This window comes from Aquaspirillum sp. (assembly GCF_055136605.1).
Genome location: NZ_JBSQVP010000015.1, coordinates 1 through 41,981 on the forward strand (window position 1 = coordinate 1; position 41,981 = coordinate 41,981).

34 protein-coding genes and 1 tRNA gene are annotated in these 41,981 nt (G+C 49.8%); 11 read left to right on the forward strand and 24 right to left on the reverse strand.

Going from position 1 to position 41,981, the window contains the following annotated elements; translation table 11 throughout:
* The 6 genes from ACTBZS_RS04050 to leuC form a co-directional block, all read right to left on the reverse strand.
* A partial coding sequence (locus ACTBZS_RS04050; protein ID WP_463043347.1) for a type IV pilus assembly protein FimV occupies positions 1–1,915 on the reverse strand: 1,915 nt, incomplete at its 3' end.
* 117 nt (positions 1,916–2,032) lie between these two features.
* Positions 2,033–3,001, reverse strand: coding sequence for an Asd/ArgC dimerization domain-containing protein (locus ACTBZS_RS04055; RefSeq protein ID WP_463043348.1), 969 nt, complete (start codon positions 2,999–3,001; stop codon positions 2,033–2,035).
* 194 nt (positions 3,002–3,195) lie between these two features.
* Entirely contained in the window at positions 3,196–4,311 is a 1,116-nt protein-coding gene (gene asd, locus ACTBZS_RS04060) for an aspartate-semialdehyde dehydrogenase (RefSeq protein WP_463043362.1), read from the reverse strand.
* Between the two features lie 49 nt (positions 4,312–4,360).
* Positions 4,361–5,422, reverse strand: coding sequence for a 3-isopropylmalate dehydrogenase (gene leuB, locus ACTBZS_RS04065; RefSeq protein WP_460430771.1), 1,062 nt, complete (start codon positions 5,420–5,422; stop codon positions 4,361–4,363).
* Positions 5,423–5,451: 29 nt separating this feature from the next.
* Positions 5,452–6,090 carry a 3-isopropylmalate dehydratase small subunit gene (gene leuD / locus ACTBZS_RS04070; RefSeq protein ID WP_460430772.1) on the reverse strand — a complete coding sequence of 213 codons (639 nt, stop codon included), beginning with the start codon at positions 6,088–6,090 and terminating at the stop codon, positions 5,452–5,454.
* Between the two features lie 11 nt (positions 6,091–6,101).
* Positions 6,102–7,523 (reverse strand): 3-isopropylmalate dehydratase large subunit, encoded by a 1,422-nt coding sequence (leuC, locus tag ACTBZS_RS04075; RefSeq protein WP_463043363.1) that lies wholly within the window; start codon positions 7,521–7,523, stop codon positions 6,102–6,104.
* A gap of 169 nt (positions 7,524–7,692) precedes the next feature.
* On the opposite strand from leuC, the gene ACTBZS_RS04080 reads away from it, so the two are divergent.
* Together ACTBZS_RS04080 and murB are read left to right on the forward strand one after the other, a co-directional pair.
* Positions 7,693–9,114, forward strand: coding sequence for an MATE family efflux transporter (locus ACTBZS_RS04080; protein WP_463043349.1), 1,422 nt, complete (start codon positions 7,693–7,695; stop codon positions 9,112–9,114).
* An 8-nt stretch (positions 9,115–9,122) separates the two neighbouring features.
* A complete protein-coding gene (murB, locus tag ACTBZS_RS04085) occupies positions 9,123–10,133 on the forward strand; it encodes a UDP-N-acetylmuramate dehydrogenase (RefSeq protein WP_463043350.1) in 1,011 nt (336 codons plus the stop codon).
* Here murB and ACTBZS_RS04090 read toward each other — a convergent pair.
* Positions 10,130–10,576, reverse strand: coding sequence for a c-type cytochrome (locus ACTBZS_RS04090; protein ID WP_460430775.1), 447 nt, complete (start codon positions 10,574–10,576; stop codon positions 10,130–10,132). The genes murB and ACTBZS_RS04090 overlap by 4 nt on opposite strands.
* Before the next feature lie 99 nt (positions 10,577–10,675).
* On the reverse strand, positions 10,676–12,469 hold the full coding sequence (locus tag ACTBZS_RS04095) for a DEAD/DEAH box helicase (RefSeq protein ID WP_463043351.1): 1,794 nt from the start codon (positions 12,467–12,469) through the stop codon (positions 10,676–10,678).
* A gap of 525 nt (positions 12,470–12,994) precedes the next feature.
* Between ACTBZS_RS04095 and uvrB the strand changes: the two genes are divergently transcribed.
* Positions 12,995–14,989 (forward strand): excinuclease ABC subunit UvrB, encoded by a 1,995-nt coding sequence (gene uvrB, locus ACTBZS_RS04100; RefSeq protein WP_463043352.1) that lies wholly within the window; start codon positions 12,995–12,997, stop codon positions 14,987–14,989.
* Here the strand turns inward: uvrB and ACTBZS_RS04105 are convergent.
* From ACTBZS_RS04105 to ACTBZS_RS04150, 10 genes are all read right to left on the reverse strand, one after another.
* Positions 14,986–17,304: a Tex family protein gene (locus ACTBZS_RS04105; RefSeq protein WP_463043364.1), complete on the reverse strand. Its 2,319-nt coding sequence runs from the start codon at positions 17,302–17,304 to the stop codon at positions 14,986–14,988. The genes uvrB and ACTBZS_RS04105 overlap by 4 nt on opposite strands.
* A gap of 25 nt (positions 17,305–17,329) precedes the next feature.
* Positions 17,330–17,674: a MerR family transcriptional regulator gene (locus tag ACTBZS_RS04110; protein WP_022653087.1), complete on the reverse strand. Its 345-nt coding sequence runs from the start codon at positions 17,672–17,674 to the stop codon at positions 17,330–17,332.
* The gene (locus ACTBZS_RS04115) at positions 17,655–17,957 is read right to left on the reverse strand and encodes an integration host factor subunit alpha (protein ID WP_022653088.1); all 303 of its coding nucleotides are present in this window, start codon (positions 17,955–17,957) and stop codon (positions 17,655–17,657) included. The genes ACTBZS_RS04110 and ACTBZS_RS04115 overlap by 20 nt, the downstream gene beginning before the upstream one ends.
* A gap of 87 nt (positions 17,958–18,044) precedes the next feature.
* On the reverse strand, positions 18,045–20,408 hold the full coding sequence (gene pheT / locus ACTBZS_RS04120) for a phenylalanine--tRNA ligase subunit beta (RefSeq protein ID WP_463043353.1): 2,364 nt from the start codon (positions 20,406–20,408) through the stop codon (positions 18,045–18,047).
* A gap of 24 nt (positions 20,409–20,432) precedes the next feature.
* Positions 20,433–21,416, reverse strand: coding sequence for a phenylalanine--tRNA ligase subunit alpha (pheS, locus tag ACTBZS_RS04125; protein ID WP_022653090.1), 984 nt, complete (start codon positions 21,414–21,416; stop codon positions 20,433–20,435).
* 161 nt (positions 21,417–21,577) lie between these two features.
* Positions 21,578–21,937, reverse strand: a complete 360-nt coding sequence (gene rplT, locus ACTBZS_RS04130) for a 50S ribosomal protein L20 (RefSeq protein WP_022653091.1) — start codon at positions 21,935–21,937, stop codon at positions 21,578–21,580.
* Between the two features lie 11 nt (positions 21,938–21,948).
* Positions 21,949–22,146: a 50S ribosomal protein L35 gene (gene rpmI / locus ACTBZS_RS04135; RefSeq protein ID WP_022653092.1), complete on the reverse strand. Its 198-nt coding sequence runs from the start codon at positions 22,144–22,146 to the stop codon at positions 21,949–21,951.
* Positions 22,147–22,315: 169 nt separating this feature from the next.
* On the reverse strand, positions 22,316–22,861 hold the full coding sequence (gene infC / locus ACTBZS_RS04140; RefSeq protein WP_444541696.1) for a translation initiation factor IF-3: 546 nt from the start codon (positions 22,859–22,861) through the stop codon (positions 22,316–22,318).
* Positions 22,858–24,777 (reverse strand): threonine--tRNA ligase, encoded by a 1,920-nt coding sequence (thrS, locus tag ACTBZS_RS04145; RefSeq protein ID WP_460430779.1) that lies wholly within the window; start codon positions 24,775–24,777, stop codon positions 22,858–22,860. Before thrS ends, infC begins: the two co-directional genes overlap by 4 nt.
* A gap of 187 nt (positions 24,778–24,964) precedes the next feature.
* Positions 24,965–25,041 (reverse strand) — tRNA-Val (locus tag ACTBZS_RS04150).
* Positions 25,042–25,168: 127 nt separating this feature from the next.
* On the opposite strand from ACTBZS_RS04150, the gene tgt reads away from it, so the two are divergent.
* The 6 genes from tgt to mutL all read left to right on the forward strand — a co-directional run bounded on the left by tgt (position 25,169) and on the right by mutL (position 32,256).
* Positions 25,169–26,287, forward strand: coding sequence for a tRNA guanosine(34) transglycosylase Tgt (gene tgt / locus ACTBZS_RS04155; RefSeq protein WP_463043354.1), 1,119 nt, complete (start codon positions 25,169–25,171; stop codon positions 26,285–26,287).
* A 92-nt stretch (positions 26,288–26,379) separates the two neighbouring features.
* Positions 26,380–26,703, forward strand: a complete 324-nt coding sequence (gene yajC, locus ACTBZS_RS04160; RefSeq protein ID WP_460430781.1) for a preprotein translocase subunit YajC — start codon at positions 26,380–26,382, stop codon at positions 26,701–26,703.
* Between the two features lie 106 nt (positions 26,704–26,809).
* A complete protein-coding gene (gene secD, locus ACTBZS_RS04165; protein ID WP_463043355.1) occupies positions 26,810–28,624 on the forward strand; it encodes a protein translocase subunit SecD in 1,815 nt (604 codons plus the stop codon).
* A 28-nt stretch (positions 28,625–28,652) separates the two neighbouring features.
* Complete coding sequence (secF, locus tag ACTBZS_RS04170; RefSeq protein ID WP_463043356.1) at positions 28,653–29,588, forward strand: protein translocase subunit SecF; 936 nt, start codon at positions 28,653–28,655, stop codon at positions 29,586–29,588.
* An 85-nt stretch (positions 29,589–29,673) separates the two neighbouring features.
* On the forward strand, positions 29,674–30,315 hold the full coding sequence (locus ACTBZS_RS04175; protein WP_463043365.1) for a DedA family protein: 642 nt from the start codon (positions 29,674–29,676) through the stop codon (positions 30,313–30,315).
* Positions 30,316–30,330: 15 nt separating this feature from the next.
* The gene (mutL, locus tag ACTBZS_RS04180) at positions 30,331–32,256 is read left to right on the forward strand and encodes a DNA mismatch repair endonuclease MutL (RefSeq protein WP_463043357.1); all 1,926 of its coding nucleotides are present in this window, start codon (positions 30,331–30,333) and stop codon (positions 32,254–32,256) included.
* On the opposite strand, the gene ACTBZS_RS04185 is transcribed toward mutL, so the two are convergent.
* The 5 genes from ACTBZS_RS04185 to ccoN all read right to left on the reverse strand — a co-directional run bounded on the left by ACTBZS_RS04185 (position 32,218) and on the right by ccoN (position 36,395).
* Positions 32,218–33,132, reverse strand: coding sequence for an alpha/beta hydrolase (locus ACTBZS_RS04185; RefSeq protein WP_463043358.1), 915 nt, complete (start codon positions 33,130–33,132; stop codon positions 32,218–32,220). The genes mutL and ACTBZS_RS04185 overlap by 39 nt on opposite strands.
* A gap of 70 nt (positions 33,133–33,202) precedes the next feature.
* Positions 33,203–34,117, reverse strand: a complete 915-nt coding sequence (gene ccoP / locus ACTBZS_RS04190) for a cytochrome-c oxidase, cbb3-type subunit III (protein WP_460430786.1) — start codon at positions 34,115–34,117, stop codon at positions 33,203–33,205.
* Positions 34,114–34,320, reverse strand: a complete 207-nt coding sequence (locus ACTBZS_RS04195; RefSeq protein ID WP_460430787.1) for a cbb3-type cytochrome oxidase subunit 3 — start codon at positions 34,318–34,320, stop codon at positions 34,114–34,116. Before ACTBZS_RS04195 ends, ccoP begins: the two co-directional genes overlap by 4 nt.
* 14 nt (positions 34,321–34,334) lie before the next feature.
* On the reverse strand, positions 34,335–34,949 hold the full coding sequence (gene ccoO, locus ACTBZS_RS04200) for a cytochrome-c oxidase, cbb3-type subunit II (protein WP_022653104.1): 615 nt from the start codon (positions 34,947–34,949) through the stop codon (positions 34,335–34,337).
* 18 nt (positions 34,950–34,967) lie between these two features.
* Positions 34,968–36,395: a cytochrome-c oxidase, cbb3-type subunit I gene (gene ccoN, locus ACTBZS_RS04205; RefSeq protein WP_460430788.1), complete on the reverse strand. Its 1,428-nt coding sequence runs from the start codon at positions 36,393–36,395 to the stop codon at positions 34,968–34,970.
* Between the two features lie 353 nt (positions 36,396–36,748).
* Here ccoN and ACTBZS_RS04210 point away from each other — a divergent pair, with 353 nt between their 5' ends.
* Together ACTBZS_RS04210 and pepN are read left to right on the forward strand one after the other, a co-directional pair.
* Positions 36,749–38,557, forward strand: coding sequence for a M61 family metallopeptidase (locus tag ACTBZS_RS04210; protein WP_463043359.1), 1,809 nt, complete (start codon positions 36,749–36,751; stop codon positions 38,555–38,557).
* Between the two features lie 85 nt (positions 38,558–38,642).
* A complete protein-coding gene (gene pepN / locus ACTBZS_RS04215; RefSeq protein WP_463043360.1) occupies positions 38,643–41,288 on the forward strand; it encodes an aminopeptidase N in 2,646 nt (881 codons plus the stop codon).
* 3 nt (positions 41,289–41,291) lie between these two features.
* Here the strand turns inward: pepN and rnhB are convergent, their stop codons facing one another.
* Positions 41,292–41,897, reverse strand: coding sequence for a ribonuclease HII (gene rnhB / locus ACTBZS_RS04220; RefSeq protein WP_463043361.1), 606 nt, complete (start codon positions 41,895–41,897; stop codon positions 41,292–41,294).
* Positions 41,898–41,981: the final 84 nt, after the last annotated feature.

The following is a 41,981-nucleotide window of genomic DNA, read 5'->3' on the forward strand; positions in this document are numbered from 1 at the left end:
AGATGTGTATAAGAGACAGGGGTGGCGGTTCGGCCAGAATATCATCGATGGCAAAGTCAAAATCGAGGATCGGGTTTTCTACCTCAGGCTTAGGCGGTTCGGCCACTGGCGCAGGTACTGCTTCTGGCTCAGGTTCAACTACCTCGTCATCAGGAATCACCTCTGGTTCAGGCGCAGGCGCCGGTGTTGGTACTGGTGTACCAGACAAATCTTCGGCAAACATCGCCATCATGGCATCAATTTCTGCGTCTTCTGCCGTTGGCGTTAACGCAGGCGGCGGGACAGCTTCAGTTAAAACTGCCGGCGCAGGAACCACTTCTTCTAAATCGTCTAGCAAAGCTTCCATTTCCAACTCAGGAATTGCATCGGCTGGGCTCGGTGCAGGAGGAATAGCCGCGCTGACCGGTGGAGATGCGGGTTGACCGGGGATGGCCAACATGTCGAAATCTTCTGTGAACTCTAACAGTGCGCCGGGCGGTGGCGTTGGCGCAGCCGCAGGTGGCGGTGTTTCTGTTTCAGACACCACCGCCTCCAACAGCGGCTCAGCCACGATTTGAGACATTTCAGGTGGCTCTGGTTCAACTGCAACCGGCTCAGGTAAAGGTTCCGGCTCTGGCTCAATCACCGGCTCAGGTGGCAGCGGTGGTGCAGTAGCAATCACCTCATCAACAGCCGCCAATTCTTCCGTTTTTTGCTCTTGCCGGCGACGCCAATAGAATAGGCCCCCTAACACGGCGGCTAGACCAGCTGCCCCACCTGCCGCCCACGGCCAAATGGGTTCTTCTTCTGGCTCGGGTATCGCTGCTTTTTCAACGGGAGCAGGTTTGGTGGCAGCCGGAGCAGCTTGTTCTGTGGCAGGCGCTTGGGCCGGATCGGGCTTACCTTCACTGCGGTTTTGCTGTTCAGCCAGTGCCTTATTTTTCAGCTCTAATAAGGCTTTCATATCGCTGACATTTTTTTCCAGCTCTTTGATGCGATCATTTGCCTCGTCTATCGCTTTATCACGCGCAACCAATTCTTCCTCTAAGACTTGCACTTTTTTCTGTGCATTGGCTAACGCTTTCTCATCAGCACGAGATAAACGTAAGACATCCCGCCCTGCATCAGCACTCGGTGCCGCAGTTTCAGGCGTTTGCGCGACAATACGACCTTTAGTGGTGTCTGGTGCGCGCTGTTGTCCGGTTTGTTGCGACGCCATATCCGCTACACGGCCACGATAAGCACGCCAGTTGGCAACCTGTGCCTGTACCTCGCGATGCGCTTCAGCAGGCGGCGTTTTGGCCAATTCATTTTTTGGAGGGACGTTTAATGTTTTGCCGGCAATCACGATGTTCATATTGCCAGCAAAAGCACGGGGATTGGTTTCATACAACCCGACCATCACCTGTTCCAAACTCACGCCACTTGGCTTTACTTTACTGGCAATACCAGACAACGTATCACCGGTGCGAACAGGATAGGTTTTACCATTGGCCAATGGACCAGCGGCCTCTTCTTTGGCAGTGGTTTTTTCTGGGGGGGTAGCAGGGCCACCGATAAGACCGGTTAGCGCCTGTGAACGAGTTTTCCCTGCTGTTTCAATATCCAATAACACTGAAACATAAGCACTACGAGCAGGCGTCGGCGAGGCCAAACGCACCACCGCTTTACCATCTGCTTTTTTCTCGACTGAGATCACCGCATCACGGAGAAATTCGGGATAGGGCAAGCGGTTACGTTTAAATTGATCAGCCGAGGCAATACGAATTTTTAAGTCGTTGGCTGCAACATCGCTCACTTCTAATTCAGCCCGAAATGGCTGACCCAAGCCAGAAGTAATCCGCAAGGCACCCAGCTCGGCAGCCATAGCCGGTGCGGCAGACAGCAATAAAGAAGTCGCCAGCACATTTCGTCGGAAAGTCGGGGAAAAGTTCACAGCCCACCTTTTTCTTATTGCGTAGAATTTTTTATGGTCCTGAATAGCCACGCTACCCAAGCCGTAAACTGACACAAGCTATCAAGTGTGTCGTGATTTTACGGGTGTCGCAATATTTTACTGTCCTGTTGCCAGCAGTTCTAGCACAGGTTTTGCAACCGCAACCCGCACATTATCGGCACACAACCAGAAATTCAACAGCGATTTTTGCGTTTCTGCGCGATTGATACGGGCAATAGTCAAGGTATCTTGGCCAGTCACCGACATTGGATTCGCATCTGCTAAGGCTTCCTCTGCCAAGACGACACACCCTGCGGCCCGCCACCATTCGCATAACGCCTCGATATCCACGGGCATTTCTGTTTCTATTTCAACATTTAAGGTATGACCAAAAAACACCGGCACCCGATGACGGCGCACAGTGACATTGTCTTCAGTCAACAGCAACAGTTGTGCCAACTGTTGTTGTGCTTGGTCTTGCTCTGCTTGTGACAGTGGCAGAATATTAAACGCCATCCGTTGAGGAAAAATGTCGTTAATCAACGGTTGTTGATTAAACAAGGCGGTGGTTTGCGAAGCCAGCTCTTCAATGCCAGCCTGACCATAATCTGATACCGCTTCCATACTGACAGCCGACACCCGACGCAAGCGGGTATGTTGTTGAATCGGCAACAAAGCTTGTGCCAAGACACTGACCACCGGCAAAGGCAAAGCCACCGCAGTGGTTGCTACGGTTTTGTGTAAAGCGCGTACTGCCTGCGGCCAACAATTGGCTACGTCATCCACTGCCAACACCACCAACAGCCCAAGTTGTTGTAATTCACGCGCTAAATCGCTGTCATGTGCCACGGCCGCATGGCAGATCACCACGGCTTGTACCTGCGTGAAATCAAAGTCGTGATAGTCACCGACGGTTAACTCATGATGACCAAAATAAACAGATTCGCCGGCCAAATCGGCCAAATCGAGAGCATGGACATTTGCCAGCGGCCAACTGGCGCCAGCGAGTAAATCACAAATTGCACCACCCACCACGGTTGTGGCACCAATAATTGCAATCGCAGAAGAAGAAACCATGTGAGACATAAAACATCCTAAAAAATACATAAAACAGCGTGAAAACTTGTTGCAAAAACAACACGCTTTAGCCAAATAAAGGTGAATTTAATTGCAAAACCGTCAACAAAACAGCAACCCACACATTCACTAAAAAGGGCATCGCAGATGATGCCCTTGCTGATGCCGCATGGGGGCAGTAGCTGCCCCCACACACCTTCAGATTACTTGTCCAACACAATACGCAACATACGACGCAGTGGCTCAGCCGCACCCCACAACAGTTGGTCACCGCAGGTAAAGGCACTGATATATTCACCACCCATGCCGAGTTTGCGAATACGACCCACTGGTACGGTCAAAGTCCCTGTCACCGCTGCTGGTGTCAATTCTTTCATCGACACTTCGCGCTGGTTTGGCACCACTTTTACCCAATCGTTGGCTTTGGCCAACAAGGCTTCGATTTCGGCAACAGGCAGATCTTGTTTCAGTTTGATGGTCAGCGCTTGGCTGTGGCAACGCATGGCACCAATCCGCACACACAGGCCATCAATCACGATAGGATTGGTTGCACGACCCAAGATTTTATTGGTCTCAACGCCGCCTTTCCATTCTTCTTTCGATTGACCATTGCCCAAATCTTTGTCAATCCAAGGGATCAAGCTCCCAGCCAACGGCACACCGAAGTATTCAGTTGGGTTGGCATCAGAACGGATAAACTCTGCCACTTTGCGATCGATGTCGAGAATCGCGCTGTTTTTGTCGGCCAATTCAGCAGCCACAGCCGCATTCACGGCACCCATGCCTTTGAGCAATTCGCGCATATTGTTCGCACCAGCGCCCGACGCCGCTTGGTAGGTCATCGATGTCGCCCACTCAACCAGATCGTTTTGGAACAAACCACCCAGTGCCATCAACATCAGACTGACGGTGCAGTTCCCACCTACGAATGTCTTACCGCCTTTAGCGAGGGACTCTTTGATCACATTCATATTGACTGGATCTAAGATAATGACTGCTTCATCTTCCATCCGCAGCGCGCTGGCAGCATCAATCCAATACCCATCCCAACCAGTCGCACGCAATGGGGCGTACACTTCGTTGGTGTAGTCGCCACCTTGGCAGGTGATAATCACGTCACATGCTTTGAGCTCGTCGAGATTTTTCGCATCTTTCAGTGCAGGGGCGGTTTTGCCACCAAAGCTTGGTGCAGCACCACCGGGGTTAGAAGTGGTGAAATAAATCGGCTCGATATGGGCAAAATCATTTTCTTCTACCATGCGCTGCATCAGCACTGAACCGACCATCCCGCGCCAGCCAACTAAACCGACTTTTAACATCATCTATCCTTTATCTATTCAAAAATTGATTTTGATCCAGTCACACGGCTTACAGTGCCGCTAACACAGCATCGCCCATTTCACGGGTACCGACGCGGTGGGTGCCAGGTTCGTAAATATCACCGGTACGCAGACCTTGTGCTAACACGGCCTTCACCGCGTTTTCGACACGCTGTGCCGCTTGTTCCTGATTGAAGGTATAGCGCAACATCATGGCAGCAGACAGAATCGTTGCCAGCGGATTTGCCACCCCTTTGCCAGCGATGTCGGGTGCCGAACCGTGGGAGGGTTCGTACAAGCCTTTGTTATTGGCGTCGAGCGATGCCGAAGGCAACATCCCAATCGAACCGGTTAACATCGAGGCTTCATCGGACAAAATATCGCCAAACATATTGCCGGTAACCATCACGTCAAACTGTTTTGGCGCTTTCACCAGCTGCATAGCCGCGTTGTCCACTAACATGTGGGTCAGTTCGACTTCCGGATATTCTGGTGCCAATTCGGTCATCACATCGCGCCATAATTGGGTGGTTTCCAGCACATTCATTTTGTCAACCGAGCACACCCGCTTGTTGCGCTTCATCGCCGCTTCAAACGCCACCCGACCAATACGGCGGATTTCGCTTTCGGTGTAGTGCATGGTGTTGTAACCGAAGCGTTCGCCATCGCGCACTTCTACACCGCGTGGTTGACCAAAGTAGATATCCCCCGTTAATTCACGCACGATCAGAATATCCAAACCAGCGACAACCTCAGGCTTCAAGGTAGAAGCATTCGCCAGTTCAGGATACAAAATGGCCGGACGCAAATTCGCAAACAGGTTCAAGTCTTTACGAATCGCCAACAAACCGCGTTCTGGACGGAGTGGACGGTCGAGGGTGTCGTACTGTGGCCCACCGACTGCGCCCAATAAAATCGCATCCGCTTCGCGAGCCAATTTTTGCGTCACATCGGGATAAGGCTGACCATATTGGTCATACGCCGCCCCACCCAAAGGTGCTTCTTCCATTTCAATCGGCAAACCGTCACTACGCAGGGCGTCTAACACCCGCTTGGCTTGTTCAATAATTTCTGGGCCAATCCCATCACCCGGTAAAACAGCAATTTTCATGAGCAGTGTGCTTTCGTTGAATCAGCCAGTTAGGCGAATAACCAAGGTTGTTGCTGACGTCGCGCTTCTTCATAACGACGGATTGCTTCAGCATGGGCCAACGTCAAACCAATTTCATCCAAACCATTTAATAAGCAATGTTTGCGATGTTCAGTGATGTCGAACGCGAACGAAGTACCGCCGGGAGTGGTGACGGTTTGTTGTGCCAAATCGACGGTGAGGGTATAGCCGTCTTGGGCTTCACATTCACGGAATAGCTGATCGACCGCTTCGGCGGCTAAGACAATCGGCAACAAACCGTTTTTGTAACAGTTGTTAAAGAAAATATCGGCAAAACTTGGGGCAATCACAACGCGGAAACCGTAGTCTTCGAGTGCCCAAGGTGCATGTTCACGGCTCGAACCACAACCAAAGTTTTCACGAGCTAACAGCACTTGCGCACCCTGATAGCGTGGGAAATTCAGCACAAATTCAGGATTGCGTGGCCGTTGGCTGCAATCTTGACCGGGTTCACCGTGGTCGAGATAACGCCATTCATCAAACAAATTCGGGCCAAAACCAGAGCGTTTGATCGATTTCAAAAACTGTTTTGGAATAATGGCATCGGTATCGACGTTAGCGCGGTCGAGTGGGCAGACAAGGCCATTGAGTTGCGTAAACGCTTTCATAGTGTTTTCTCTCAGAACTGGCGGATATCAACAAAGTGGCCACTGATTGCGGCAGCCGCAGCCATCGCAGGGCTAACCAAGTGGGTCCGTCCACCTTGACCTTGGCGGCCTTCAAAGTTGCGGTTAGACGTCGAGGCACAGCGTTCACCCGGCTCGAGACGGTCGGCATTCATGGCCAAGCACATCGAGCACCCCGGTTCACGCCACTCGAAACCAGCAGCCAAGAACAGATAATGCAAGCCTTCCTGTTCTGCTTGTGCTTTCACATTACCCGAACCCGGTACCACCAAGACCTGTTTCACTGAAGGCGATTTTTGCCGGCCTTGAATCACGGCAGCTGCCGCACGTAAATCTTCAATCCGAGAATTGGTACAGGATCCAATAAACACCTTATCAACAGCAATTTCGGTAATCGGGGTGTTGGCCTGTAAGCCCATATAGTTCAAGGCACGCTCAATGCTACCCTTTTTCACCGGATCGGCTTCTAAAGCCGGATCGGGCACGCGGCCATCGACCCCAATCACCATTTCAGGTGAAGTCCCCCATGTGACCTGAGGCACAATCTCGGCAGCAGGCAATTCCACCACGGTATCAAACTGTGCGCCTTCGTCAGAATGCAGGGTATTCCAATACGCGACAGCAGCCTCCCATGCCTCTGCTTTTGGCGCAAAGGGACGGCCCTTGACGTATTCAATGGTTTTTTCATCCACCGCCACCATGCCAGCACGCGCACCGGCTTCGATCGCCATATTACACAAGGTCATCCGGCCTTCCATCGACAGGCTACGAATGGCTGAACCTGCAAACTCAATCGCATAACCGGTGCCGCCAGCGGTACCAATTTTACCGATGATGGCCAAAGCCACATCTTTAGCCGTCACGCCAGCGCCTAAATCACCCTCGACACGGACTAACATCGATTTCGATTTTTTCGCCACCAGTGTTTGTGTCGCTAAGACATGCTCGACTTCTGAGGTACCGATACCGTGAGCCAAGCAGCCAAAGGCACCGTGGGTCGACGTATGGCTATCACCACACACCACGGTCATTCCCGGCAGGGTTGCGCCTTGTTCAGGCCCAACCACGTGCACGATCCCTTGGTTGATATTTTTGAAGGGGAAATACGCTAACGCGCCCACTTCGCGGATGTTGGCATCCAACGTTTCCACTTGTTGCCGTGAAATAGGGTCGTCAATGGCTGCCGTCCCTTCCGCTTTATCCCAATCGGTAGTCGGGGTGTTGTGGTCGGCAGTAGCGACGATGGAAGAAATTCGCCACGGTTTGCGGCCAGCCAATTTTAAGCCTTCAAAGGCTTGTGGGCTGGTCACTTCGTGTACCAAGTGACGATCGATATATAACAGCACAGTGCCATCGGCTTCTTCGCGGATGACATGACTGTTCCAAAGCTTGTCGTAAAGGGTGTAGGCCATGATAGGGGATGCTTCTGTCAATATTCTCCGAACCGCAGATTATTGCATGAGCCAGTGCGCTGCACCAGACTGCACCCCTATCGAGCATTGACCATTGCAGGCGGAGGGCGTACATTGCTTGACAGATTTTCACTCACCCAACACCCGCTTATCTTTGCTGAAGCGGGTTTTTTTGTTATGGCTTATGGTTGCTGATTTATTTCAACGTTCGGCAAGTTTGCGTGAAATGCGTGCTTTGCTGGCCTTGGCATTGCCGATGATGGTGGCGCAAATTGCCCAAGTCGCCACCGGTTTTGTCGATACCGTCATGGCTGGGCGTGTCGGGACGGCTGATTTGGCAGCGGTGTCGCTCGGTTCAAGCATTTTAATCACCGTCACCATCACGTTTGCGGGTTTGTTGATGGCCTTAAATCCCATCATCGCCCATCATTTTGGCGCACAAGAACATCAGCGGATTGGTAGCAGTTTTCGGCAAGGTTTGTGGATGGGCTTGGCACTTGGCGTGATCGGTTTATTGTTAACCTTGGGGCTGGCCTATACTGTCCCCGCCATGTTAGGCGTTGAAAGCCAAGTCGCAGAACAGACCAAAATCTATCTGATTGGAGCCGCACTCGGTGTACCGGGATTTCTATTATTTCGGGTATTCCATGCCACCTCATCCAGCCTGAATCACACCAAACCGATTATGGTGGTCAGTGTTTTGGCGTTGATTTTGAATGTTCCCCTGAATTATTTCTTTATTCATGGTTGGTTTGGACTGCCAGCACTCGGAGGGGCGGGTTGTGGCTGGGCAACAGGACTGGTGTTTTGGTTTTCTGCTTTGGCACTCGGGGGCTATGTGGCATGGGCGGCACCTTATCGCGGTTTTAAGTTGTTTCAGCAGATGGAGTGGCCAGACTTTGCTCAACAGCGCAACATCATCCACCTTGGGGCCCCCATTGCACTGTCGTTCTTTCTCGAAGTCAGCGCATTTAGCTTTGTCGCACTATTCGTGGCACAACTCGGCACTGTCGTCGTTGCCAGCCACCAAGTGGTGATCAATGTCTCTAGCCTGTTGTATATGATCCCACAAAGCCTTGGCACCGCATTGAGTGTCCGCGTCGGGCAAGCCATCGGTGCTGGTGACTATCAAGCCGCGCGTTTTAAAAGTCGGGTCGGGGTGTTGGCTGGGCTGTTATTGGCATTGCTTACCGCCTTGCTGATTTTGTTGGGGCGTGAAGGCATTGCCCGTGGTTACAGCCCCGACCCACAGGTGATTGAATTGGCAAGTGCGTTGCTGCTGTTTGCCGCTTTATTTCAGATTGTCGATGCCACACAAACCATTGCTTCGGGTGCCTTGCGTGGTTATAAAATCACCACCATTCCGATGGTCATTCATGCGGTTTCATTTTGGGGCGTGGGATTGGGCATGGGTGTGTGGTTTGGCTTATATCTGCCCCCAATAGCTTCACTCGGTCTCGACGGGCCATTGGGCGCGCATGGTTTTTGGTTGGCACTGACCATTAGCCTGACTGTTGCCGCCATTTTATTAGTGTCTTACTTAAACCATATCAGTCGCCAGCGCTTACACCGCCAGCGTCACACCACTGCCTAGCCATGACGATGTTAACGCCAATTTTTGATGCTGATTTACAGCCTTACAACAGCTTTGGTTTTGCCTCACGGGCAGAGCGCTTATTCACCCTCACGCAAGCGGAACAACTACCTGCCTTGGTTGCCGATCATGGCTTTCGTCACGGCCCACGTTGGATTTTAGGTGGAGGCAGTAATGTATTACTTCCTCCCTATTTGGCCGGTACCGTTGTGCTGATGTCTGTCAAAGGCATTGCCTTACTCAGCGAAGACGATCAACAGGTGAAGATCCGCGTTGCGGCGGGAGAAAATTGGCATGAGTTTGTGCAATTTTGTCTGGCTCAAGGATGGTATGGCCTTGAAAACCTCAGCCTGATTCCGGGTACCGTCGGTGCAGCACCGATACAGAATATTGGCGCGTATGGAGTGGAAGTTGGGCAATGGATTGAGACAGTCGAATTTATCGACTTAGAGAGCGGACAAACTCACCGTTTATCGGCGGCGGCATGTCAGTTTGCCTACCGCGACAGCATATTTAAACGGCAATGGCGACACCGCGCGTTGATTACCGCAGTCGAGTTTCAACTGTCTAAACACGCCCAACCACGCTATGACTACGGCGATCTCAAACTCGTGCTACAACAGTGGGACACCATCACACCACAGGCCGTTGCACAGGCAGTCATGACTGTTCGCCAAAGTAAGCTACCCGACCCAAAACAGTTAGGCAATGCCGGTAGTTTCTTTAAAAACCCACTGGTAGATGATGCAACGTTACAGCGTTTAATAGCCCAACACCCTACCCTCGCCCACCACGGTAACAAACTGGCCGCAGGTTGGTTAATTGATCGGGCTGGTTTGAAAGGCTATCGGCAAGGGCCAGTCGGGGTGCATGGAAAACAAGCGTTGGTGTTGGTCAATTACGGCGGAGGCAGCGCAGCGGACATAATGGCGCTGGCCGAGCATGTGCAGCACACCGTCGCTACATGCTATGGCGTGCTGTTAGAACGTGAACCGGATGTGATGGGCAATTCGGTTTAAGGCAAGACTTTGCTACGGAAACTGTCGTGACAGGATTTACAGCTTTGCGCCACTTCACCATAGCGTGCCCGTAGGGTTGCTAAATCGGCTTGGGCGGTGGTGGCTTGGTGCAAAGCTTTTACACGCGAAGAAAATAGCTGTTGTTCTGCCTGAAAATCAGCCGCTTGGGTCCAAATCTCGGCTTTTGCACGGGTTTTACCGCGATCGGAACCGGGAGGGAAGTATTGCCACGGGGTGTTGTGGCTATTGAGCAGCGCCAACGCATGTTGTTGGAAAGGCTGTGCTTGATAGGGCTTTGCCCCACGAATCATCATCCCCATCGGTTCGAACGCCCGCAGGATTTTTTTAAATTCAGCTTGCCGCGTCGCCACCGGATCGTTAGCCCAAGTTAAAGGGGCCAATAAGGTACTCGTCAGCAACACCACTACCGTTTTTTTCCACATGACAAACTATCCTGAATAAACAACAACGGCCCTTAAACAAAGTTAAGAGCCGTCGTAAGACATTGAATGGCCATTGTTTAAGGCAATGGCAGCATTCGATTATACCGTGTCGCGGAAGTTCCGGCGTTGGCCACCACCGCCACCAAAGCTACGTGGTGCACGGCTATCGTGGCCTTGACGCTGACCACCACCATTGCTGGAGAAACGACCACCTTCGCTACGATGGCTGCTGCCTTCGTTGCGATGACCGTGCGCTTCGCGATGGCCAGAGAAACCACTGCGGTTGCCGCCGTTACCAAAACCGCCGTGATGTTGACCATCAAAACCAGCGCGTGGTTGACCATCGAAACCGCCACGGCCTTGACCGTATTCACGACGGCCACTGTTGTTGCCGTCTTCGGTACGACGAGCACCGCCGCCAAAACTACGTTCTTGACCAAAGTTGCGTTCGGTTGTGTTGCGTTCACCGCTATAGCTACGGCCTTCGCCACGTGGCGTACGGGCAACATCACCAGCAAAGCCTTGGCTATCGCGTGAACGTTTCCAGTCACCATCACCACCGCGTGGAGCGCGATCTTGGCCACCCGAGAAACCACGGCTTTGACCTTTGCTAAAGCCACTGCCTTGACGCTTACCAAAACCACCACCGCCACCACCTGGTTTACCACCGCGACCAGCGGCAGCAGGGGCAGGACGGAAACGGGCTTCTAAGCCGTTGACTTGCAATTCTTCTAAGCGTTGGCCAATGAAACGCTCGATGCGTTTTAATGGACCGACATCGATACGACCCACTAAGGAAATCGCGACGCCTTTCGCACCAGCACGACCAGTACGACCAATGCGGTGAACGTAATCTTCAGCAAATTTTGGCAAATCGAAGTTAAAGACATGGCTGATACCCGCAATATCCAAACCACGCGCTGCCACATCGGTAGCAACTAAGATATCGCAGTGGCCACGTTTTAAGCTGTCAACAGTACGTTGACGGTCACGTTGGCGCATATCACCATGCAATGCCGCTGCACGGATACCGCTGGCGTCTAATTCATTCGCCAGTTGGTCACAATCGCGTTTTGTTGCGGTGAAAATAATTGCCTGACGCACTTCATCGCTTTGCAAGAAGTGGTCTAACAATTTGCGTTTGTGTTCCAAACCGTCGGTGTAGCACAGTTTTTGTTCGATGTTTTCGTGGCGTTCAGTGCGCGCAGCAATTTCAATCGTGGCAGGATCGCGCAGCAAGTGAGCAGCGAAATCGTTCACGGTGTTGTTCATGGTGGCAGTAAAGAACACCGTTTGGCGTTCTTTTGGCAGTTGTTCTGCAATCGCCAACACGTCATCAGAGAAGCCCATATCTAACATACGGTCGGCTTCGTCGAGGACAAATGTATCTAAGCGGCGGAAGTCAACCACACGCGCTTCGATCAAATCCAACAAGCGACCAGGGGTTGCGACCAACACTTCTACTGGACGCGACAAAGCTTCACGCTGAGCACGGAAAGGCATCCCACCCGTGACACACAGGGTGAAAACACGGCTCATTTCACGAGAGAACATGCGGGAGGCGTCAGAGACCTGCTGCGCCAATTCGCGAGTTGGTGTCAACACCAAAATACGAGGGCCACGGCCTTGACCACGCACGTTTTCGCTTAAGCGATGCAGCGCAGGCAACATAAAGGCAGCCGTTTTACCGGTACCGGTTTGTGCCGATGCAATCAAGTCTTTACCTTGCAACAGGTAAGGAATCGCTTGAACTTGAATAGGCGTTGGTGTTGTCAGGTTATTTTTGGTCAGAGCAGCAACAATACGTGCTTCAAGACCCAATTCGGTAAAAGAAGGTACAGCGGTATCAGCTTGGGAGGAGGCAATAGTTTCTACGGTCGAAAAATCGGACACAAGATTTCCTTAAAAGGGCAATAAGTCAAGTGGGCGCCCAGCGCCAAGCACGGCGTCATGCTGAACTTAGACAATACGGTAAGCGCACTCGAACATAACGTGGAGTGACAGCTAATAAACCGGAGGGTCGTCTACAGGTTCCAAAAGACGGTCGGCAAATACATCGATGCCAACCAAAGTGCCGAATCAAGAGAAAATCGACGGGGGGCCAGATATCGATGAAGCGTTGCAATAACGCAAGCTGAGCAAAACGAACGCGCATTATTAACGAATCTCGGACAAAAGGCAAATAGAAAATATCATTAGGACACATATTTATTTTTGTTTTGCAATTGTTTTACCAATTTCTGGGGAAAAAGCCGCTGCCATTTTTCAAGTAGAAAAGGCAAATTCTGCGTTGAGCACATGGGACATCGAGTCTAGACAGACCGCATCACCATCCCCCTCGGCAAATGCAACTTTATCTTGGCAGATCTGACCAATACAATTGACGGTCTTTTGTCTTTATCTTTGAGTCTCTGCCACATGGTCAACGCTGCTACGGTTTTTAACCTGCACCAACCCTTTCCACCTGCCGGTGATCAACCTCAAGCGATTGCACAACTCTATGCTGGTTTGCAGCAGGGCTTGGCGTATCAAACCCTGCTTGGTGTCACGGGATCAGGCAAAACCTACACCATGGCCAATGTGATTGCACAGACTGGGCGGCCGGCGTTGGTGATGGCGCCCAACAAAACGCTGGCAGCACAGCTCTACGCAGAAATGCGCGAATTTTTCCCTAACAATGCGGTGGAGTATTTCGTTAGCTACTACGACTACTATCAACCTGAGGCTTACGTCCCCAGTCGGGATTTGTTTATTGAAAAAGATTCACAAATCAACGAACACATCGAACAAATGCGGCTGTCGGCCACCAAATCCTTGTTGGAACGGCGCGATGTCGTCATTGTGGCCACAGTCAGTGCCATCTATGGCATCGGCGACCCCAGCGACTACCACCAGATGATTTTGTATCTACGGGAACAAGAAAGTCACAGTCGCCAAAGTATCATCAGCCGCCTCACCACCATGCAATATGAACGTAACGACAGCGATTTCAGCCGTGGCTCGTTCCGCGTGCGTGGCGACATTATTGATATTTTTCCGGCAGAACATGCTGAATTGGCCGTTCGAATTTCGCTGTTCGATGAAGAAGTCGAAAGTCTTCATCTATTCGATCCCCTCACTGGCCATATTAAACAACGAGTGAGCCGTTTTACTGTCTTCCCCTCAAGCCACTATGTCACACCACGCGACACAGTGTTACGCGCTTGTGAAGCGATCAAACTCGAGCTGAATCAACGTCGACGGCAATTTGAACAAGAGGGCAAATTGGTGGAAGCGCAAAGGCTGGAGCAACGAACCCGTTTTGATTTAGAAATGTTGTACGAGATGGGCTTTTGTAAGGGCATTGAAAACTACTCGCGCCATCTTTCCGGCAAGCCGGCTGGCTCGCCGCCACCGACGCTATTTGATTATCTGCCCCCCGATGCCTTGCTATTTCTTGATGAATCCCACGTCACGATTCCACAAATTGGCGGGATGTATCGCGGTGACCGCGCACGGAAAGAAAATTTAGTGGAATATGGCTTTCGCTTGCCCTCGGCGATGGATAACCGCCCATTACGGTTTGAGGAATTTGAAAGTTTGATGCCACAAACCATCTTTGTTTCTGCCACCCCCGGGGTATATGAAAATGAGCACAGCGGCCAAGTGGTCGAACAATTAGTGCGGCCAACCGGCCTTATCGACCCAGAAGTGATTGTGCGGCCGGTATTAAGTCAAGTGGATGATTTAATGAGTGAAATCACCTTACGTGTTCAACAAGGTGAGCGCGTGTTAGTAACCACTTTGACTAAGCGAATGGCAGAACAGCTCACCGACTATTACAGCGAACACGGCATTAAAGTGCGCTATCTCCACTCGGATATTGATACGGTAGAACGGGTTGAGATTATTCGAGACCTGCGGCTTGGGGTATTTGATGTCTTAGTTGGGATTAACTTATTGCGTGAGGGTTTGGATATCCCCGAAGTCAGTCTGGTCGCGATTTTAGATGCAGATAAAGAAGGTTTTTTACGCAGTGAACGCTCTTTGATTCAAACCATTGGCCGAGCAGCGCGGCATTTACACGGAACGGCCATCTTATACGCCGACCGCATCACTCCTTCGATGCAAAGAGCGATGGAAGAAACTGCCCGACGCCGCGAAAAGCAACAACAATTCAACATCAAGCATGGCATTGTGGCACGCGGGGTAGCGAAGAAAATCACCGATATGATTGATGGGGTTTACGCCGCCGAACCGGCGGCACGTTTTGAAGCCAATAGCAGTGTCTTAGATGAAAAAACGCTGGCTAAGCGGATTAAAGATACAGAGAAGGCGATGTTAGAAGCGGCACGCGACCTGCGCTTTGAGCAGGCCGCTGAGCTGCGGGATCAACTGCGCCAGCTCAAGGCGCAGTTGTTTCAAGGCGATTAGCGTTTCAGTTTAGCCAATGCCTCGGCCATCGCTTGATTACGCGGCGGGGCGTTGTCTCGTGATGCAGGTTTTGCTGCAGCACGCGCACCCTCGCTGCGGCGATTGCCCCCTTGACGAGCAGTCGCCGTTGTCCCTAGTTCATCGTCTAAGCGCATGGTTAAGGCAATCCGTTTACGCGCCACGTCCACCTCTAACACCTTGACCTTGACCAGTTGCCCTGCCTTGACCACTTTGCGCGGATCGCTGACAAATTGGTGTGATAGCGCGGAAATATGTACCAAACCATCCTGATGCACACCAATATCGACAAAAGCACCGAAGTTAGCCACATTGGTGACCACGCCTTCCAACACCATGCCCACCTGCAAATCGGTCAGCGACTCCACGCCCTCGGCAAACGTCGCGGTCTTAAACTCAGGGCGGGGATCACGTCCGGGTTTCTCTAATTCGCGCAAAATATCGGCTACCGTGGGCACACCAAAACGCTGGTCAGTGAAATCCTGTGGACGCAATGTTTTGAGTAATTGGCTATCGCCAATCACAGTTTGGATATTGCGCTGGACCGTCGCCAAAATTTTTTCGACGACAGGATACGCTTCTGGATGCACTGCCGAAGCATCGAGAGGATTGTCTCCTTGCATAATGCGCAAGAAACCCGCCGCTTGTTCAAACGTTTTTTCACCCAAACGCGGGACATCGAGTAGCTGTTTGCGGCTGCGGAAGGCACCATGTTGATTGCGCCACTGCACAATATTATTCGCCAAGGTGCTATTCAATCCTGATACCCGCGTCAACAGTGGCACCGAAGCCGTATTGACATCCACCCCAACCGAGTTAACACAGTCCTCGACCACGCTATCCAAAGATCGCGCCAAACGCGAAGGATTAACATCATGTTGATACTGGCCAACACCAATCGATTTTGGGTCGATTTTGACCAGTTCAGCTAAGGGATCTTGTAAGCGGCGGGCAATCGATACTGCCCCACGCAAGCTGACATCCAAATCAGGGAATTCTTTCGCCGCTAATTCACTGGCCGAATACACCGAAGCCCCCGCTTCAGACACCATCAATTTATGCAGCTTATAGTCAGTTTGACACTGCGCGACCAACTCAGCAGCCAATTTATCCGTTTCGCGACTGGCCGTGCCGTTACCAATCGCAATCAGTTCGACACGGTGTTTTTTCACCAATGCCGCCAACACTGCCAGCGATTTATCCCATTCTCGACGCGGTTCGTGGGGATAGACAGTTGCCGTTTCCAACAGTTTGCCCGTGCGATCAACCACCGCCACTTTCACGCCAGTCCGAATACCGGGGTCCAGCCCCATCGTGACACGAGGCCCTGCAGGTGCCGCCAACAACACGTCTTGCACGTTACGTGCAAACACTTGAATTGCCTCGGTTTCAGCCTGTTCACGCAAAGTTTGGATCAGTTCCAACTCCAACGACAAAAACACTTTAGCGCGCCAGCATAGGCGAACCGTATCAAGTAACCAACGGTCGGCTGGGCGGCCTTGGTCACTGATGGCAAAGTGCTGGGCTATTCTTTGTTCGTAATAGCTGCGCTCAGTCACCGGTGTGTCTTCTGGTTGATACTGCACCGCAAGGGTGAGTACCCCTTCATTGCGTCCACGCAACATCGCCAGTACGCGATGCGAAGGAAGGGTTTTAAGTGTTTCTTGATATTGGAAGTAGTCAGCAAATTTAGCCCCGTCTTGTGCCTTACCTTCGACACAACGCGCCACCAAGACGGCATGCTGCCATAGATGTTGGCGAAACTCACCCAGTAACTCGGCATTTTCGGCAAAACGCTCAATCAAAATTGCACGCGCACCATCGAGTGCAGCTTTTGCATCAGCCACTCCTTTATCAACGGCAATAAAGGGCTGTGCCGCTTGTTCTGGTGATTGTGAAGGATCGTCTAACAGAGACTCTGCCAATGGTGCCAACCCTGCCTCACGCGCGATCTGTGCTTTGGTGCGGCGTTTGGGCTTATAGGGGAGATATAGGTCTTCTAACGTCGTTTTGTTTTCCGCCGCATATAAAGCAGCTTCCAACGCAGGTGTCAGTTTTTCTTGTTCACGAATGCTGTTGAGGATGGTCTCGCGGCGGTCATCCAGCTCGCGCAAGTATTGCAAACGCTCTGCCAATTCACGCAACTGGGTATCATCTAGTCCCCCAGTGGCTTCTTTACGATAACGCGCAATAAAGGGAACCGTGGCCCCTTCATCCAATAAACCAACGGCAGCAACGACTTGGGCCTCACGAACATTGAGTTCGGAGGCCAAACGATGAGTCACACTAGGCAGCATAATCATTTCAAAAAAGGCCGCCGCCTCAGCGCGTAGCTAATAACGGGGCTTGGGCAGAAGACAACAAGCCTTGGAGTTCGGCTCGTAATTGGGCAGGACTCAGACCATCGCGTTCACGCAGGCGACGGCGCAGGCCATTGAGGGTGTATTCCTCATCGACTAACAAGGTACGCAAACGGCGTGCAATCAACACTTCATGATGTTGATAATAGCGACGTTGTGCCATGCTGCGACGAGGTTGTAGGGGCAGGAAAACGCTTTCCCACTCTCGTAATTGTTCAACACTTACCCCTGCTAACTGCGCCACTTCACCGACCGTGAAGTAGCGCTTGGCAGGAATAGGCGGCATCTTAGCCACGGGCTGCGCCATGATGATCCTCTACCATTCCCTTGAGTTTTTGGCTGGCATGGAAAGTCACCACCCGACGGGCAGTGATTGGAATTTCTTCGCCAGTTTTTGGATTACGGCCTGGACGCTGTGGTTTATCACGCAATTGGAAATTACCAAAACCTGATAATTTGACCGATTGTCCCTCTTCAAGCGCCAGTCGGATTTCTTCGAAAAACGACTCTACCATATCCTTAGCATCACGCTTATTCAAGCCAACTTTATCAAATAACAAATCCGAGAGTTCCGCTTTAGTCAGCGTCATAACAATCCTCAATACAATGGTAAAAATATACCCCACCACCGGTATGATTTGACATACCGGTGCCTGAATCAATTTAGGCAGGGGACATTACAGACGGAGCTGAGCGGCATGGCTGTTTGCTGCAGCCGCGATCAAATCTTGCATCACAGAATCTACTTCTGCATCTGTGAGCGTGCGGGCAGTATCCTGCATTAACACCTTGAAAGCAAGACTCTTTTTCCCTTCTTCCACGCCTTTACCACGATAGACATCGAACAAAGCAATCTCTGTCACCAAGTGGGATGCTGCAGCGCGCAATGTGGTTGCCAAAGCATCAACTTCTAGCGTATCTGCCACCACCAAAGCCAAATCACGACGTACTGCAGGGAAGCGCGACACGGCTTGGGCTTGGATGGTGTGTCGTGCTAACAGCGGCTGTAAATCAAGTTCAAAGTAGATAGGCGCTGCCACTAAATCGTATTTCTGTACCCATTGCGGATGCAGCTCACCCAAAATGCCGACCACTTTGCCGTCCAGCAACACCTCAGCACAACGACCCGGATGGAGGGCTGGATGGGCTGCGCGGCGGAAAGTCAGCTGTCGTGGTGAGAACAAGACTTCGATATCCGCTTTGACATCAAAGAAATCGACTTTTTCTGCTTGATAAGACCACTGCTCGGCAAAGCGAGTGCCATACGCCAAGCCTGCCAATTTTTCGGGTTGTTCGACTTCACCAGTGGCCGTTTTGAGAAAAACACGCGCCATCTCAAATACACGAACTCGGTTTTGTTTGCGTTTGAGATTGTGGCTTAAGGTATCGAGTAAGCCACCTAACAAGGTCGAGCGCATTACGCTCATCTGGCTAGCAATCGGGTTGATCAGACGAATCGGTGTCGTATTGGCAGCAAAATCGTTTTCCCACTGCTCATCAACAAAAGCGTAGGTCACCACTTCTTGATAATCGCGCTGCACCAATACTCGGCGCAATTCCGCCCGTGGAGTCTGCTGTTCCGGCAATGGCAACATTGCCAGACGGCCACGAATATTGTCAGCGGGGATGGCATCATAGCCATACACACGGGCGATTTCTTCGATGAAATCTTCCTCAATCGCCAAATCAAAACGTGCTGCTGGTGGAGTGATGATAAAACTATCGGCCTGCTGTTCAAACGGCAAACCTAAGCGGGCAAAAATTGCTGCCATTTCAGTTGCAGTCAACGACATGCCTAACACACGGTTCACACGGTCAACTCGCACAGCCACGGGCTTGCGGGCAGGCAATTCCGTCACTTGTTCCACCACTGGCCCTGCCACGCCACCGCAAATGTCAATGATTAAAGCCGTCGCCCGTTCCATCGCCTCAGCTTGTAGCGTGAAGTCAACGCCACGCTCATAGCGGAAGGAAGCATCCGAGCTAAAACCTAATCGACGAGCACGGCCAGCAATGGCTTCTGGTGCAAAGAACGCCGATTCGAGAAACACAGCCGTCGTGTTGTCATCTACTTCACTATTTGCCCCACCCATCACACCTGCTAATGCCACCGGTCCAGTTTGGTCGGTAATCAACAGCATGTCAGCATCAAGAGCAATTTCTTTACCATTCAGCAACGTCATCCGTTCACCAACCTGTGGCAGACGTACCTCGATATCTCCCTGCAGTTTGTTGTGATCGAAGGCGTGTAAAGGCTGCCCCAACTCGAGTAGCACAAAATTGGTGACATCCACAATCGCGGAAATTGAACGCACACCAGCACGTTCAAGGCGTTGCTTCATCCATGCTGGCGTTGACGCTTGGGCATTAACTTGTTCAATCACGCGGCCGAGGTAACGACCGCACGCCGCCCCCGCTGACAATTTCACCCCACGTTGACTGGTGATCGTCACCGGAGCAGGGGAAACAGTAGGTGCCTGCAATGGGGAAGCAGTCAGGGCTGCCACTTCACGAGCAATGCCACGAATACTTAAACAATCGGCACGGTTTGGGGTGATTTTCAGTTCAATAACGGTGTCGTCTAATGCCAAGTAATCGCGCAAATTGACTCCAACTGGCGCATCTTGCGGCAATAACAATAAGCCATCGACACCGTCGGGAATACCCAATTCTTGGCCAGAACATAACATGCCATTTGATGCCACACCGCGCATTTTAGTGGCTTTGATTTTGAAATCACCCGGCAAAAGGGCGCCCAGAGTTGCACAAGGGACTTTTGCCCCTTCGCTGACATTGGGTGCACCACACACAATTTGTTGCAACTCGCCGGTGCCAATGTCGACTTCACACACACGCAGACGGTCGGCATTTTCGTGCTTACGCACAGATTTCACTTCCGCTACCACCACGCCAGAAAAAGCGGGAGCCGCTGTAGTGTGTGATTCAACCTCTAACCCTGCCATGGTCAACAAATGACCCAATGCCTCGCTCGCCAAGTTGGGGTTGACCCACTCACGCAACCATTGTTCTGAGAATTTCATATTATCGTCCTTGCTGACCCACGATTATTGGAATTGCTTAAGGAAAGCCAGATCGTTTTCAAAGAATAACCGCAGGTCATTCACGCCATAACGCAACATGGCAAAGCGATCTAGACCGATGCCAAAGGCAAAGCCAGTATATTTTTCAGGGTCGATATTGACGTTACGCAATACATTGGGATGCACCATGCCACAGCCACCCACTTCGAGCCAGCCACGCTCACCCAAGACATCAATCTCTGCAGATGGCTCAGTAAACGGGAAGAAAGAAGGACGGAAACGCACTTGCAGATCATCGCGCTCGAAGAAACGACGCAAGAAATCGGTCATGGTCGCTTTCAAGTCGGCAAAACTGACCCCTTCATCTACCCATAAGCCTTCCATTTGGTGGAACATCGGCGAGTGAGTTGCATCTGAGTCAACACGATAAACCCGACCGGGTGCAATGATTTTAATTGGGGGCTGGTGTTGCAGCATGTAGCGAATTTGGATGGGGGACGTGTGGGTACGCAACACATCGCCACCTTCGACATAGAAGGTATCCGCCATCGCACGAGCAGGATGATTTTCTGGGATATTTAAAGCTTGGAAGTTGTGAAAATCGGTTTCGATTTCTGGCCCATCCGCGACTTCAAAGCCCAAAGAACGAAATAGACTGGTAATGCGTTCTAAGGTCAGGGTCACTGGATGCAGACCGCCCTGACGCAAACCACGGCCAGGTAAGGTGACATCTAAGGCTTCTGCTGCCAGTTGTGCGGCAAGCTGAGCTTCGGCTAGGGCCTCACGACGAGCAGCAATCGCCGCCTCAACTTGTTGTTTGGCTGCGTTAATCGCTTGGCCAGCTTGTTTCTTTTCTTCTGGAGGTAATTTACCTAATTGTTTTAATAATTCGGTAATTTCACCTGATTTGCCGAGATAACGCGCTTTGACCTGCTCAAGGGTCACGACGTCTTGTACCTCATTGAGCGCAGCTAAAGCAGCGGCAAGAAGAGTATCAATAGAACTCATGTTAGATCGCTATCGTCGAGAAAGGAAATAAGAGAAAAACGGAAATTAACAACACTTCACGGCAAAATGCCACCACACTCTAGCGTCAAGCGTTGTTCACGATTAAAACCACACGGGGATAAAAAAAGGGAGGCAAAGCCTCCCTTCTCTGATGCTTTCGATTAAGCTGCGAGGCTGGCTTTGGCTTTTTCAACCAATTGAGCAAACACTGCTTTTTCGAACACAGCCAAATCGGCCAACACTTTACGGTCGATTTCAATTGCAGCTTTTTTCAGGCCGTTCATGAATTTGCTGTATGGCAAACCGCACTCACGTGCAGCTGCGTTAATACGTGCAATCCACAATTGACGGAACTGACGCTTGCGTTGACGACGATCGCGGTAAGCGTATTGACCGGCTTTCATCACCGCCTGTTTGGCGATGCGATAGACGTTTTTACGACGGCCGCGATAGCCTTTGGCTAAAGCAAGAATTTTTTTGTGACGAGCACGGGCGGTAACACCGCGTTTAACGCGAGGCATAAATTAACTCCTTAAGCGTAGGGCAACATAGCACGAACGGAAGCCATATCGCTGGCATGTACCATGGTGGTACCGCGCAACTGGCGTTTGTTCTTCGTGGTTTTCTTGGTCAGAATGTGGCGTTTGAAGGCCATTGAGCGCTTCACACCACCGTTACCCAACACTTTCAGGCGTTTTTTCGCACCCGATTTGGTTTTCATCTTTGGCATGGGAATAATCCTACAACCTATTTTTTTAGATTCGGCACAAGGTGGTCGATGATCGACACTTAGTCACCTTTGCGCCCCGCTTTTGTGCGAGAGATAACCCTTTCTCGCAAAAACCAGAGCGGCAGGTTGCCCTGCCGCACCAGTTAATTCTTACTAGAACGCTGTCAGATTATTTTTTCTTTGGTGCCATGACCATGACCATCTGACGGCCTTCCATTTTGGGGAACTGCTCGACAACGCCGTATTCCGCCAAATCAGCTTCCACCCGTTTTAACAAGGCCAAGCCTAATTCTTGGTGAGCCATCTCACGCCCTCTAAAGCGGAGCGTGATTTTTGCTTTATCACCTTCGTTCAAGAAGCGAGTCAGATTACGCACTTTAACGTTGTAATCACCGTCGTCGGTACCGGGACGGAATTTCACTTCTTTCACTTGAATCTGTTTTTGCTTGAGCTTAGCTTCGTGCTTACGCTTGCTTTCTTGGTATTTAAATTTACCGTAGTCCATGATCCTGACAACAGGCGGCTGGGCATTCGGTGCAATTTCAACCAAATCTAACTCTAACTCTTCTGCTTTCGCAAAAGCCTCACGTAAATTCACGATGCCGAGTGGCTCGCCTTCATTTCCTACCAAACGAACTTCACGGCCAGTAATTTCGCCGTTGATTCGTGGTTCGCGTTCCTGAGCGATGGCAATTCCTCCAAACTTAAATCTTATTGTGCTGCGCGTTTTTGGGCGGTTTCTGCTTTCATGCGTTCGATAAACGCATCTAAAGACATTTGACCTAAATTTTCACCCGAACGGGAACGAACAGCGACCAAGTTGTCTGCTTTTTCTTTGTCACCCACGATTAACTGGTATGGCAACTTTTGCAGACTGTGTTCGCGGATTTTATAGTTAATCTTCTCGTTTCTCAAGTCAAGTTCGACACGCAGCCCTGCCTGACGCAGCTTTTGTGCAACGTCACGGGCATAATCTGCCTGAGCTTCCGAGATATTCGCCACCACCATTTGCAATGGTGCCAGCCACATCGGGAAAGCACCGGCATAGTGTTCAATCAAAATACCTGTGAAACGCTCTAACGAACCAAACAAGGCACGATGTAACATCACTGGTCGTTTTTTCGTATTGTCTTCAGCAACATAGGCAATATCAAAACGCTCTGGCAAGTTCATATCGACCTGCAAGGTGCCGCATTGCCAATCACGACCGATGGCGTCACGCAAAACAAATTCTAGCTTCGGCCCATAGAATGCCCCTTCGCCAGGGAACAACTGATAGGGCATACCCATGCTTTCTAAAGCACCGGCTAATGCGCCTTCTAATTTGTCCCATACTTCATCTGAACCGATGCGATTTTCTGGGCGAGTCGACAGTTTGATAATGACATTATCAAAACCAAAGTCTTTATAGATGTCGAGAATCAGCTTCACAACATCGCGACATTCGCCTTCCATCTGCTCTTCGGTACAGAAAATATGCGCATCATCTTGCGTAAAGTGACGCACACGCAACAGACCATGTAATGCACCAGAAGGTTCGTAGCGATGCACTTTACCAAACTCGGCCATACGCAAAGGCAAATCGCGATAGCTCTTCAAGCCTTGGGCAAACATCGACACCGCACCGGGACAGTTCATCGGCTTGAGCGCATACACTCGCTCATCCTCAGTGGTAGTGGTGTACATGTGGTGATGATAGTTAAACCAGTGGCCGGAGATTTCCCACAAGCTGCGATCCATCATATCGGGGGTATTGACCTCGACATAGCCGGCTTCTTCCTGACGGTCGCGCATGTAGTTAATCAGGCTGTTGAATAAACGCCAGCCTTTAGGATGCCAAAACACTGCACCAGGGGCTTCATCTTGCATGTGGAACAAGTTGAGCTGTTGGCCTAATTTGCGGTGGTCGCGTTTCTCGGCTTCTTCCAGCATGTGCAAATAGGCTTCTAAGTCTTCCTTTTTCGCCCATGCCGTGCCGTAGATACGCTGCAACATTTCATTTTTTGCATCACCGCGCCAGTAGGCACCCGCCACTTTCATCAGCTTAAACACTTTTAAGCGACCGGTGGAAGGCACATGCGGGCCACGACAGAGATCAGTGAACAGCCCTTCGGTGTACAACTTGATTTGTTCGCCTTCAGGAATCGCAGCAATCAACTCACATTTGTAGTGTTCGCCCTGTTCTTTGAAGAAAGCAATCGCTTCATCACGGCTCACCACACGGTGAGAGACGGGAATATCTTGTTTTGCCAATTCCGCCATTTTCTTCTCGATGGCTTCAAGGTCATCTGGCGTAAATGGGCGAGTGTAGGCAAAGTCGTAGTAAAAGCCATTTTCGATCACAGGGCCGATGGTCACTTGTGCTTCAGGAAACAGACTTTTTACGGCAAAGGCTAATAAATGTGCGGTCGAATGGCGGATAACGTCGAGGCCTTCACTGTCTTTGTCTGTGACAATAGCAAGGTCGGCATTCTGTTCAATCAAAAACGAGGTATCAACCAATACCCCATCCACACGACCAGCAAGGGCAGCACGAGCCAAGCCCGCACCAATTGACGCGGCCACCTCAGCAACCGTTACCGGCTGCGCAAAAGAACGGATCGAACCGTCCGGCAAGCGAATATCAGGCATGATGTCTCCAGCGCACCCAGTGCGCGTGTATTCAGGAAATAACCATTCAGAAGAAAACGACAGACGAAAAAAAAGTGCGGCCGGAGCCGCACTTTTTCGAGAATTGCCTCAAATGGCCCAACCATGTCAGTTTATGGGTGGGTGGTGGTAGTTCGCACAGCCATTTGAGTTATCCTTTTTGGAATTTTGGTAGGCGCGATTGGAATCGAACCAACGACCTCCACCATGTCAAGGTGGCGCTCTAACCAACTGAGCTACGCGCCTGTCGTTGAGAGACACGAACTATACAGATGCCGTTTAGGGAACGCAAGCCCTTTTTGAAAAAATTTTCACTTAAGGGGAGTGGGGTATACTTGTCGGCTAATTTTTCAGCAAGCTTGCCCTTGATAACATGCTCAAATTTTCCGTCAAAAAAACCAGCACCGGTGGTGCGCGGCGTGGCACCTTAACCTTAAACCACGGCACAGTCGAAACACCTGTCTTTATGCCAGTCGGTACTTATGGTTCGGTTAAGGCAATGAGCCCAGCCGATTTACACGCCATTGATGCACAAATCATCCTCGGCAATACTTTCCACTTATGGCTACGCCCTGGCCTAGACGTGGTGGAACAGTTTGGTGGATTGCACCGCTTTATTGGCTGGGATAAACCGATTCTGACCGATTCTGGTGGCTTTCAGGTGTTTAGTTTGGGTGAATTGCGAAAAATCACCGAGGAAGGAGTCACCTTTCAATCACCGATCAATGGTGACAAATTATTCCTATCGCCAGAAAAGTCGATGGCGATTCAAAAAAGCCTTAACTCAGACATCGTGATGATTTTTGATGAGTGCACCCCAGGCCAAGTCGATCATCAACGTGCCGCTGAATCGATGCGTTTATCGCTACGCTGGGCAAAACGCTCCCGTACTGCCTTTGATGAACAAGAAAACCCGAATGCCCTGTTTGGTATTATTCAGGGTAACCTTTACACCGACCTACGCCGTGAATCATTGGCAGGGTTGATGGAAATTGGGTTTGATGGTTATGCGATTGGAGGGTTGTCAGTCGGTGAGCCTAAACCCGAGATGTACCGCATGTTGACAGAAATGAAAGACATGATGCCAGCAGACAAACCCCATTATCTGATGGGAGTCGGCACACCAGAAGATCTCGTGTATGGCGTATCACAGGGCATCGATATGTTTGATTGTGTGATGCCCACTCGTAATGCCCGCAATGGTTGGCTATTTACCCGTTTTGGTGATCTGAAAATTCGCAATGCCCGCCACAAAAACGATGAACGTCCGCTTGATGAGAGTTGTGATTGTTATACCTGCCGCCATTTCAGCCGCGCCTACTTACATCATCTGCACCGTGCCGGTGAGATTTTGGGCGCACACTTAAACACAGTGCACAACTTACATTACTATCAACAGCTGATGAAAGAGATGCGGAATGCAATTGAGGAAGACCGCTTTGACCACTTTGTGACCGAGTTTCATCACAACCGTGCCCGTGGGACAGAATAAGTCATCCATTGCAAGCCGATAGATTTTCCAAAACAATCACCGTTACAATTCTTGTTTAATTTGCATTTTTCCCTCAAGGAGCATTGAGTCTCATGTTGTTCATTACCCCTGCTTACGCTAACGCTGCTGCCCCTGCTGGTATCGATTTCATGCAATTTTTGCCGATGATCGGTATTTTTATCTTGTTCTGGTTCTTATTGGTGCGGCCACAACAGAAAAAGGTAAAAGAACATAAAGCCATGCTCGAAGCGCTGCAAAAAAATGATGAAGTTGTCACCCAAGCCGGTATTGTGGGTCGTATCATCAAGCTGGAAGAACAAAATGTCAGCTTGGAAATCGCCTCTAACGTCACCATTCAAGTGCGCCGTGACGCGATTGGGATGAAACTGGAAAAAGGCAGTTTCAAACCTCAATAAGGGTTTATGAGCTTGTAACGTGTTTCTTTCGAGACAAGCTCATCCTTCGGGCCTGCCATGTTTTCATCATGGCAGGCTTCATTTCTCTTAATCTGGCGCTCGTCTCATGAATCGATATCCCCTCTGGAAATACTTGGTCATTGCAGTGACCTTATTGCTCAGTGCGGTTTACACTTTGCCCAACTTCTACGGTGAAACGCCTGCCGTCCAGGTTTCTAGCACTCGGCAAGCCCTGCCCGTTGATACCAATCTTATGCAACGGATTGAGAAACGACTGGCCAATGAAAAAATTCAGGCTAATGGTATTTTCCTTGACGGGAATAGCCTGAAAATTCGGTTAAATGATACCGATACCCAAATCAAAGTCCGCGATTTAGTGCAACAGGAAATCGGCGATAACTATATTGTGGCGCTTAATTTATTGGCGGCTTCCCCAACATGGTTAACCCAGCTCAAAGCTCACCCAATGTTCCTCGGTTTGGATCTGCGCGGTGGTGTTCACTTCTTATTAGAAGTGGATATGAATGCAGCAGTGGATAAAACCTTAGAACGCTACGCAGGTGATGTGAGACGCGAATTGCGAGCGCAAAAAATTCGTTATGGCAGTTTGAAACGCAATCGCGACAATATTGAAATTTCTATGCGTGATGAGGCTGAACTGCAAAAAGTTGAAGCACTCGTCCGCGACAAGCTGCCCAATCTTTCACTGAAAGCGGATGACAGCAGCCGCATACTGCGACTGAGTTTGACAGATGCAGAAATGATCAAAATTCAAGGAGATGCCATCCGTCAAAACATCACAACATTACACAACCGCGTCAATGAATTGGGTGTGGCGGAACCCGTGATTCAACAATCTGGTGCAAATCGGATTGTGGTTCAGTTACCTGGGGTACAAGACACGGCAAAAGCCAAAGATATTTTAGGCCGTACCGCCACCCTAGAAGTACGCATGGTGGAAGATGATCCAAGCAAATTGGCTGAGGCCCTGTCTGGTATTGTCCCAGCAGGTTATGAGCTATTGGATGAATTGAGTGCACAGGGTTCACAAAAAATTCTGGTCAAACGAGAAGTCGAACTCACTGGCGACAATATCAATGATGCACAACCCGGGTTTGATGAAAATGGCACGGCTGCCGTTCATATCAACCTCGATTCCACCGGTGCAAGCATTTTCCGCCAAGTCACAGCGGATAACATTGGCAAACGCATGGCAATGGTGTTGATTGAAAAAGGGAAAGGCGAAGTCGTCACAGCACCCGTTATTCGTAGCGAAATTGGTGGTGGTCGCGTGCAAATTTCTGGCTCAATGAACGCTGCAGAAGCCAGTGATATTGCTTTATTACTCCGTGCCGGCTCACTTGCCGCGCCAATGAACATTATCGAGGAACGCACGGTAGGCCCTTCTTTAGGTAAGGAAAACATCGAGAAAGGCTTTAACTCAACCTTATACGGTTTTGCTGCTGTGGCCTTGTTCATGGCGATCTACTACCGTGTTTTCGGGATGATTTCAGTCATTGCATTGGCATGTAATGTGTTAATGCTGGTTGCTTTGCTGTCAATGCTGCAAGCCACACTCACACTGCCCGGTATTGCTGCCATCGCCTTGACATTAGGGATGGCGATTGATGCTAACGTGTTGATTAACGAGCGGGTACGAGAAGAAGTGCAAAATGGTGTCCCTCCACAATCAGCAATCAAAGCTGGTTATGAACATGCATGGGCGACGATTCTCGATTCGAACATCACCACGCTGATTGCGGGTTTGGCACTATTGATTTTCGGCTCAGGCCCCGTTCGTGGCTTTGCAGTGGTGCATTGTCTTGGCATTTTAACCTCGGTGTTCTCTGCTGTTTTGGTATCTCGCGGCATTGTGAACTTGGTCTATGGTGGTCGCCGTATCAACAAATTATCGGTTTAGGTTTTTTGACCTAGGTTGAGGAGTCGACGTGGAATTATTCAGTTTTAAAAAAGACATTCCGTTTATGAGCTATGGCAAGCTCACGACGGCAATCTCTTTATTGACCTTTATATTGGCTGTGGTTTTTTTGCTCTGGAAAGGACTTAACCTTTCGGTTGAATTTACCGGCGGCACGGTGATGGAGGTGCAATATCAACAAGCGGCGAACCTAGAGACCATTCGCGAGCAAGTGGCCAAAGTATCACAAGGTGAGCCAACGGTACAAAGCCTCGGCACCACGCGTGATGTGTTAATTCGTTTGCAAAATCAGAATGATAAAAGCTCTGCTCAGTTGTCGAATGAGGTTTTAGCAGCACTCAAAGCCAATGGTAGCCAAGTCGAATTACGAAAAGTGGAATTTGTTGGGCCGCAGGTGGGCGAGGAATTACTCACCCACGGCTTAACGGCCCTCAGCTTAGTGATTGTCGGCATCATGGCCTACTTAGCCATCCGCTTTGAATGGCGGTTTGCGGTATCGGCAATTATTGCCAACCTGCATGATGTGATCATCATTCTGGGATGTTTTGCTGCTTTTCAATGGGAGTTTTCGTTAACCGTGTTAGCCGCTGTGCTAGCGGTGCTAGGCTATTCGGTGAATGAGTCGGTCGTGGTGTTTGACCGTATTCGTGAGAACTTCCGTAAACCCAGTATGCGCGGTCGTAGCGTGGCAGAAATTATCGACAATGCCATCACAGCCACCATGAGCCGGACGATTATCACCCACGGTTCAACCGAAATGATGGTATTAGCGATGTTGTTGTTTGGCGGCCCTAGCCTACACTACTTTGCAGTGGCGCTGACCATTGGCATCGTGTTTGGTATCTATTCTTCTGTTTTAGTGGCCAGCCCGCTATTAATGTTTTTAGGCGTTTCTCGTGAGAATCTCATTAAGCCGCCAAAACCAAAAGAAGAAGCTGTAGTGTAAATTACAGTGCTATTTCATTTTGCCTTAAGCCCGCCAGCTGCTTTTTACAGTATGCTGGCGGTTGTTTTTTGATCTGGGGTTAAGTATGGATTTCGTATGGTTTTTGGTTGATTTCATCCTTCATATCGACCGCCACTTAGCAGAGTTAGCCAGTCAATATGGGCCTTGGCTGTTTTTAATTTTATTTTTGATTATTTTTTGTGAAACAGGTTTAGTGGTTACCCCATTCCTACCGGGAGATTCACTGTTATTTGTCACAGGTGCCATTGCTGCGACAGGGGCTTTTGACATTCATTTGATGGTAGCCACCCTGCTGATTGCTGCGATTTTAGGTGACACAGTGAATTATCATATTGGCCAAAAATTAGGCTTAACCGTTTTTGATCGACCAAATTCTCGTATTTTTCGGCGAGAATACTTAGACAAAACTCATGCTTTTTATGAAAAGCATGGCGGAAAAACCATTATTATCGCCCGTTTTGTTCCCATTGTTCGGACTTTTGCGCCATTCGTCGCCGGAGTGGGTAGCATGAGCTATCGCCAATTCCTATCTTATAATGTCATCGGAGCCGTACTCTGGGTATGTGGCTTTGCTTATGCAGGGTATTTATTTGGTAATTTACCTTGGGTAAAACAAAATTTAAGCCTTCTTATTTTCGCCATCATTATTTTATCGATTTTACCCGGCGTCATTGAAATTGTGCGCCATCGTAAATCTGCTGCCTAATTGAAATGCTGTCCTATGCAACCAAAACGTATTCAAACCCTATCATCGCTCTTAATTAGCCAAATTGCTGCAGGGGAAGTGGTTGAGCGCCCTGCTTCTGCCTTAAAAGAAGTCTTAGAAAACAGCTTGGATGCCGGCGCACATAGTCTTGCCATTGAGCTTGTTGAAGGTGGGATGAAGCTGATTCGGGTACAGGATGATGGAATTGGGATTGCAGCAGAGGATTTGCCTTTGGCGCTGCAAAGACATGCCACTTCAAAAATCCACGCTTTAGAAGATTTACAACAAATCAACACCCTCGGCTTTCGGGGTGAGGGTTTGGCTTCGATTGCAGCCGTTTCTCGGTTAACGCTGAGTAGTCGCACCGAGGACAGTGAAATAGGCTGGTTAATTCGCGCAGAGAATGGCGTACTCTCGGAGCCAGAGCCCTGTCCGCGTTCGGTCGGTAGCAGCATCGACATTGCTGATTTATATTTTAATACTCCGGCTAGACGTAAATTTCTGAAAACAGCATCAGCAGAGTTTGCGCAATGTCATGCAGTGGTTGAGCGGTTAGCTTTGGCATGGCCACATTGTGCTTTTTTACTCAAACACAACCAAAAACAGATTGTACGTCTTGGCAGCCATACCCCCGATGAGCGTATCGCCGCGATTGCTGGGGAAGATTTTGCCCAACATGGCATCAAACTCAACACACAAGCCGCCCATCTTAAACTGCAAGGGATATTGGGACATCCCACTTTGCCTCATCGACAACGTGAGGTGCAGTTCTGTTTTGTGAACGGTCGGTTTGTGCGTGACAAAGTATTACAACACGCCCTACGGCAGGCTTATCACGATGTGTTACATCATGAGATTAAGCCGCACTATGTGCTGTTTCTTGAATTGCCTCCCGAAGAGGTTGATGTCAACGTCCATCCCACCAAAACAGAAATTCGCTTTCGTGATAGTCAGGCCATTCATCGTTTTGTATTTCAGGCCGCACATCAAATGCTGTCACAGACCCGTGCTGGCCATCTTGTGACTCAAGCAACATCACCTGTTACGGTGATGCCACCTGCTGCACCATCAACACCTCACCAAGCGGTGACAACCAACAGCACCGAGAGAGCATCTCGACCCACCACATCGTCAAGTTCAACACGGGAAAGCGCTTCATTTGGCACGCCATCTCGTTCTAATTCGACCATATCAGAGCGGAGTCAACACGATGGAGGAAAAGGCCTCACGTTTTATCAAACCTTATTTCAGGGCACACAAGAAGAACCCGTATTACAAGAGCCCAATATAGACAATTTACCAATCATCAACACCCCGACACCTTCTGTTGGGGAATCCGTTGGAGAATCACGCTTTCCTCCACTCGGCTTTGCTATAGGTCAGCTACATGGGGTGTATATTCTGGCGCAAGCGGAAACAGGTTTGGTCATTGTCGATATGCACGCAGCCCATGAGCGGGTTGTGTATGAAAGACTAAAAAACGCTTTTCACCGCGACCGAAATCTACCCAATCAAAGCTTGCTGTTACCGTATAGCTATGCGGCAAGTACAATCGAATGGGTAACAGCGGAACAAGGCCAATCAACGTTAAGCCAATTAGGTTTTACCTTTACGCTTACTGAACCGAATCAAATTGTGCTGCATACCATTCCAGCCGCCTTGGACAAGGCAGATCCCATTCCTTTGTTTAGTGCTACCTTAGCTGAACTTCACGAGTTTGGTAGCAGCCGCGTGATACAGGAACGACTTGATCATCTACTTGCCACCATGGCCTGTCATGGTGCAGTAAGAGCGAATCGCCAACTGAGCTTAACAGAAATGAATGCCTTACTGCGTGATATGGAAGAGACCGAGCGTAGCGGTCAATGTAATCATGGCCGACCCACTTGGCGCACCTTGTCATTACAAGAGCTCGACCAGCTGTTCCTGCGCGGGCGATGAGGAAGGAGGTTGCGGGTCAAGATGCAAACGTAGGAAACGCACCACAGCCTGTGCCTCAGCCGCCATATCAGTAAAACCTTCATGATCGCCTTGACTGACACGCAATTGACCAAGGCCAAATGGAACGGCTTGGTATAAAGCCTGAGCCTCTGACATCGGCACGGTTTGATCTTGTTCTCCATGCAAAATCAGCACCGGACAACGCAATTTATTGATCGAACGGATAGGGGCAATGTTGTCGAACGAGTAGCCAATCACTTTCTGCACATAACGTAAGATATATGTCCCAATCGGTTTCATTGGAATACGTTTACTTGCTAACCAGCGTCGCATCACAATTTCCGGATGTGTAAAGGCAGCCACGCTCACCACTGCGACCACATCACGGCGCCGACTGGCCACCAATAAAGCAGCCCCTGCACCCACCGAGTGGCCAAGCAGCGCTATCGGCTGGTGTTGGCATAGAGCATGTTGTTTTAACCACACAAGACCAGCCTCTATGTCTTCAGCAAAGCGTGGTAGTGAAGAAAAATTGTCATCCTCACTGCGACCATGACAACGCGCTTCTAACAAGAGGACATGAAAACCAGCTTGTTGTAATGGGGTCACCAGAGGCAACATCAACGCTGCATTGCTACCCCAGCCATGCATCACCAACAGTGTCGGGCGCGGTTGATCTGCACAAGGAAGCCACCATGCAAATAATTGTTTCTGATTTTTGCTGGTAATAAAAATAGTCTCTGCTGACAGGCCCAAGGCCATGGGCTCAGTATGATGCGGCACACGAGGTGCACGTAACCCGCGGCGGATCAACCAATGAAACCCTGTCCGTAATGCTAAACCTAAACCCACCCCTGTTATTGTCGCTAACCACATCACCATACCCTTAAAAAAATAACGCCCTCAACAAGTGAGGGCGTTATCTCAGGTGGTCAACAGCGCGAAATTACTTCGCTGCACCGTTGCTCAAACCCCATACATAAGCGGTCAGCAAGTGAATTTTGCCTTCGCCCAAGAATTCATTCCAAGCAGGCATCTGGTTCTTACGACCGTTGGTGATGCCTTCCATGATGACTTTCTCAGTGCTGCCGTACAACCACACATTGTCAGTCAGGTTAGGCGCACCAATCGCTTGGTTACCTTTGCCATCAGGACCGTGACATGCCGCACATACTGCATTGAATGCTTCTTTACCACGAGTAGCGCGCTCGGCATCATGCTTTTTGCCGGACAACGACAACACATAGTTAGCGGTATCACGCACTTTTTCTTCACCAAACGCAGCACCGAAGGCTGGCATTTGACCAATACGACCATTCACTAAAGTTTCGTGAATTTTTTCTGCCGAACCACCATACAGCCAGTCGTTATCAGTCAGATTGGGGAAACCTTTTGCACCGCGAGCATCCGCACCGTGACACTGCATACAGTAGGTTTGGTACAAACGATTACCCATTGCACGCGCCTCAGGATCTTTTGCCAACTCTTCCACGCTCACTTTTAAGTAGCGGTCGTATAAAGGCTGGTATTTTGCTTCAGCTTGTGCGCGCTCTTCCTTGTACTGGCCTACCGAAGTCCAGCCACGGATCCCTTTGAACGTTCCCAAACCTGGATACAACACCAAGTAGGCCACGCCGAAGATCAAGGTGAGGTAGAACATCCACATCCACCATTTCGGCAGAGGGTTGTTGTACTCCTCAAGGTCACCATCCCACACATGACCCATCGTCTCAACTTTTTCACCAGCCTTAACCGTTTTGGCTTTAGCTTGAGTCGTCAACAGTAATGTCAGGCCGACAATACCGATGATGACAATCGCCGAGATCCAGATGCTCCAGAAATCACTTACGAAGTCACTCATTGTTTTGCTCCAAGGGAGCCCGCTGTCTGACCCGATGGTGCCTGCTGTGGACGATCTGAAGCATCATCAGCAAAAGGCAGATGAGAAGCTTCATCAAAGCGCTGCTTAGGCGCTCGGCTGTAAGCCCAGAACACAATCGCCAAGAAACACACAATACCCATCACCGTGACGATGGTACGAATCAGATTAGCGGTATCACCCATGATAATTTTCCGTATTAGCGGGTATTTTTAATAGCCAGACCAAGACCTTGCAGATAGGCAATCATTGCATCCATTTCGGATTTGCCTTCCACTTCGCTCTTAGCGTTAGCGATTTCTTCATCGGTGTAAGGAACGCCCAGAGTACGCAGCGTTTTCATCTTGGCAGCAACGCCATCAGCGTCAGCCAAGTTTTTCTCTAACCAAGGGAAACCGGGCATATTGGACTCGGGCACCACATCACGAGGATTGATCAAGTGCACACGGTGCCATTCATCGGAGTAACGACCACCAACACGGGCCAAGTCTGGACCTGTCCGCTTCGAACCCCATTGGAATGGACGATCGTAAACCGATTCACCTGCAACGGAGTAGTGACCATAACGCTCAGTTTCAGAACGGAAAGGACGGATCATCTGTGAGTGACAGTTGTAGCAACCTTCACGAACATAGATGTCACGACCAGTCAGTTGCAAAGCGGTATAAGGCTTGACCCCTGGTGCTGGCTGAGTGGTTGATTTCTGGAACATCAAGGGCAAAATTTCCACCAACATTGCCACACTGATGACGAGGAAGGTCAGCACGATCAAATAACCGACGCGTTCCTCAATAAGCTTCTGAATTTTTTCCATGAGTGTTAAACCTCGACCTTAAGCGTGAGCGTGAGTGGAGAGAGCCGGAATCTTGGCATCCACAGCACGACCGAGGCCAGCGGTACGCCATACGTTGTAGGCCATCAGGAACATACCAGCCAGATACATAAAGCCACCCAGCAGACGGATAAAGTGGTATGGATAGGTTGCTTTCACCACTTCAGCAAAAGCGTAGGTCAAAGTGCCATCTGGGTTCAGCGCACGCCACATCAGACCTTGCATCACACCAGAGATCCACAACGCAGCGATGTACAACACAACGCCGACAGTTGCCATCCAGAAGTGCGCTTCAATCAGTTTGTTGGAGTACATTTGTTCACGACCGAACAAGCGTGGCACCAAGTAGTAGATAGAACCGATACTGATAAAGCCCACCCAACCCAAAGCACCAGAGTGAACGTGACCCACAGTCCAGTCAGTGTAGTGCGACAAGGCGTTGACGGTTTTGATCGACATCATTGGGCCTTCGAAGGTGGACATACCATAGAAGGACAACGACACAACCAAGAATTTCAACACAGGGTCGGTACGCAGTTTGTGCCATGCGCCAGACAGGGTCATGATACCGTTGATCATACCACCCCAGCTTGGTGCCAACAGAATCAGCGAGAACACCATGCCGATCGATTGGGTCCAGTCAGGCAAAGCGGTGTAATGCAGATGGTGAGGACCCGCCCACATATAGGTGAAGATCAGCGCCCAGAAGTGCACCACCGACAGACGGTAGGAATAAACAGGACGGCCCGCTTGTTTTGGCACAAAGTAGTACATCATGCCCAAGAAAGCTGCGGTCAGGAAGAAACCCACCGCATTGTGGCCGTACCACCATTGCACCATCGCATCCACGGCACCGGCGTAAGCAGAGTAGGATTTGGTGAAGGACACAGGCAAGGCCATGCTATTCACAATGTGCAACAGGGCAACGGCGAGAATAAACGCACCGTAGAACCAGTTAGCCACATAGATGTGCTTCACTTTACGGACAGCAATGGTGCCGAAGAATACGATTGCATACGACACCCAGATCACAGCGATCAAGATATCGATTGGCCATTCCAGCTCGGCATATTCTTTACCCGAGGTAAAGCCGAGTGGCAGGGTTACTGCGGCCAATACAATCACCAGCTGCCAACCCCAGAAGGTAAAGGAAGCCAGCTTTTCAGCGAATAGACGAACTTGAGAAGTTCTTTGAACAACATAGTAAGACGTAGCAAACAGCGCACAGCCACCAAAAGCAAAAATCACCGCATTGGTATGCAGGGGGCGCAGACGGCCAAAGTGAAACCACGGGCCAAAATTCAGCTCGGGCCACACCAACTGGGCGGCGATAATCACGCCAACCAGCATGCCAACAATCCCCCAGACCACGGTCATGATGGCAAATTGGCGCACCACCTTATAATTATAAGTGGATTGCGTTTCCATTTAAGGTTTCTCCAAGGTTACAAACGTAAAATCTTGCGAGGTTGCCGCTCTTAGGCTATTGACGGCACGTCCCTCCGCCACCAGCTTGAAATCTCATCCCAACACCTTATCTAGAGATGACTTTTCTGTCGTTTCAACATCCTGACTTTTGAAATTCGACATTATTACCGGTGGATCACCCTGCCCGACACAGATGCTTTTGTATCGGACCGACATATTGCACCGCGCTATTCTACATCCAGACGGGCTTTGTACCAACGCTACATAGGCTGTGGTAGCTGGATTGTATTGTCATGTCTTGACATCTTATTGACCTACATCAAGCGCATTCGGCCTAACAACGAGCAAATCACATGTTTACTGTTCATTATCAGATCTCGGCACATCCCACCCATGCACAAGCATTGGACGTGGCCATCGCGATTACGCTTCCAGCACCACAAGATATACAGCTCATGCTACCAACATGGATACCAGGTAGTTACCTTATCCGTGAGTTCTCACGGCATCTGCACGCGGTAACTGCCAGTACAGCCAAGGGCCAACCATTATCGTGTGAAAAACTCGACAAACACCGTTGGTGCGTCGCAGCAACGGAAACCCATTTTACCGTACGCTACACCGTTTATGCTTACGATTTATCAGTGCGAGGTGCTTACCGTGACCAACAACGGGTATTTATCAACCCCGCTTGCGTTTGTTTGGCACTAGAAAACGCACCAGATACGGCAATTTCACTGACACTTTCACCCTTTGGCAACCCAGACTGGGCGGTTGCAACTGCACTGCCCGCACAGAATGTCGATTCACAGGGATGGGGATGTTACACAGCGACCGATTATCAGCATTTGATCGATTGTCCCATAGAAATCGGTTCGTTTCAGCGAGTTTGCTTTGATGTTGAGGGGCTTCCCCATGAATTTGTTTTATCGGGTGCAGACCAACGAGTCGATCTCTCTCGTTTAGTCAACGACACGGCAGCGATTTGCCGTGAACAAATTCGTTTTTTTGGTGGAGAAACACCATTTACACGCTATGTCTTTTTGTTACATGTTGGGGATGGCCTGTATGGTGGCTTAGAACACACCTCAAGCACCGCTCTCCTTGCAGATCGTAAAGCCCTACCCCTACCCCTACCCAACCAAGCACAGCCCCATGATGAATATCATGACTTACTCAGCTTGATTAGCCATGAATACTTCCATGCGTGGAATGTCAAAACCATCAAGCCACAGGCTTTCACCCCTTATCAACTACAAGCAGAAAGCTATACCCGTTTATTGTGGGCATTTGAGGGGATTACTTCGTATTACGATGAGCTTTTCGTATTACGTGCAGGGCTGATGTCATTCGAAACCTATTGCAACAAACTGGCCCACAGCATCAGCCACGTTCAACGCCAACCAGGACAACAGCGACAAACACTGGAAGCATCAAGCTTTGACGCATGGATTAAATTTTATCGACCGGATGAAAATACCGCGAATGAAGTCGTCAGTTACTATCAAAAAGGGGCGCTAGCCGCACTGGTACTGGATTTAGCGATTAGACGTCATAGCCAGAATCAAAAGGCTTTAGATGATGTCATGCGCCATCTCTGGCGGCATGTGACAACAACACAACAAGGCTTAGCAGAACACGAATGGGAACAATTGGCCAGTGCCTACCTTGGTTGGGACATTTCACCGCTGTGTGATGTGCTGTTAAGAAGTACACAACCGCTTCCCTTGGCAGCGTATTTGGCTGATGCAGGCATTGATTTAAGTTGGCATGTTGCAGCGCATGACCAAGATAAGGGCAAAGCGATCACCACCGCTACTCCTTTACCCTCTCCAGCAAAATGCAGCGTCAGCTTGGGTGTTCGAACACAAACCGATGTACTAGGGTGCAAATTACACACTGTTTATCAGGGTGGTTCGGCAGCAACGGCAGGCCTTGCAGGTGGTGATATTATTTTAGCAATCAATGGATTACGTGTTAAAGACTTAGACAGTGCCTTAGCCGGCTATCAGGCAGGGGATACAATTTCTGTCCATATTCTACGCCGAGAGTATTTATTGCAATTTGAAATTGTTTTGTCAGATAAGGCACTAGATACTTGTTATTTACAACATCCAGATTTTGCATTGCAGCAAAATATCTGGCCAACTGCCATTCAGTAAAACCAACCCAAACAACAATTTATGTCTTTTTTAAAGATGCCGTCTTATAATAGGCGGCATTGTTTTTTATCTCTCGCTGACCATTATGACTGCAACCCATTCCCCCCCAACCATTCATCTTCGCCGCGATTATCAAGCCTCGCCATTTTTGGTGGACCGTGTCGATCTTACTTTTGATATTCGTGAACAATCAACTCGTGTTCACTCACGGTTGTTAATTAAACGCAATCGTCACGCTATTACACATCATAATCTGGTATTACATGGCTCTGCTTCACTGAATGTTATTCACTTAGATGGTGAAGTTTGGCCAACCGAACGCTATGAACTCAACTCAGTGGAAGAAACATTAACTTTATTTGAGGTGCCCGAGAGTTTTATTCTAGAAATTGAAACTGAGGTATTTCCAGAAAAGAATACCAGTTTAATGGGGCTATATGCCTCTAATGGCAATTTATTTACTCAATGCGAACCAGAAGGTTTCCGCAAAATTACCTATTATCTCGACCGGCCTGATGTGATGGCAAAATTCTCCACCACATTAATTGCTGATAAAACACGCTATCCAGTTTTATTATCAAATGGCAATAAAGTTGGGCAAGGACTTTCTGATAAAAAACGGCATTGGGTCAAGTGGGTTGATCCCTATCGCAAACCCAGCTATCTGTTCGCAGTGGTAGCAGGAAAATTAGCCGTGGTACGCGATGAATATCTCACCCGTTCTGGCCGTAAAGTTGCTCTCGAAATTTATGTCGAAGCCCATGATGTGGATAAAACCCAACATGCCTTGCGTTCACTAAAACGCGCCATGAAATGGGATGAAGATCGCTTTGGCCTTGAGTACGACCTCGATACTTATATGATTGTTGCTGTCAGCGACTTTAATATGGGCGCGATGGAGAACAAGGGCCTCAATGTTTTCAATACAAAATTTGTCCTTGCACGGCAAGACACAGCGACCGATTTTGATTTTGAAGGTGTGGAATCGGTCATTGGTCACGAGTATTTCCATAATTGGACCGGTAATCGTGTGACATGCCGCGATTGGTTTCAGTTATCGCTGAAAGAAGGCCTCACCGTTTTTCGTGATCAAGAATTTACTGCCGATTTATACAGTCGTGCGGTCAAACGGATCGAGGATGTACGACAGCTACGCACAGCACAGTTTCCAGAAGATGCTGGCCCAACCGCCCACCCGATTCGCCCCGATTCGTATATTGAAATGAATAATTTCTACACCATGACAGTATATGAAAAAGGGGCCGAAGTGGTGCGGATGTACCAAACGCTGTTTGGACGAGAGGGATTCCGCAAGGGGTTAGAACTGTATTTCCGCCGCCATGATGGCCATGCCGTGACCTGCGATGATTTTCGTCAAGCGATGGCCGACGCTAATCAATATGACTTAACGCAATTTGAACGGTGGTACGACCAAGCGGGCACCCCCGAAGTCGCCGTGGAAATGTTCTATAACCCCTCGGCACACAGTGTCACTTTGCATATCCGACAGCATTGCCCTCCTACACCCGGTCAAACAGAAAAAGCCCCGTTTCTTATTCCATTAACCCTTGCTTTATTTGATCCAAATGGCCATGCCTATCCTCTGCAGATGTCGGAGGAAAGCGAAGCACAGGGCAATGAGCGGGTGTTAATTCTGCGTGAACGGGAACACAGCTTTACTTTCATTCATATCGATCACCCACCGATTCCATCACTGCTGCGTGATTTCTCAGCACCAGTCAAACTGCATTACCACTACAGCGCACAAGAACTGGCGTTTTTATTTGCCCATGACACCGATGCTTTTAACCGTTGGGAAGCCGGTCAGGTGCTGTTTAGACAAACTATTTTGCAGCAGTTAGACCATCCACAATCGACGCTCAATCTCCCTTCTGTGATTGTTGAAGGGGTACAACGCATTTTACACAGCGAAACCTTAGATCCTGCTTTTAAAGCATTGGCTTTAACACTACCAAGCGAGGTGGAGTTATTTGAAGCTGTGCCGGGTGAAGTTGATCCAGTGGCGCTGGTACACGCTCGGGAAATGGTTAAAGTCGCGCTTGCGCGCAGCCTGCGCCATGAATGGCAAACCACATATCAGCGTTGTCAACGCACCTCGTTCCGCCACGAGGACAATGGATGGCGTAGCTTGAAAAACCTATGTTTGGCTTATCTCAATGCAGTGGATGACCCCATTGCAGTGGAATTGGCACAAGTACAATATCAAAAAGCAGACAATATGACCGATCAAGCAGGGGCGTTGAGTGCCTTGCGTGATCGGCAAGGCACGATACGAGACCATTTATATGAAGATTTTGCTCAACGTTGGCAAAAAGAAGCGTTGGTAATGGATAAATGGTTTGCTCTCCATGCCGCTAGTTTGCGCTCAGATACGCTCAGCCGCACCGAAGCCCTGCTACAACATCCGTGTTTTTCTTTGAAAAATCCGAATAAGGCGCGGGCGGTACTCGGTTCATTTGGCCGCAATTTGCTGCATTTTCATGCAGCGGATGGCAGTGGCTATCGGTTCTTGGCGCAAAAAGTGCTGGAAATCGACCAGTTCAATCCACAGGTGGCATCCCGCTTAGTCAGCTTATTTAACCGCTGGACACGGCTCGAACCCCAACGGCAGCAGTTAATGAAACAGGAACTGACCACAATTGTGCAACAACCGGGTCTGTCACGCGATGTATTCGAGATTGTCTCTAAATCACTCGAAGCCACGCACTAAGTATTAGAACAGGACGTGCTGTTGCTGTGCTGCAGCGCGTTTAACCGGCGCAAAACTCAGCCGGTGAACAGCCGCAATTGGGCCAAATTGTTCTAAGGCGGCTAAATGCGCGGCAGTTGGATAGCCTTTGTGTGCAGCAAATCCATATTGTGGGTAAGCCTCGTCTAACAACAAAAGCTCTGCATCACGCGCTGTTTTTGCCAAAATCGAAGCGGCAGAAATTGCCTTGACTTTGCTGTCCCCTTTGACAATAGCTTCTGCCGCCATTGCTAAGCCACTTGGGATGCGGTTGCCATCGACCAACACTCGTTGTGGTTGTAACGTCAATCCCTCCACCGCCCGCCGCATTGCTAACAAGCTGGCCTGTAAGATATTGAGTTGATCAATTTCTGCCACCGATGCCGAGGCAATACACCATGCTACGGCATGGTGTTTAATCTCGGACGCCAGTTGATCGCGTTTTTTCTCTGATAGCGTTTTTGAATCTGCCAAACCGACAATCGGACAGGGATCAGGCAGAATCACCGCCGCCGCCACCACACTGCCGGCCAACGGCCCACGGCCTGCTTCATCGACACCGGCCACCCACTCGCCTAACCATTCGCTCAACGGTTTCCCTTTTTTTCTTTTCCACCATGCAAAGCGATGGTTTGCAACACAGCTTGAGCAGCTAACAATGCACTATCCGCCCGC

Bases quoted from the DNA above. Each gene is read 5' to 3' on its own strand.
- ccoP (WP_460430786.1), bottom strand. From the start codon at position 34,117: ATGAGTGACTTCGTAAGTGATTTCTGGAGCATCTGGATCTCGGCGATT.
- ACTBZS_RS04055 (WP_463043348.1), bottom strand. From the start codon at position 3,001: ATGTCTCACATGGTTTCTTCTTCTGCGATTGCAATTATTGGTGCCACA.
- asd (WP_463043362.1), bottom strand. From the start codon at position 4,311: ATGTTAAAAGTCGGTTTAGTTGGCTGGCGCGGGATGGTCGGTTCAGTG.
- mutL (WP_463043357.1), top strand. From the start codon at position 30,331: ATGCAACCAAAACGTATTCAAACCCTATCATCGCTCTTAATTAGCCAA.
- murB (WP_463043350.1), top strand. From the start codon at position 9,123: ATGTTAACGCCAATTTTTGATGCTGATTTACAGCCTTACAACAGCTTT.
- pheT (WP_463043353.1), bottom strand. From the start codon at position 20,408: ATGAAATTCTCAGAACAATGGTTGCGTGAGTGGGTCAACCCCAACTTG.
- uvrB (WP_463043352.1), top strand. From the start codon at position 12,995: ATGGTCAACGCTGCTACGGTTTTTAACCTGCACCAACCCTTTCCACCT.
- ACTBZS_RS04115 (WP_022653088.1), bottom strand. From the start codon at position 17,957: ATGACGCTGACTAAAGCGGAACTCTCGGATTTGTTATTTGATAAAGTT.
- tgt (WP_463043354.1), top strand. From the start codon at position 25,169: ATGCTCAAATTTTCCGTCAAAAAAACCAGCACCGGTGGTGCGCGGCGT.
- ACTBZS_RS04175 (WP_463043365.1), top strand. From the start codon at position 29,674: ATGGATTTCGTATGGTTTTTGGTTGATTTCATCCTTCATATCGACCGC.
- pepN (WP_463043360.1), top strand. From the start codon at position 38,643: ATGACTGCAACCCATTCCCCCCCAACCATTCATCTTCGCCGCGATTAT.
- ccoN (WP_460430788.1), bottom strand. From the start codon at position 36,395: ATGGAAACGCAATCCACTTATAATTATAAGGTGGTGCGCCAATTTGCC.
- ACTBZS_RS04110 (WP_022653087.1), bottom strand. From the start codon at position 17,674: ATGGCGCAGCCCGTGGCTAAGATGCCGCCTATTCCTGCCAAGCGCTAC.
- ACTBZS_RS04210 (WP_463043359.1), top strand. From the start codon at position 36,749: ATGTTTACTGTTCATTATCAGATCTCGGCACATCCCACCCATGCACAA.
- secD (WP_463043355.1), top strand. From the start codon at position 26,810: ATGAATCGATATCCCCTCTGGAAATACTTGGTCATTGCAGTGACCTTA.
- ACTBZS_RS04195 (WP_460430787.1), bottom strand. From the start codon at position 34,320: ATGGGTGATACCGCTAATCTGATTCGTACCATCGTCACGGTGATGGGT.
- rpmI (WP_022653092.1), bottom strand. From the start codon at position 22,146: ATGCCAAAGATGAAAACCAAATCGGGTGCGAAAAAACGCCTGAAAGTG.
- leuD (WP_460430772.1), bottom strand. From the start codon at position 6,090: ATGAAAGCGTTTACGCAACTCAATGGCCTTGTCTGCCCACTCGACCGC.
- yajC (WP_460430781.1), top strand. From the start codon at position 26,380: ATGTTGTTCATTACCCCTGCTTACGCTAACGCTGCTGCCCCTGCTGGT.
- leuB (WP_460430771.1), bottom strand. From the start codon at position 5,422: ATGAAAATTGCTGTTTTACCGGGTGATGGGATTGGCCCAGAAATTATT.
- ACTBZS_RS04185 (WP_463043358.1), bottom strand. From the start codon at position 33,132: ATGTGGTTAGCGACAATAACAGGGGTGGGTTTAGGTTTAGCATTACGG.
- rplT (WP_022653091.1), bottom strand. From the start codon at position 21,937: ATGCCTCGCGTTAAACGCGGTGTTACCGCCCGTGCTCGTCACAAAAAA.
- ACTBZS_RS04090 (WP_460430775.1), bottom strand. From the start codon at position 10,576: ATGTGGAAAAAAACGGTAGTGGTGTTGCTGACGAGTACCTTATTGGCC.
- ACTBZS_RS04105 (WP_463043364.1), bottom strand. From the start codon at position 17,304: ATGCTGCCTAGTGTGACTCATCGTTTGGCCTCCGAACTCAATGTTCGT.
- ccoO (WP_022653104.1), bottom strand. From the start codon at position 34,949: ATGGAAAAAATTCAGAAGCTTATTGAGGAACGCGTCGGTTATTTGATC.
- pheS (WP_022653090.1), bottom strand. From the start codon at position 21,416: ATGAGTTCTATTGATACTCTTCTTGCCGCTGCTTTAGCTGCGCTCAAT.
- thrS (WP_460430779.1), bottom strand. From the start codon at position 24,777: ATGCCTGATATTCGCTTGCCGGACGGTTCGATCCGTTCTTTTGCGCAG.